Below are 56,252 nucleotides of genomic sequence, written 5' to 3' on the forward strand. Positions count from 1 at the left end.
CCCAGCAACGCGCACGTCAGCCAAGCCATCTTTGAGTCGCCGGGTCCGGAGACCGCCAGGCTGGATTATACCCGACAAATCTTGTTAGGCTGCCGTTCTGGGGGTCGCACGATGAACGAGGTTGAAAAGCTGGCCGTCGAGGTTGTCGCGACCGGCCTTGGCTGGCCCGAGGGCCCGACGGTGCTGCCCGATGGCCGAATTGTCATCGTCGAAAGCTATCGCAGCCAGCTGACGGCCATAGATCGCGACGGAAGTGCTCGCCAGTTCGCGTATGTTGCAGGAGCGCCCAACGCCTGCGTTCTCGGATCGGATGACCTGCTCTATGTCTGCCAGAACGGCGGCACGACCGGACCTTGGCGGGCCGCGGACATGACGACGCCATCGATCCAGCGGGTTGCCGAAGGCGGAAAGCCGGAAATCCTGCTGAGCGAAGTCGCGGGCATTCGGCTCAATGGGCCAAACGATCTTGTATTTGCTGCTGACGGCCGGCTCATCTTCAGCGATCCCGGCACATACAACCCGGGGAATCCGGACCCAAGCTACATTTTTGCCGTCAACCCCGATGGCAGTGCTTACCTTGCTCTCGGTTTCGACAAGCCGACCTTCCCCAATGGTGTGGCGATCGAAGCCGACGGCTCGATCATTTGGGGGGAGTCCTATACGGGGCGCGTCAAGCGGCAGCGTCCGGATGGTTCCGTCGAAGACCTGGGCCGCTTGCCTGGGGCCAATCCGATCCCGGACGGGCTGAAGGTCGGAGCCGATGGCCGCCTTTATGTCACGGATATTGCCGCCAACGGCATTCACGTTCTGAAGCCCAACGGCACAGCGGAGGGTTTCTTCGTCTGCGGCAAGGCAACGACCAACTGCGTCTTCTCCGGCGAGATGCTTTGGGTGACAAATGCCGGCGTGCTGGCGACCGGCAGCGATCCCTCCTTTGAGGGAACACTCTCCTGCGTGCGTGTTCCGGGAGGCGGTGGACCGACGCATCATGGTCGCATCGGCGGAAAGCAACCGTGAGTAGCTCCTCGTCCGCCTCAAACACAGGCGATGACCCCGGCGCCGGCGGTGCGGCATCGTCTGCTTCGATGGCGGCGTTGAAGCGCCTGTACAGCGTGGCCGCGGTCCGCATCGCCGCGCGGCGGACTTTGCCACGCCCGGTGTTCGACTTCGGCGATGGCGGTGCCGAGGATGAGCGAACGCTGCGCCGGAACGAGCAAGCTTTCAACGAGGTTGCCATTCTGCCGCGACCACTCAACGGTGCAACGACGCGAGACCTTTCCCTTGACCTCTTCGGCGCGAAACTTGCCATCCCGCTGGGCATCGCGCCAACCGGCCTGGCTGGGCTGTTCTGGCCCGACGGCGAGCGCGCAGCCGCCCGAGCCGCAGCGGCCGCAGGGACATTCTACTGCGCCAGCCACGGATCGGTCTGCACGCTGGAGGACATAGCAGCCACCGGAAGTAGCCCACGGTGGATGCAGGTGTTCGTCTATACCGATCGCGGCTTCACCCGAGAAATGGTGGATCGGGCGCGTGCCTCAAGCTACGACGCGCTGGTGCTCACCATTGATAACCAGATGCTTGGCAACCGTGAACGCGACATCCGCAACGGTTTTGCCATCCCGCCGCGCTTCGGTGTGGCCGGAACCCTCGCGGCCGCCACCAAGGCGGCGTGGCTTCTTCGTATGCGCACCCGACTCCCGAAACTGACTTTCGGCAACTACGCGCGCCCCGGAGATACGGCGACGGTCGGTGCATTGGCGGGCCGAATGGCCGCAATGCTCGATCCCGGACTCTCCTGGGCCGATGTCGACTGGCTGCGCACTGTCTGGTCCGGACCGTTGTTGCTGAAAGGCGTCCTGCATCCCAGCGAAGCCGCCGAGGCTGTAGCCCGAGGAATCGACGGCATCATCGTATCCAATCATGGGGGACGTCAGCTTGACGGCGCCGCCGCATCCCTGGACGCGTTGACGGCGGTTGTCGCGGCTGTCGCCGGCCGCGTACCAGTGCTTATCGACGGCGGCATCAGGCGAGGCTCTGACGTCGTCAAGGCCCTGGCGCTCGGCGCCTCGTGCTGTCTGATTGGGCGGCCGCAGTTGTGGGGGCTCGCGGTCGCCGGCGAGGAGGGGGTACGCCACGTGCTCGAACTCTACCGCAAGGAGATCGACCGCGTCATGGGACTGATGGGCGCGCGGAGCCTGCGCGACCTCGGGCCGGACTGTATTTCGTTCGTTCAGGGAATGGGGCCGCTACATGATTGAAGACCCACCACTGCTCACCATCAAGCGCCGTTTCGAACGGCCCGCAGCAGAAATCATCAGTGCTTTTGCGGGCGTGCCGGTTAGCCAGGTCGTAGACGCGATGGGGGGACGCGGCGCCTTGCATTATGCGATCAAGCCACTGTCGCCAGCTACTGCGACGATGGTCGGCGTCGCCGTGACCTGTCACTGCGGTCCCGCCGACAACCTCGCCCTGTTTGGAGCACTGGATGCCGCAGCAAGTGGCGATGTCATCGTCGCGGCCACCGACAGCTTTGCCGGTACCGCGGTAACTGGCGATCTCGTGCTCGGCATGGCGCGCAACAAGGGGGTCGCCGGCTTCATCACTGACGGCCTGGTGCGCGACGTTGTCGGGATCGAGGCGGTCGGGTTGCCGGTTTACTGTGCCGGGGTCATTGCGAATTCGCCTGCGCGAAATGGTCCAGGCACGGTCGGATTCCCGGTGGTGGTGGGAGGAGTGACTATCTCGCCGGGAGACATACTGGTCGGCGACCGCGACGGTGTCGCCGTGGTGCCTCGCCTGGAGGCTGAGACTGTGCTGGCCCGGCTCTCCGCCATCAGGGCGGCTGAGAAAACTCTTGATGGCCTGGTGCGGCAAGGTCTCGAGATGCCCGACTTCGCCAAGGTCGTCCTCAAATCGAACAGGGCGCGCTTCGTTGACTGAGATGTGAGCTTCTCTAGCTGCGGGACATATGAAGCGCAACACGATTTCGTCCTTCCGATTTGGCACGAAACAGAGCCAAATCGGCGGCATTGACGAAATCGTTTGGCGTCTCGTTCTCGGTGGGCACCGCTGTTGCGACGCCGACGCTGATGGTCACGCGATCCGGGCCGTGGGGTATGTTCAACTCTCGCACGCTCTGGACGAGCCGCTCGGCGATCGCACTGGATTGTTCCAGTATGGTGTCGACCAGCACGATGACGAACTCTTCGCCTCCGTACCGCGCAGCGAGATCGGTGGAGCGGCCGGAACCGCTCTGGATTACGCGGGCGATTTGCTTCAGCACATCGTCGCCGGCCATATGGCCATAGGTATCGTTGTATCGTTTGAAGTTATCGGCATCGATCATCAACAGCGACAGTGGGGACTGTGCGCGAAAAGCGCGTTTCCATTCAGCCGCCAGATATTCGTCAAAATAGCGCCTGTTACCGAGACCTGTCAGGCCATCGATCCGCGTCAGACGTTCAAGCTCTAGATTTGCACTGATCAGCTGTCGCTGGCTTTCCCTCAGCGCTCGGTGTGCCGAGTCTCGCTGGACGTGATCCAGATAGGCCCGCGTGTGATATCGAATGCGTGCAATCAACTCGATACGATCCGGCAGTTTGACGAGATAGTCGTTCGCGCCCGCAGCGAAGGCTTCGCCCTTGGTGGCTGGATCTTCCTTGCTCGACAGCACAATGACTGGAACCGCGCGTGTCGACGCATGCTTCCTGTATTCTCGCACCAGATGTAGCCCATCCACCCCGGGCATGACGAGATCCTGCAGGATGACGGTTGGCTTTACCTCATCCGCGACCGTCATCGCTCTCAACGGGTCGGTGCAGAAGTGTAAGGAAATATCGGGCTCGTTGGCTAGGGCGCGCCTGACCGCCTCGCAAACCATGATCTGATCATCGATGAGCAGAACCATGGATGAATAGTTATCTGCGAGTGGCGGGACCAACTCTGGTTCTTGCGTCATCGGAAGGGGCCTTTCACGTGGAGCGCTCGCAGGCTTCGATTATACGTGAGCCGATCGCACCCAAAGGAAGAATATCAACAGCCGCGCCGATGTCGGCGGCGGCCTTCGGCATGCCATAGACGGCACTGGTTGCTCTATCCTGCGCGATTGTGAGATGTCCCTTGTCACGGAGCTGTCTCAGCCCGCGCGCACCATCTCTGCCCATGCCTGTGAGCAGAACACCAATCACCGAGCCAGGCCACCATTGCGCCGCACTTTCGAAGAACACATCTACCGACGGCCGATAAACATTGTCCTTGGGGCTGGGCGTATAGCCAAGTTGCTGAGCTGACTTGAAAACCAGATGATCCGCAGAACTGGCAACGAGAACGGTGCCCGCTTGTGGACTATCCCTTTCCCCCGCCGGACGGATCGGGAGACGCGTATGCTGCCCTAGCCAATCAACAAGGCCTGGAACGAACTGAGCATCGAGATGCTGGACGAGCACAATCGCGCCGCGAAAATCAACGGGAAACGCGCTCAGGACTGCGGCAACGGCAGCCGGCCCGCCCGCAGAGGCGCCGATTGCTATCACGTGTCGAGTTGACGGCTCAGCCGCACGTGACATCCGCCTTTTTGCCTGGGTAGGCGCATCGCCGATCAACTTGCCTATCGTTCGTATCTTGTTCGTCAAAAGCCGGGCGGATTGCGAGGACGCGTTGCCTTCGATGCCCACTGACGGAATATCGACTGCGTCAAGCGCGCCATGACCCATTGCTTCGTAGACGCCGGCGAGGTTGGCTTCGATACTGGCGGTCACCAGCAAGATTGAGCACGGGGTTTCCGCCATGATTCTGCGGGTCGCTTCCACGCCGTCCATCTCTGGCATCGCTAGATCCATGAGTATCAGATCCGGCAGATCACGTCTGCAGACCTCGACCGCCTCACGCCCATTAGTCGCGATCCACGCGACCTGATGTTCGCCGGTCAACAGAACCAGTCGACGCAGAAGTTCAACCGCCATCGGCATGTCGTTAACTACGCCGATTCTCATTCGCTGGCTTCCAATCTCGATCTCATTCAGCCGCCTCGCCAATCATGTCCACGACGGCATGGATCAGCGCCTCGTCCTGAAAACTACTCTTGGTCAGATAATAGTCCGCACCTGCGTCGAGCCCGCGCGCGCGATCTTCTTCCCGATCCTTGTATGAAACGATCATAATGGGTGTGTTCTTGAGATCAGCGTCCTTTCTGATCAAACTCACCAGCTCGATGCCATCCATGCGAGGCATGTCGATGTCGGTGACGACGAGATCGAAAGGACCAGACCGGACGGCATTCCACCCGTCCATGCCATCTACCGCCACTTCGACCTCATAACCGTAATTGCCGAGCATCTTGCGCTGGAGTTCGCGAACCGTCAGTGAATCGTCAATCACGAGCACGCGCTTGCGCCTGCTCGCTTCGGGACCGCCCGCGGCGCGCCGAAGAGCTCGAAATCCGCTGGACGATGCAAGCTTTTCCACCGATCGGATCAGATCGTCGACGTCGAAGATCAGAACAGGCGAACCGTCTTCCATCAGGGCCGCTGCGCTGATGTCCTTGATCTTGGCAAACCGTGGATCGAGAGGTCTGATCACTAACTCGCGTTCCCCGAGAAAACGGTCAACGATCAGGCCGTACGCATCGCCCCGACCCGCATCCACGACGACGACCGATAGTTCGTTCGGTTCCGATCCGGGCTCACCTCGATCGAGCACCTCGCGAGCGGTGACCAGCCCGATCTGTCGATCGTTCAATCGAAAATGCGGCCGGCCCTGCAGGACGTTGATCTCCGTCCGCTGCAGTTTCAAAGTCTTGGAAATGGCAGCGAGTGGAAAAGCATAGGGCTCTCCATCGACATCGACGAGCAGCGTGCGGAGGACCGACAGTGTCAGCGGCAATTGCAGTTGAAATCGGGTTCCGTGGCCAAATTCTGAGGAGACGCTTGCGACTCCCCGGACTTCCTTCGTCATGGCTTGCACTGCATCGAGCCCCACACCGCGACCTGAGACGTCGGTAAGGCCCGCTTTCATGGAAAAGCCTGGCAGAAACAGAAATGCGAGCAATTCGCTTTCGCTGAGTGTTTCAGCACTTTCCCTGGTTGCAAGTTGCCGGGCGACGACGGTCTCGCGCAGCTTCGAGAGCTCTATCCCCCTGCCGTCGTCCACCACGGCTATCTGCAGCAGCCCGGCATTGTGCCTCGCTTCGAGCCTGATGAGCCCCTCTTCGGGTTTGCCCATCGCGAGGCGCTCCTCAGGCGGTTCAAGCCCATGGTCTACAGCGTTGCGCAGAAGGTGCCCCAAAGGGGCGTCGAGCTGCTCGAGGATATCGCGGTCGATGCCGGTCGAGCCGCCTACGATCTCCAGTCGCACCCGCTTGCCAAGGGTACGACCGAGGTCGCGGATCATTCTCGCATAGTGTCGCACGCCGTCCTCAAAAGGCCGCATCCGGCTCGCCAACGTTTCGTCGTACAATCTGTTGGCAAGATCGGTCGCTTTCCGATCCACTGAATCCAACTCATCGAAACGCTCCGCCAGGAACGCTTGGCTCAACCGAAGCTTTCGCTGCGCTTCAGCCAGCGCCTCCACCACCGCCGCATCGTTTGAAACCGGCGGCAGCACTGCATGAAGATTGTCGAATGCACTTGCGAGGTCCGATTGAAGTCGCTTCAGCCGTAGCAGCCCGTCAGCGAATGGCCTGAGCCGCCGAGCTTCCATCAGCGACTCGCCAGCCAGCCCGAGCAATCGGTTCAGGCTGTCTGCCGTCACCCGAACCATTCTATCAGAGCTGATGCTGCCGTGGGCTTGCGGCACCGCGCCAACGAGGAGGTTCGCTGAAGAGGTCGTCGCCAGTTGCTCCTGGGCATGATCTGGAGTTGCGAAATCAGCTGCAGAATCTTGGGGCCCGGGCTTTGCCTGGGGGAGGGACAACCCCTCGAACTTCGCGAGAAAGGTTTCGACTTCTGAGTTGGCGCTCTCGCTCGATGATCCCGATGCGATCAATTTCAAAAGGTCAGAACCTTGCAGAAGCGCGTCTATATGCTCCCGTCGCACCCTCAGATGCCCGCGTTGCGCTGCGACCAGGCAGTCTTCCATCGCATTTGCAACTTTGACTGCGGGCATCAGGTCGATGATGCGGGCAGCTCCTTTCAGGGAATGCGCGGCACGCATGCATGCTTCCAGGGCGTCGGCGGCGATAGGATCGCGTTCGAGTGCCAGAAGTCCAGAGGTCAGAGCCCGTGACTGCGTCTCCAGTTCGGCCTGGAAGAGGCTGAGCATCGAAACCTGGCTGAAGTCTTCATCTGTCATGCGATGCTCCGATCCAGCATCGTGAGCAGTTGTCGTGGATCGAGACAGCCAACGGCTCGTCCTTGCCATGGCAGCACGGCAACCGTAGCGGCCGACAGTGCCTTGCCAATCATGGCCGGAACAGCGAGAGTGTCGCGTTCCTGGTACCGATGTAAGCCGTGGATCTCATCAACCATAAAAGCAACCCGCTTGTCGCGCTCGCCTACCACGACAAGGCGGCGAAATACCTTGGTTCGTGTGCCTTGTTCCCCTTCCTTGCGCTCGTCTATCCCGAGCAATTCGGCCAGGGACAGGCAAATGAGCAATTCACCACGGACATTCGCAATGCCGAGCAGTGCACTGTTCCTGCGATGTGGAAGTGAATGAACGCGACGAGATTCAGCCACTTCATGAAAAATACCGACCGGAAGTGCCAGCCATTCCTCCCCCAAACGGAAGAGAACGGCCGTCTGCAGCGCGTCGCTGTCTGCCGAATCGATCCCTGCACGACCAGCGTTGTCAGGCCATTCGTCGCGAGATGCCGAGGGAGCTGCACGGTCGAGGAGGCGTCGTGCGATCTTCTTGTAGGTCGGGCAATTGCGGCAGTGGAGATGCTGCTCTAGTAGCGGACATGACTTGTCACCCCGTACGCCTATTTGCCGCCAGCAGTCGTTGATTTCGATCTCCTCCACCGGCTGAGCGATCCTTGTCGAAGCCGCCATCAACTGCCGCTCCTTTTCTGGACCCGACCCAGCCGGCCGGCCAGCGCCTCGGCGCCGTTATGGTCGCCTTGCTTGCTAAGCAGCAAAGCCAGATGGACAAGAGCTTCTCGATGATTTGGCGCGAGATAGAGCGCCTTGCGATAACTTTGCGCGGCTTCGGGTGCAGAACCATCCGCATCCTGGACGAGGCCTAGCAGGTAGAAGATTTCTGCGGAAGGACCGAACTCCCTGAGATGCGCCAGGGCGACCTCCTGTGCCTCCTTTACGCGTCCTGCATTGGCGATCCGTTCAACCGCGATGAGGCTTTCCGAGGCGTGTGCAAGCGGCTTGGCCGGAGCCTGCCCGCGGCCTTCATTGCCAATTGTCGGTCGGAACGGACGAAGAGGTTCGCTCTTGTTGACCTTAGGGCTTAGCGTCCGCACCGGGACGGCGGCCGAAACTTTCGGCGCCGTGGTCTTGACGGGCTCCGATTTCAGAAAGGCGAAGGCCAATGGCCATTGAGCGGAAATAAAGCCATGCACCCTTGGAAGAGCTGCTTCCGCCGGACCGACCAGAAGAAGTCCGTCTTTGGCCAGCAGATCCTTCAGGCAGATCAATGCGCGATCCTGCAGCTCTCGATTGAAATAGATCAGCAAATTGCGGCAAAGCAGGATGTCATAGACCTTTCGCCCGAAAGGCGCGTGAGAACCGAACAGGTTTCCTACCATGAACCGAACCTGTTTCAGCACCCCAGCAACAGGCCGCAACCCGCCCTCGGCCGCTTCGAAATAGCGATCCTTGAATTCGAGATGGCTGCCGCGAAACGAATTGCGGCCATAGATGGCGCGTTCAGCCGTCGCGATATTGCGGCTGCTGACGTCCACGCCATCGATCTTGAACTCATGCGCCTCAAAGCCGGCATCGAACATGGCCATGGCGACCGAGTAAGCCTCTTCGCCGGTTGAACATGGCAGGCTCAGGATTCTTATCGGCTGAGCAGGCTTATGCGCGCGCGCATGCCGCGCCAGCATCGTGAACGCTTCTCGGTCGCGAAAGAACCAGGTCTCTGGGATCACCACCGCATTGATCAGCTCCTGCAGCTCCTGCGAGGAACCGGCCAAGTGTTGCGTATAGGCCTGAGGGTTGGTTATCCGGCATGCTTCCATCCGTTCTCTGACCGCCTGACGAACCACTGTCGGACCAACGCTGGCACTGTCCAGTCCAATGGTTTCCGTCAGGAGCTTTTCTATTGCTCCGGTCATTGATCACCTATTGCCGCCTGGCGGAGCAAAGCGGTACGAATCTCTTCCGAAAGCAGCGCTTCCACTTTGACCCACTGAATGATCTCCAAACCATCGGAAGCCACCGGCCCAAGATACGGCGGGGTTCCTGGTTCCAGTCCGAACGGCGCGAAATCGGCCGGGTCTCGCTCGATCGTATCCGTCACCCGTTCCGCGATCAGCCCCAGCAGGCGTCGCTCGCCATCATCCGCCGGATAGCGCGTCACAACGATCCGGGTGCTCAACAGCCGCTCCGATGGTCGGCCAAGCGCAAGAAGGGTGACATCGATCAGGGGGATGGGTATTCCGTTATAGCTGACCAAACCCACCACACCAGTTGGCGCACCCGGAAGAACTTTCACGTCGATATAGGGCAGCACCTCTTCAATTTTGTGGACATCGATCAAGTAGCGATCCGGACCCATGCTGAAGGCGAGGAATAGCATTGTCACCTCCTACTGCCGGCTCGCTATGCTCGTAGCTTGAACCTCGATATGCTACTTCGCATGCCGCCTGAGACTTGATTGAGCTCGTCGATCGCGAGCGTCGATTGCTGAAGGGACTCGACTGTTTGCTGAGCTGCCTCGCTTAGCTGGGTTAGCGTGTCGCTGATCTGCCCCGCGCCGGTCGCCTGTGCTTGCATGCCTTCATTGGCGACTTCGAAACGTGGCACCAGCCCCTGAACCTGCTGAATGATCTCGAAGAGTTGCCCGCTGACCTGCTGGATGTCCTGCATACCCCGACGGACCTGCTCGGAAAACTTGTCCATGCCCATCACCCCGGCCGCGACTGCCGACTGGATGTCCTTGACCATTTGCTCGATATCGTAGGTGGAGACAGCCGTCTGGTCCGCGAGCCTTCGGATTTCCGTCGCCACCACTGCAAAACCCCGGCCATATTGGCCTGCCTTCTCCGCCTCGATGGAAGCGTTGAGCGACAACAGGTTCGTCTGATCGGCCACTTTGGTGATGGTCGTCACCACCTGATTGATGCTGCCGGCTTTCTCGCTCAGGATCGCCAGTTTGGAATTGATCGCGCCAGCCGCTTCCATGACCTGCTGCATGGTTTCTTCCATACGGGTCAGCCCCGCTTGCCCCCCGCCAGCCACGGCAGCGGTTTGTTCGGCAACTGTGGAGACCTCGTTCATCGTGCGGACCAGTTCGTTTGATGTGGCGGAGATTTCCTTGGCTGTCGCTCGGATTTCTGTTGTGGTCGCTGCGATTTCAGTCGCAGTTGCCTGCTGTTGCTTGGAGGTGGCGGCGATCTCAGTTATCGACGTGCCGACCTGTATGCTGGACCTTTGAACCTGACCAATGAGGGTTGTGAGATCGTCCGCCATTGCGTTGAAGCCGTCGGCAAGCACGCTGAATTCGTCTCGGCGCCTCAGATCGAGCCGTTCGCTGAAGTCGCCTTGCCGCATCAATTGAACCGCGTCGACCAAACGGGTGAGCGGACCTGTAATGGCGCGAAACAGCTGGTAACCCAAAAGAAGGGCTAGCCCGAGGGCTATCAACAAACCAACGCTCAAACCGACTTCGGCCGTTCTGACGATCGAGCTGATCCGCTGCGTCGCGCTGTTTGCCTCGCCTCTGTGATCCTCAACCATGGCCTGCAGAGCGGACTGCAATTTTACAAAGATCGGCTCTACTTCGTTCTTGATAGCTGGGCTTTCATTGGGAGTTTCACCTTTCGACAAGGCAGCCCGGCTTGTTTCCAGCACAGCAGTTTCAGCCAGACGGAATTGGTTGGCGAGTTGTTTGACGGCTGCATAATTCTGCTTGTCGATATCGGAGACGATCGTTGCCTCATAGTCGTCCATCGACCGCTGCACCTGGTTGCGATTGGTCGTGATCGCGTTTTCAACCGTGCTTCTGTCTGACGGGTTGTCCTGAAGGGCATATTCCTGAAGCAGACTATGGGCCGCCATCTGGCCCGTCATGATCTCGGTACTGTGATAAAGGTCCGGAAGGATGCCCTTCTCGACCTCAGTCGCCTCCTCCCCCGCCTGAAGAAACCAGGCGTACGCGATGAGGGCTATCACGGACATGACCACCAGAACGGCTGCGAAACTGACGAGGATGCGGTGGCGTATTGTCAGACTCTTCATGGAACCGGTTCACCAATGGGGGGCATCGTGGGCTGCGCGACAAGCGCTCGTTCCGACATAGTCGAAAAGGTGCGTCGAAAAGCGGTAGTCTGATGCTGAATGGTTTCTTTTCCGTTCCATAGCTAATGATGGCGAGGCGGCTCGCCAATCGGCGCCGCCAGAAGCGGTGGTCAAAGGACGACTGCCGTCCACGCACATCAGCCCGAGATCGGCTGGTTGGCACGCCGCGTCAGGAGGAGCGTGGATGAGTTGCTTGAGGCCACGAATTGAATGACTGCTTAGGCCAGGTCGAGGCAAGAAAGCCGACGTCCTGCTTGCTGCCCCTAAGCTGCCAGGCGGGAACGCGCCTCATATCAGCCGTCCAGCATGATCGTCGCTACTGAAAGCGGAATCGCCGAAACCAGATGTCGCAAACTGGCCAACGCGTAGATTGGCGTCGAGTGCGGGTTCGGCATTTGCAGGTGACGATAACTAAATGGCAAGCGCCCCCGCCTGAGGCCCTCAGGACTAAAAGATCTTGAGAAAACCAGTTTCAAATGCGCATCCGCAAGCGGCGGCCGCCCACCGCACGAGGATGGGCACAACGTGACGAGCGCTCTGGAGCCTAGAGAGAACTGACCCGACACCACCTTCCTTTGCGGCATTGCGGCGGCGCAAAAAGATTACGAGATGGAGCAGGCGTATTGCCAAATGGGTCCACCAGCGAGAGTTCGCGTTTTCCGCCTCGGCTGTGAACCCCACTTCCATTCGCTGGTCTTGCTCAGGTCGAGGTCTACTTTGCCATCGAGGGCTCATGTTGCAGCTCATAAGCAGGCGGTTGGGTAGGTCTCGGCCAGCACACGGCCCGGTGGCACTCACTGCGGTCCACACCGCAGTTGAAACTGACCACCCGACCCAGGGTTCGAACACGGTCCCCGATCGGAACACCGAGCAGAGTGTGCTCGCGCTCCTCAAGTCACCGATATCCTTGGTGAAGACGTTGAAGGCGTGTGCAAAGGACGCCTCGACATCGGCGGAGTGATTAAACGGCTCGGCTACCGGATGCTTAGACATCGTTGACAAGGGTGCTATGGGATCATAACGTACCTGATTGGTATAACAGGTATGCCACATGATCGGAGTTCTGATCAAACAGCGGAAGCTTTCGGACGAGGTGGCAGCGCACCTCGAGCGGATGATCCGAGAGGGAGAGTTGGCCGAAGCCGACCGTCTCCCATCTGAACGGGAACTCATGCGGCAGTTCGGGGTAGGGCGGCCTTCCATCCGTGAGGCGCTGCTGCATCTGAGCAAAATGGGCCTTGTCGAGGTAAAATCGGGGGAGCGTGCCCGCGTCACTCGACCCACTCCTCAATTCGTGATCGACGCCCTTTCAGGGCCGGCTCGGCACATGATTTCGGCGCCGGGAGGGGTTCACGACTTCCAGAGCGCGCGGTTGTTTTTCGAGGTCGGTCTTGCCCGCAACGCCGCCGTGCATGCTACCCCGGAAGACATTGAGAGCCTCAAGGAGGCGCTCGAACTCAACCGTCAATCAATCGGCGACCTGGCGCGCTTCGAGCGCACGGACGTAGACTTCCATTACGTGCTGGCGGTAATCACCCGCAATCGGATCTTTACAGCTATTCACGCGGCGTTGGCTGAATGGTTGCTCGAACAGCGTCGCACCACATTGGCCAAGGGTGAAGACCGCAAGGCTTACCAGGCTCATCGCGAAATCTTCGAGGCCGTCGCCGCGCGCGATCCAGACGCGTCAGAGACGGCCATGCGCAGCCATCTCGAATATGTGGCCAAGCGGTATCTGCAACTTGCGAGGCCCAAGTGATGACCGGATTTGTCGTCTGGGTCGATTTCCGCCTGAGGCCTGGTGCCCGGGACAGGTTCCGAGAACTTGTCGACGCCAATGCAACCGCGTCGATGCGCACCGAGGCCGGCTGCCGCCGCTTTGACGTGACGGAGGCGCGTGGCGAACCGGATCGGGTCCTGCTCTATGAAATTTACGATAGCGAGGCCGCATTCGAGGACCATTGCCGCACCGCTCATTTCGACGAATTCAATACGCGGAGCGCGCCGCTCGTCGTGACCAAGTTGGTGACGACCTGCGACCTCGTTCTTGAGGCCACGCATTGAAGAGAACGTAGGCGGATTGCCCCATTGGGGCGAACGGGAGGAAGTGCATGTCAGAGCCAAGTCTCAGGGCGTTAGCTTCTCACAGGCGGGTCAAGCTCGGTACGCTCGTCGCCGAGTTCGCCACGCCGGGAATCGGTCACATCCTGAAGTCCGCTGGCTGCGATTTCGTCTTTTTCGACATGGAGCATTCGGGATTTAGCTTGGAGACGCTGAAGAGTGCGATTCGCTATTTCGAGGCGGCTGACCTGCCGGTCATGGTGCGTGTGCCATCGCAGGACTACCACTTCCTTGCCCGCGCCATGGATATGGGCGCCGAAGGCCTGATCGCGCCGATGGTGAGCAGCGTCGAACAGGCGCAGCACATCATCAATTCCATGAAGTACCACCCTGCCGGCGCCCGCGGTGTGGCGCTGCAGATCGCTCATGACCGCTACCGGCCAGGCTCGGTCGCTGATAAATTCGAGGCCGCCAACAAGCGCTCGACGTTCATCTGCCTGATCGAGACCGCCGACGGCGTCAAGAACATTGACGGCATCGCGGGACTGGACGGGGTCGATTGTCTGTGGGTCGGACATTTCGATCTGTCCGTCTCGCTCGGCATTCCTGGCGACTTCGCCCACCCCACTTTCACTGCTGCAATGGCCAAAATCGTTGCCGCCGCCAAGAAGCACAACAAATCGCTTGGACGCTTGGTGCCCAACGTCGCCCAGGGACACGAGTTCTACGCACAGGGCTTCGATTTCATTTGTTATTCAGGCGACGTTTGGGTCCTGCACGACGCGATCGCCGACGCGGTTTCCAAGATCCGGGCCGGGTGCCAATAGGAGCGGAGGAGACGATGGACAGCGTGAAATTCAGGGTGGCGCTTTCCGGTGATTTCCGCAGGCCGGACGGCTCGCCGACCTACCCAGATTTCGATCTGGAGCCGCTGCGCAATGCGACAGGTGTCGAGATGGTGTTCCTGGAGTCAAACAGTCCGCTTCGCGCCGACCAACTTGAGGATTTCGATGGGCTGATCCTCCTCGCCCATCGTTTCGATGCCACGAGTGTCCCCAGGAGCCGCCGCCTGGCCGTCATTGCCCGCTTCGGGGTCGGCTACGACACTGTCGACCTTGAGGCATGCACCGCAGCCGGTATTGCCTTGGTCATCACGCCCGATGGCGTGCGACGGCCCGTCGCCGTATCCGTCATCACCTTCATGCTGGCGCTGACCGGCAAGCTGCTGACAAAGGACGCGCTCACCCGCAAAGGGTCTGTTGGTTTTGAGAAGCGCTCCGAACATATGGGGGTCGGCCTCGTCGGGCGTACGCTTGGGTCGCTGGGCATCGGCAATATCGGTGCCGAGGTCTTCCGCTTGGCGAAGCCCTTTGACATGCAATTCATTGCCCATGACCCGTTTGCCGACAAGGGGGTCGCTGCCGACCTGGGTGTCGAGCTGGTCGGCCTGGAGGATCTGTTTCGCCGCGCCGACGTGCTGTCGGTGAGTTGCCCCCTGTCGCCCCAGACCCACCACATCGTCAATGCCGAGCGGATCGCCCTGATGAAGCCGACAGCTTACCTGATCAACACCGCGCGCGGCCCGATCGTCGATCAGAAAGCGCTGACGCAAGCGCTGCAGGAGCGCCGCATCGCCGGCGCCGGTCTCGACGTGCTGGAACAAGAGCCTCCCGAGGCAGACGATGCGATCCTCAAACTCGACAATGTCATCCTGGCGCCGCACGCGCTTTGCTGGACCGACCAGTGCTTTGCCGGCAACGGTGCCGCCGACGTCAAAGCGGTAATGGAGGTGCAGCGTGGTCGCGAGCCGCGCGGCGTGGTCAATCGCGAGGTGCTTTCGAGCGAGCTATGGAAGACCAGGCTGTCTGGGCTCGCCGCCCGCTTTGGAACCTAGGAGGACACTGATTTTCGGCGCGCCGCCGCGGCCTCTTTGCGGCGACCTTACGGGAGGAAATGCTTGACCGCTGCGCCGGCGGACGAGTGAAGCAAAAGGAAAATGGGAGGACCAAGCACTATGAACGATCGTGAAAAACGTGACTTTCAGGCAGGTCTCGAAGCAGAGGTCGACGCCTTCATGCGCGGCGAAACCACCCGCCGAACTTTCATCACCCGCTTCGGTCAGATGACCGGCATGTTGGCCGTGTCCGGCCCGCTGCTGGGGATGATGACCGATTGGGCGCTGGCGCAGCAAACATTGGAATTGGCGGACGCCACGTCGCCGCTCGGCCAGGCGCAGGCCGCAGCCCTGAAAGCATCGAAGGAAGGGCCTCCGGACGGTTCCGCCTTTCGCGCGGCGGAGGCGGCCAAGGCGCATTCGGGCGTCACCCTCAACATGACCTACGAGGCTGGCCTGCAGGCACTCGACCCGCGCAATTTCAGTGGGCCGATGTGGGAGCAGCTTACCGGGATGAAGTCGAATGTCGTCGAGCTGTCGAACCCGGACCAGTACTCCAAGGCGGTCGCCGAGCACATCGCTGGCTCGGGTGCCTATGACGTCCTCGACATCTCGCCGGCCTGGACGCCGTCGCTTGCCGATGGCGGCGTCATCGCCCCTCTAGACGACTACATCGCCAAATACATGAATCCGGCAGACCTCGAGGACTATCATCCCCTGTACAAGGCGCTGCCGACCTACAAGGGCAAGATCTGGGGGTTCTTCGACGACGGCGACATGTTCGCTCTCTACTACCGCAAGGACATTTTCGAGGATCCTAAAATGGTGGAGGCTTACCAGGCGAAGTTCAACGCCAAGCTTGGACCGCCCAAGACATGGGAAGAATATGCCCAGATCGCCCAGTTCATCACCGACCAGATGGCGCCAAAGGTCTATGGCGCGGGACATTTCCGCAAGGCGGGCAGCCCCGGCAATCAGTTCGACTTTCTGCAGCAGTACCGGGCCAACGGCGGAAAACTCTTCGGCGACGACATGAAGGCAGGTTTGGTTTCGGATGCCGGCGTGAAGACGCTGACAAACATGCTCGCCGCAAACAAGGCCTCGATCCCCGGCAACAACGAACTCGACGCCGTCTCCTTGTGGGCGGCTTTCCTGACCGGCAAAGTCGCGATGATCTATTCCTGGCCTCCTAGCGGCCGTATGGCGGCGAACTATTCGCAGTCGGCCACGGCAATCAACTTCATTCCGCAGTCCCAGATCGCCGGCAAGGTCGGCTATGCCGTGGTTCCGGGAAATCCGGAACATGCCACCGGCTACAACAAGGCACTGTCGGCCGACTCGCCCAACCCTGAGGCGGCGTATCTGTTCATGCAGTGGGTATGCTCGCCACCCGTCTCGCTGGCACGTTGCATGCTGCCCTACGCTCTACGCGACCCGTACCGCATCTCGCACTTCAAGTCCGAGCTCTACGGCGCGCTCTTCCCGAGTGCCAAGGAGTACCTTGCCAACCTCAACAACTCGGCAAATGTCGGTCTGCTCGACCCGATCATGCCAGGCGCGCAGGACTACTTCTTGAGCATCGATCGCATGTGCACGGCGGTGTGGGCTGGTGCGGATCCGAAGGCGTCGCTTGAAACGGCGGCCGCCGAGTGGAACGAGACGACCGACCGACTGGGTGTGGATTCGCAGAAGGGCTTCTACACCGAGTTCTTGAAACTGCCTGGCGCCACCGCCGACAACACGGTGGAAAAACTTGGCATGGCGGTCACCCTCTGAGGGCAGGCGGACTTCTCTGGAGCAATCGGTGTTGCGGGCGCTTGGCTCGCAACACCTCCCCGCTAAGCGGCGATTTTGGATAAGCCTATGCAGCCCACCGCCACGATCCGTCGTTTGAAGGCAGCCGGCGCACCGCCCCGGCTGTCTGCCTTTGCTCAATGGGCAGACCGTCATTTCAAGTGGCTGCTGGTCGGCCCCGCTGTGCTGCTGATATTGGCACTGTCGATCTATCCGCTTCTGTTCTCGCTGGTGGTATCCTTCATCAACTACGACTTCCAGGTGCCGGGCCACGCCTTTGTCGGATTGAAGAACTTCGAGCGGGTCGTGTTCGATCCCGTAGCACGTTGGTCCCTGTTGCTGACAGCATCGCTGTCGGGCATCAGCGTCGCTATAGAATTCGTTCTCGGCCTCTTGGTGGCGCTGACAATGGTGCGCAGCTTTCCGGGCCGCGGTGTGATCATGTCGATCCTGATCGTGCCGCTGTTCATCAGCCCGGTCATCGTCGGCCAAGCCTGGACGCTGCTTTTACAGCGGCCTTTCGGACCGACGAACTATATCCTGACGCAACTATTGGGGCAGGAGGTTACGATCGGCTGGATGACGGAGCGCCCGTGGCTCTACGTCTCGCTGATCATCGCCGATGTCTGGCAGTGGACGCCGTTCATGTTCGTCATCCTGCTCGCCGGGCTGACCGCAATCCCACCCAATCTCTATGAGGCGGCAGAACTCGACGGCGTCAACGCCTGGCAGGTTTTTTGGGCGATCACGCTCCCGCATCTCGGGCCGATGATGCTGCTGGCGCTGACCTTCCGTCTGCTCGACGCAATCCGTATGTTCGATACCATTTTCATCATGACAGGGGGTGGCCCGGGAACACAAACCTACACGGCCTCCTATTATCTTTATACCATCGGCTTCACACAGTTTCATCTGTCGCAGGCAACAGCAGGAAGTTGGCTGTTCCTGATCTTTACGGCGCTCATCGTGACGTTGCTGGTGCGTCGGCTCTTGAAGGTAGAACCGGTCTGATGGCCGCCGTCGCGCCCGCCCGCCGCAGGAAACGCCGGTCGTTGCCGATCGGCCGAATTCTGCTGCTGGGGTTCTTCCTGGTGTTCGTGCTGTGGCCGCTCTACTGGATGTTCAACACCTCCATCAAGCCCAGCGACGACTACCTCACCGTACCGCCTGTCTGGTTCCCCGCCGCTCCGACGCTTGTCCACTACAAAGCTGCGCTGTTCGCCTATCGTGGTCTCGACGGGCTCATCAACAGCCTGATTATTTCGCTTTCGGCCACGGTGCTTTCGGCGCTGCTCGGCACGCTGATGGCCTATAGCCTGGCGCGCTACGACACCGGCGGCAAGCATCTGTCTTTCTGGGTGCTGTCGCAGCGCTTTTTGCCGCCGATCGGGATCGTGCTGCCGGTGTTCCTGATCTATCGCCAGGTCGGGCTCTACGACACTCATGTCGGCCTGATCATCGCCTATACGGTCTTCACGCTGCCGGTCTCGGTGTGGATGATGTTCGCCTATTTCCGCGGCATGCCGAAGTCGATGGAGGAGGCGGCCCTCGTCGATGGCTGCACGAGATGGGAGGCGTTCTGGCGCGTTGCCGTGCCGCTCGCAGCACCGGGCATCGTCGCGGCGGCTGTGTTCGCCTTCATTGCATGCTGGACGGAGTTCTTCTTCGCTCTGATCTTGACCAGCCGAACTGCCTTTACACTGCCAACGGTCTTCCGCGCCTTCATCGGCTTCCAGGGCGCGCAATATGGCGAAGCCGCGGCCCTTGCCATCGTCTCCCTTGTGCCATCGATCGCCCTTGGGGTCCTTGCTCAACGTCATCTGGTGCGCGGGCTGACGCTCGGCGCCGTTCGCGGTTAGGAAAGCTCCCGCATGGCCGAAGTCAGAATTACCGGCTTGCACAAGCGCTACGGCGCGTTCCATGCCGTGCGCGGCATCGACCTGGACATTCGCGACGGCCAGTTCACCGTTCTGGTTGGACCGTCCGGCTGCGGCAAGTCCACGCTGCTCCGGACCATCGCCGGCCTGGAGGAGATATCGGAAGGCACGATCGAGATCGGCGGCGAGGTGGTCAATGATTTCCGGCCGCGCGATCGCGACGTGGCAATGGTGTTTCAAGATTATGCGCTCTATCCGCATATGAGCGTGGCCAAGAACATTGGCTTCGGCCTCAAGGCTCGCAAGATGCCGAAGCCAGAGGTCGAGGTGCGCGTGGCCGAGGCGGCACGCATGCTTGGCATCACTCCCTTGCTGGGGCGTTTTCCGCGCCAATTATCCGGCGGCCAGCGCCAGCGCGTCGCCATCGGCCGCGCCATAGTCCGCAACCCCCGCATCTTTTTGTTCGACGAGCCGCTGTCCAACCTCGACGCACAGCTTCGCGACGAAATGCGCGGCGAAATCAAACGCCTTCACCAGGACATTGCGACAACGATGATCTACGTCACCCATGACCAGATCGAAGCGATGACGTTGGCGGACCGCATCGTGCTGATGCGCGACGGGTTGATAGAGCAGCAGGGCGCGCCACTCGAGTTGTTCGAGCACCCGGCCTCAACGTTCGTCGCTGGGTTCCTGGGTTCGCCGCGGATGAGCTTCCTGCCAGGCACCCTTGCCTTGGACGCAGGCGCCGCTGCCATCCGGCTCGCAGATGCACTGCTACCCTTAGCGCCCGGCAGGGGGCTGAAGGGCGTCGCGGACGGACAGCAGGTGCTGCTCGGGTTAAGGCCAGAACACCTCACTCGTGCGCACACTGCCATGCCGGAGCAGGGCACGTTTCGCTATGAGGCAACGATCGACCTGCTGCAGCCGACCGGCTCGCGCAGCTACGCGACATTCCGACTGGCCGGCGCGCCGGTGATGGCTGAGCTGCAGGCGCACGATGTCAGCCGTCCGGGCGAGAAGCTTGCGATCGACATCAACATGAACCGGGCCTCGATCTTCGACGCCACGACGGAGCGCGCAATTTGACCTCGACAGCTTCCCTGGCAGTCCGCTTGTGTGGCACCGAACAGCTCGAGGCACCGCTGCGCGCACTGCGCGCCGGATCCTTGTCGGTCGCGTTCGACAATGGCGCCTTGCGTTACATCCGCATCGGGACGATCGAGGTCTTGCGCGGAATCTCGTTTCTTGTACGGGACGAAAACTGGGGAACATGTACCACCGTTCTCGATGATCTGCGGATCGACGAGAGGCCGGATGCGTTCGCCATTGAATACCGTGCAACATGTGCCGCAACATCCGGCCGCCTGATTTACCGGGCGCGCGTCTCAGGCAGTGGCGATGGTGCGCTGTCGTTTGTGGCGGAGGCAGAGCCCGAGACTGACCTTTTGACGAATCGGACCGGCTTCGTCGTCCTTCATCCGATCGAGGGCTTAGCCGGCAAGCCGATAAAGGTGCTGCATGAGGATGGTCACGACGAGCTATCGTTCTTTCCGGACCACATCGATCCAAAATGTCCGTTCACCGACATCCGGGCGTTGTCGCACGAGATCGCGCCTGGGATCTGGGCGACATGCACCATGGAGGGTGATGCCTTTGAGATGGAGGACCAACGCAATTGGTCTGACGCCTCGTATAAAACATATGTCCGCCCTCTGCGTCGCCCGTGGCCTTACAGACTGCCCAAGGGCCAGAAATTCACGCAGGCCGTCCGGCTTCACGTGTCAGGAACGCTCCCTGCCGGGACGTCTGAAAATCGCAATCCACTCATCAACCTGACGATCGGCGGACCGGTCGGCCGAGTGCCCCGCACTGGCGTCGGCGTCGCCGCCGACGAGGCAAAGCACGCGCTCGAAACCCCCGAGCTCCTACGACGAATGGCTCCTCAGTGGATGGTCTGCCAGGTCGATCTCCGGATCGCACACGGCCAGGACGAACTAGAAAGCTACGCCGCGCTCGCACGGCTGACCGGCGCTGGAGTGGTCCTCGAGATTATCACCAAGGGCACGCGCGATCCATTCGGCGAATTGGCGCCGGTCGCGGATGCTGTCCACTCACTCGGCCTCAAACTAGAAGCTGTCTCCGTCTTTCCGGCGCAGGACATGACATCCGTACAGCCGGGAGCACCGTGGCCGACTATGCCCAGCTTCCACGAAAGCTACTCCGCCGCTCGCCGGGCTTTCCCGGGCATCGCGCTGGGCGGCGGCATGGCCGCTTACTTCACCGAACTCAACCGCAAGCGTCCGCCAGCCGAAGCGCTCGACTACGTGACCTTCACCACCTGTCCAAGCGTGCACGCCGCAGATGATGTCTCGGTGATGGAGACACTTCAGGCAATCCCCCATCTAATCCGCTCCGCGGATGCTTTCATGGGGGAACGCTTGCCACTGCGTATCGGTCCCATCCAGCTCGGCTGCCGTGAGAACCCATACGGAAAATCCACTGCGCCGAATGAAGCGAACGCTCGCGTCTGTCTATCGCGCATTGATCCTCGTCAGCGCGGGCTGTTCAATGCGGCTTGGACTGTCGGATATTTCGCGGCCTGCGCTCGCGAAGGAATCGAGGCCGTCGCGTTCGGTGACTTCGCCGGCCCCTTTGGCCAAATCCATAGGAAGGCTGATTTCGTGCAGCCATGGTATGATCAGCAGGATGGCCCAACGGTCTATCCCGCTTTCCATGTCTTGGCTGGTCTCTCAAAGCTCGGCGGAGCCACCTTGCTGTCCGTAGGAACTTCCGGCGCTGACGGCGTCGCCACGATCGCGGCTGAAAAAGATCGCCGCGTGACCCTGTGGGTCGCTAACCTTACCGCCAAGACGCAATCTGTGCGGCTTTCGGATTCGCCGAGCAGCGCCCGCATTGCTCTTCTCGGCGCCGAGCAGTTCGAGCGGGCGGCAACCGATCCCGACTTCATGGAAAGTTCCGCAAGACCGCTGGATGATCAAAGCATCTCGCTTGGCGCCTACGCCGTCGCGCGAGTCGACCTCGATCGATCGTCTTAGGCCTAGCCGATGTTCGCTGTTTGGCCAAACCCCCGTCAAAGATGAGGGTGGTAGTTCCATACTCTAAGGCAGCGCGTGGAATCCATCTCGCTTATACGTTGTACTATCGCGACGGCGACCAGGCTCGCTAGGTTCCGCCTGCCGAGACGCCAAGTTTTGAGGCCGCTCGCGCCGAAGCGATCCGTTGCGGAATCGGCCTGTTGGCTGATCTGGGCGATGACGATATGACCGGATGGTTAGTGCGCATGCGCGATCAGGCAGGCAACGAGCTTTGCACGACAAGGTCTGCGAGGCCGAAGCCGCACCGCAAACGGAAACAAGCCGGTTAGGGAGCACCGCTCACGTCTGTGTCGATACGCCAGCCCTTATTCAATTAGATCGTCGCCGGTCGGAACTTTTGTGATGTTGAGCCCTTGTCCATTGAACAGTGGAGGTACCAATGGCTAACCTGGGAAAATTGGCGATCGCGATGCTCGGCGTCTTGGCATACCAAAATCGCGACAAGCTCGGCGACATGATCCGTGGAGCGGGTGATCGCAACCCAAATGATCCGCAAGGCGGGATTCTGGATCAGCTTTCAAAAGGCGTTTCGGGGACCGCGCTTGGCGATATTCTCGACCGGTTCAGAGGGGCGGGCGCCGGATCGAAGGTCGATTCGTGGGTAGGCACCGGGCCGAACGAGCCGATCCAGCCAAGCGAGGTGGAAGCAGCCATAGACGAAGACACCCTGACTTCCCTCTCGATGCAGACCGGCCTTTCGCGCGAGGAGCTCATAAGCCGGATCACGCGAGATTTGCCTGAGGCCGTCAGCAAAATGACGCCTACTGGTGAATTGCCCGAGGCGCCGAAAAGCTCCGGTGAGACGACCTTGCTCGACGACGTGCCATCGCACAGGTCGAAAGCGAATTCAGACGGTCAAAGCGATATCTAAGGTGACGGCTATCCATCAGGGAGAGATACTAAATCGTACTGGCGCGCGAGTTGGCATGATCGGGCAGGGCGGTCACGGTGGTGACACAGCAAACATAGTTGCCGAGTTGGATCTATTGGCGGCGCTACTCGATTCCCGCTGGCGCATTCCGGGCACATCAATTCGTTTTGGACTGGATGCGCTCGTAGGTCTGGTCCCCGTACTCGGAGATGCGGCGACGGGCATTGTCTCGGCCTACATCGTCTTGCGAGCTCGAAACGTCGGTGCCGGAAATGGCTTGGTCGCCCGCATGCTAGGCAACGTGCTGCTGGATACGCTCGTAGGAAGTGTTCCAATTCTCGGCTCGATCTTCGACGTCTATTTTAAGGCGAACAATCGCAACATCAGACTGCTGCGCCGTCACATCAACAAGTGAGGCGGATAACCAATCGTCGCGATGCAATTCTTCTAAAAGGCTCGGAACCGACAGGGGCGCTGGGGCTTGAGTCGCGATTCCTGGAGTCGCGAGCATATGACCAGTGCCATTGACCGGCTTTCGTTCATCGAGTTCCAATCGCCCACACTGGTCGAGAAAGCTCCCGAAGGCGGAGATTGGCTTCACGAGATCAAATATGACGGCTACAGGACGCAGCTGGTCGTTGAAGGCGGAAAGGCGCGAGCATTCACGCGTCGCGGCTACGATTGGTCCCACCGTTACAAGAGGATTGTTCAGGCCGCGGCAAGCCTGCCGGTCAAATCCGCTATCATCGATGGTGAAGCTGTCGTCCTGGGCGACACCGGCCTGCCGGACTATCAAGCCCTGGAACTGGAGCTGGGCAACCCAAGTTCGCTGCGGATGACTCTCTGCGCTTTCGACCTCCTGTACCTCGATGGCCGTGATCTACGGGAACAACCGTTAGTGAAGCGCAAGGCTACGCTGAAGAAGCTGCTGACCGAAACCGAGCCAACCCTGACTTATGCCGAGCATCTGGAGGTGAACGGCAAGGATATGTTCGACCATGCCTGCCGGATGGGCATAGAGGGAATCGTATCGAAGCGAGCGGATGCTCACTACCGCTCGGGCGTCCAGACCAGTTGGGTCAAGGTCAAATGTGTCAAGAGCGACACTTTTCCAATCGTGGCTTTCGTCGAGAAACTTGGCGCGCAGCCGCGCCGCATCGCATCGTTGTACATCGGCAGGCGAGAGGGCGACCGGCTGCTTTATGCCGGGAAGGCCCAAACCGGCTATACGCTGGACGCAGCCCGGCGCGTTAGGGAGCGGCTTGATCCGCTTGTTGTCGCCAAGTCACCGCTGTCGGAGCCGATCAAGAAGCCCAAGGCGACATGGGTCGAACCAGACGTTCTTGCCGAGGTGCAATTCAGTGGCGTGTCGGACCGGGGCATCTTGCGTGAGGCGGTCTTCAAGGGACTCCGCGAGGACCTTCAGGCAATCCCGCCCAAGCCTCCATCGCCGTCCAAGCGGAGGTCGGAAGGACAACACGGCGTCCCGCGCGAGAACATTCTCCAGCTGCTACCCGATGCGGTTGCACCTTCCAAGGAAGAGCTGGCAGACTATTGGCGGCGGGTCGCTGATCAAGCTCTAATTCATCTGGTTCGGCGACCGCTGAAGCTGGTCCGCCACGCCTCTGGCGCAACCTTCTATCACAAGGGACCGCTACCTCGGATACCGGCGTCCGTGCACCAGCTCCGCGTTCAAAAGCGCGAAGGCGGCGAAGGCATTCGGGTATGGATAGATGACATGGATGGTCTGCTTGGCTTGGTCGAGATGGATGCCGTTGAGCTTCATCCTTGGAACGCGACGATTGAAGACATCGAACATGCGGACCGGCTCGTCCTCGACCTCGATCCCGGAGAAGGCGTGCCATGGGACGCTGTGATCGAGGCCACGCTGGCGCTACGGGGCATCTTGGAAGCGGCAGGCTTGGAGAGCTGGCCAAAGGTCACTGGCGGCAAAGGCATCCACTTGATGGCCCCGCTCGTTGCGACGATGAACCATGACAGCGCCCGCAAACTGGCCAAGTCGCTCGCCCACCGTCTGGTTGATGCCGATCCTGACCGATACCTGTTGTCAGCTGACCCCGCAGCCCGAGGAGGCCGGATCTTTCTCGACTATCTCCGCAACGGACGGGGCAATACCGCAATAGGCGCTTTTTCCCCGCGAGCGCGGCCCGGCTTCCCAATTGCCCACCCGGTCACATGGAAGCAAGTCGAGGCGGGCATCCGGCCAGACGTTTTCACGCTCGCGCAGCCTTTCAGACCCGCTCGTCGAAAAGCCGCGTGATGCGTCGCGACCATCAGCCGATATCAGCCCGTTTTCTTGCCTCGCGTTCGAGCCTCTTCCGGTCGTTGCCGTGTTCTCTGATTAGCTCGCGGACCTGTTCTGGCGTGATACGATGCTGTTTGGCGAAATAGCGAACCTCATAATCTTCATCGACTGATACACGGTTGCGATCTCGAAAATCACGCTTGCTCTTGTCGTCTGCCATTATCTTTCCTCCTGATCAGAGAAACAACGACCGACGTTGTATGTTCCCGGCGCCTCACTTCGGCCGCCAGAGGCGCGGGCTGTCCGACCGTACTGGGGCCGCAGCCATTGCGAAGGTGATCTGGCGAAAGTTGGTTGGCCAAAGGCGAGGGTGATTTCGTTTGCTGTTCGGGATAGCTGACCGTCGATCGAGCCTGCCTGCGGGCCTCTTGGTTTTTTACGACGCCAGTCGGAACCAGACGGGTCGCAGATGATTCAGATGCGCATCCGGGCTATCAACGAGGATCGTGAGCAAAATGGCGGGGGGTGACCACGAAGGCGACAAAGCTGCGCTCCGGGAAAGCCCAAAGTTTCGTCTAGGACGCATGACCCGGCTAACAGCGCCGCGGCACGAGTTCGACTTTATCACCAAGGTCGGCCGCATAGACCACGCCGGAGCTCTCGCAATGTTGCAGAGGCATATGGGAGATATAGAGGCGGTCTTTTTCGGAACTGATGGCTCGGCCAGAGCGCTAGACCAGCCTGCCGAGTGACGCTCAGTTTAATCCCGATCGCGGCGCCCAGCCTGCCTCTCCGTTGCCGCTCAGTAAGCCGGCACAAGGCGCGTGTTTCGCAACGGCAAGGCCATGGTGAACTGCAAGCCGTCACGATGGTAGTTCAATTCGATCTTGGCGTTGCATTGCACGGTCACGACTTTTTCCAGAAGTGTCGTGCCAAACCCGCGGCGACTGGGCTGCTCGACTTTCGGCCCATCTCGTTCCCGCCAGTCAAGATTGACGATCTGTGTATCGCCGGACCCGCCTAACGACCAGCGGACATCAAGGCGGCCTCCCGTTTGCGAAAGCGCGCCAAACTTCGACGAATTGGAGGCCAGTTCGTGGAAAGCCATCCCGACGGGGACCGCAATGTCGGCGACTAGCGCTACGTTCGGGCCTTCCATAACGATACGCGGCCTGTCGCGCGTCTCATAGTGGTCAAGCTCGCTTTCGAGCAGCTTGTGCAGGGAGGCAGTCTGCCAATAATCGTCGGTAAGCATCGAATGGGTCTGGGCCAGGGAAACGAGCCTGGCTGAAAAATCGCGTACGAAATCATCGACGTTGCCGCTCGACTTGGCCGTCGCGCCCATCATGGCGCGAACGTTGGCCAGCGTGTTCTTGACGCGGTGATGCAGTTCGCGGATGAGCAATTTCTGCCGATCGGCGACCTCCCGCTTCTGTTCGATGTAGGACTGGACCTCACGCTGGCGGGCGCGGGCACGCAAGGCGGAGCGCACCGAGTTGGCGAGGCTCGAAGCCAGAAATGGCCGTTCAAGCACGATCAGATAGCGGTCCAGAAATGCCATCCGCGTGTCGACTTCGTTCCCCCGCATCGTCAGAAGCACGATCGGAAAATCCGACCATGCGGGTTGGGCTTCAAGCCAGGCCGCAAACTGCGTTCGATCGGAACTGAGCAGGGCCTCCTCGGCCACGACAAGGCACTGCGCCTCGTCGAGAAGAGGCACTGCCTCTTCCAAGCTGCCGCACACACGCGAGGCAATCTGGTTTGTCGCTAGGATGGAGGCCGCGATCCTCGCGTCACGGCCAAGCGGCGCCAGCACGAGAACGGCGGGGCTGGACGACATCATAACGCCTTGTCCCTCAGAAGGTCTGTCGGCTTGCCTTCAAATTCCGGAGATCCCATCAGGATGCCGCGGAATTGTTCCAGTGGCTCACCTACGGCCACGCCGTTACCGCCGATTTTAAACTCACGAATCGTCTCTTCGTGGGGGCCGACACGTTTCTTGACAACGGAAATCGCGCGTCTCAACTGACCTGCGTTCTCGAAGAAGCGCAGAAGCATGATGGAATCGCAGAGATAGGTCATATCGACCGGCGCTGCCGTTTGCCCAAACAGCCCGTGATTGGCCAACAGCAGGATCGTCGCCACTGCCTTCTGATTGAGATAGGTGAGGATCTCGTGCATCTGAAGCACCAGATGCTGTTCTTCGGACATGGCATTGAGATAGCCGGTTAGGCTGTCGATCACGACGATCCGCACATTGGATTCTTCGACGGCCGCTTGGATGCGCGAAGATAATTCGCCTGGTGAAAGCTCAGCCGGATTGACAGATTCAAGCATCAGCGTGCCGTCCTCGGCAAACGGCTCCAGGTGCATGCCGAGCCCGGCGGCGCGCGCCAAGAAGATGCGCTTTGTCTCGTCAAACAAAAGCACCAGCACACGCTCGCCACGCTCGAGTGCGGCATAGCAATAGGTGCAGGCAATGGTAGACTTGCCAACGCCAGACGGCCCCATCAGCATCGTGCTGGTACCACGGGCCAGCCCGCCGCCAAGCAGGGTGTCGATCCGGTTGTTGCTCATGGCCGGCGTATCATGCTCGGCCACCTCATGCTCGGCTGCAACGAGCCGCGGATAGGCGACAACGCCGCCTGGGCGAATTACGAAATCGTGAAAGCCGCCCCGGATCTGCACGCCGCGCATTTTGATCACGCGTAGCCGCCGACGCTCTCCACCATAGACGGGCGACAGCTGCTCCATCCGAATGACGCCGTGACTGATCGAATGCAAATTGAGGTCATCCTGCTCAGCCGTCAGGTCGTCGAGCATAAGCACCGTCACATTGTTGAGCATGAAGAAGCTCTTCAATGCCAACACCTGGCGCCGATACCGCAATGACCCTTGCGATAAAAGTCGAATTTCAGAGAGCGAATCGAACACCACGCGATCGGGTCTGACGCGTCCGATCTCGGCCATGGCAGACTGCACGGTTTCGCCGAGTTCCAATTCCGAGGAATGGATCAAGGTCTGTAGCTGCGCCGGATCGAAACTGAGCTCCGGCGGCACAAGTTCAAGAATTTGCACCCCCTTCAGGTCCCAGCCGTGACGGCCAGCAACCGAGAGCAGTTCGCGCTTGCTTTCTGACAAAGTGATGTAAAGGCATCTCTCGCCTTTCTTGGCGCCCTCGATCAAAAACTGGAGGCCAAGAGTGGTTTTTCCAGAACCTGGTTTCCCTTCGATAAGATGGGAGCGGTTCCTGGCGTAGCCGCCACGAAGGATGTAGTCGAGCCCACTAACTCCAGTTGCGATCGCTGAGGCGTCGTCTCTGTCCAACTAATCCCCCAATGTAATTTCGAGAACCAGATAACGACGGGCACCTTTGGCGGTTCCACGTCTCTCGGTGAGCGCTATTGTCGTGAGACGAAAAGGCGACAGGAAGCGCGGCAAAAAAGGGCGCCGTACCTCTCGGAGCCCTTTTTCAAGTTCAGTTTGGAACCGGCGACCTACCAGCCTTGCCGGCCATACCAGTCATCGATGTCGCGCTGAGCGCGGTCCTTCTCAATGCCGTAGCGCTCCTGAATCTTGCCTTCCAACTGATCGCGGTTACCGGCAATACGGTCCAGATCATCGTCTGTGAGTTTGCCCCACTGTTCCTTGACCTTGCCCTTTACCTGCTTCCAATTGCCTTCGACACGGTTCCAGTCCATGGCACCTATCCTTGTTTGTTTCGGACTGAGAAAAACGCCGTAACGCTACCGGAGTTCCCGTCAAGTTTGAGCAGATCGACCGATCGAAGCGTGGCGAGGTAGGCGGCCCCGAAGCAACCCGCTCTGGAACGCGATGATGGCTTGCCGCGCCGGCTGTGTTCTCCACAGTCTTGGCCACAGTCGCTCGCGAGACCAGCTTCGTTGGACAAACAGCGACAGGGATAGCGTGAAGCCAACTATGCTGCGTTGGTCATCCAAGCCTGGCGTCAGATACTAATTCTTGCTGTTGGGAGCCATGTTCCCTGCGGCTTTTGCCCTGAAGCGCCTTACCCGGCTGCGTGTGCCGCAGCTCTCATCCGAGCACCACCGCCTGCGCCCGCCACGCGAGGTGTCGATGAAAAGCCAACCGCAGTTCGGCCCGGTGCACTCGCGCACGCGGCGGCGGTCATTCCTGGACACCAAAAACTCGGCTGTCTCAAAGGCCACGCGGTGGCCGATCGTGTTCAGACTGGCTGCGTCGGTCCACTGCCAAGCGAGGCGGTCGCCGGACGGGAAAAGCGAGCGCTTCGGCAGGGCTAGGGCGACTGCATCGCGCACGATTTTCAAGGCATCGTCCGGCACCCGGCCGCCTGCCGCTTCGGCCTGGAGAGCCGCGTAAACGGCCTCGCGCAAAATCTTGGCCTTTTCCAATGCCGCCTCCGCAAGGAGCGGGCGGGCGGAAGCCTCCGCGAGCAGTGCTCGCGCCTCATCGACGTCGATCAAATCGGCACGTCCAGCCCAGACGACCAGGTCGGCATAGGTCTGCAAGAGGTCTGGGCCCCATACATCGCGTCGCGCGTCGACCGTGTTGACGAAGTCCAGGCAGGCGTGACCGCCAACCATACGCATGTCGACGATAGTCTTCGCAAAATCCATCCCGGAAACATCGGTTGGCGGAACCGTATTGGCAAGAGGCCGTTGTAACGAAATAAATGTCTTTTGGCCGTTACGACGAACCAACAACGCCCAGCGAAGGCTGCTTCCGATGAACCGCAACACAGCGACATTTTTGGTTTTATGTGTGATCTGGGGCACCACGTGGATCGGTATCAAGGCAGGGATCGCCACCGTGCCGCCTCTGATGTTCGCAGGCACGCGTTTTACAGTAGCCGGCTTGCTGATCCTCAGTGCGACGCGCCTAAGGGGCGCTGCTCTACCACGGGTGGCCAAAAGGAGTTGGCCGCGCCTTTTCGTTGTTACGTTGTTCATGATTCCGCTTTGCTATGGCCCACTCTTTTGGGGCATGCTCTACGTCGATACGGGCACCGCGGCTGTTCTTGAGCTTTCGCTGACCCCCGTCACGCTGCTTGGGTTTGCGTTGCTTCTGGGGGACGAACGCTATGACGGCCGCAGGCTCTTTGCGATTTTGCTCGGTGCGGCCGGTCTTTGCGTCCTGTTCGGGCCCGAAGCCTATGCTGGTTGGACACACGCAGACCAGCAGGGCAGGGGGCTCCGGCTGCTGGCGATGACAGCGGTGGCGTCGGCAGCTTTAATCTATGCATGGGGTTCGGTGCTCGCGCGGCCGCTTCTTGAGGTATATTCATCGGACTTCATCGCCGGCTTCACCACCCTTTTCGGGGGCGCATTCCTAATTCTCATCTCACTCGTTGTGGAGCCAGGCGCGGCCGCGGCTCTAAAAGGCGATTGGGGCTGGCCGGCCTGGGCCGGGTGGCTGTTCCTCGTGCTGTTTGGTTCCTTCATAGGCTACACACTCTTTATCCGGCTCCTGCACGAAATCGGCGCCTCGCGCGCCGGAGCATTTGCCTTCGTCTCACCCGTGATTGCCGTCGTGCTTGGCGTCATCACCTACGGCGAGGAGGTTAGCCTGATCGACATCATCGGCATGGCTATCATGCTCTTCGCAGCGTTTCTTGCGCTACGCGAGCGCAAACAGGAAACATCATCCGCTTCCCCGCCGTTGATTCCACGCTCCGCGCGGGCCGATGGCAGAACATGAAAGACGGCGCGCGCATCCAGCCGCCAATCAGCCTTGAGATGGAAAAGCACAAGGTTCTCGTCTATGCGAAAAGAGGGCTCTCCCGGCAGCGTATCCCGCCTACCACCGGCGGCGAGGAAAGCTCCAGCCCATACGACAACACTAGTCGGCGAGGGATTTTGCCGAGTTGCTGTCAAGATTGCAGGCGGGATTTGATGGAAAAATCGCGAGGCTGCAATCAGCGACTTATTCGTTCCGATGGCGATGCAGGCTATCCGCCAACGCGTCGACAAACTGTCAGCCGCATCGCTTCAGTTCCGCCACCTGAACCCCGAGACGGAATGCCTGACCATCGGCATAAGAACGTGCATAGCTTTCGGCTTCGAACGGAAACGTCAGGGTGCTGCCGTAGGCGGTGACGCGGACCGTCCACTTCTTGTCGCGAACGAGTTCGACCGAATTGTCGGGCGACGTCATGATTTCCTCCGGCACCAGCAAGGCGAAGGCACGGATAACGTCGCAAAGGTCGTTTGAATGCAAACAATCCGACATGCTCATGTCGCTTGTTCTATACGCCCAGACTTTCTCTCGATTAGAGCAGCGCCACGGCTGCAATGTCGGTGGCGTTAAGTCCCCTAGCTGCCAAGACCTTTCCCATCGCGTTGGTCCCCTTGCGGCGTCACGCAGCGACCTTTCTGAACCCAACCGCCGAGATTGTCAGCCCGCAGTGTCCCGAGAGAATAGCCGGCAAGCCGCACGGTGCGAATGGCAACTCTGCGACGACTGCTTCAACAACTTTCGCGACTGGCTCATGTGAACGTCGACCGTCTGGGCGCTCACACTGGCTTTCTGCGAGCAGCCAGCTGCGATGAATTCATCACGGCTGATCACCTTTCAGGATTCTCGAGCATGTGGCGCAGCAACTTGAACTCGATCGGCCCAAGAGGAATTTCCCCCCGGTGCTGCAAACACGGTCGTATCGAGCTCCATCTCGACGTCGCGATATGTCAGTGGTCTGCGCTTCTGGGCCAATTTTCGTGACGGTAGCCCAATCGCGAGCCTTCGCAGGTGTTCGAGGAGCTATTGCGGCGCAAATGGTCTGATGAAGCGTTCGTCGACCCGGGCTGCAACAGCGTAATGTGCTGACCTTCAGCACCTTGGGATGTCAAGGCGACACAGGGCAGGGAATTGGTCCGGGCATCCCGCTTCAGCCGGCCGCTCCCGTCGCCAGCTCATTGTCTGGCCGACAGTCCAGCACAATTCCCACGCACCGGCCTTTTCGCGGCAAGACCTAGCGCGTCATCGATCGAGCGGGCCAGCTTGCTGCCGAAGCCATCCACCACCTGCAGAATGTGGCCTAGGAGCAGGTAGAACTCCGCATCCTGCGAGGGAGATGCACCGGCCGCGGCTCCGTCGAACTCAACGAGGGAACGGAAGTCAGACGTTCCTGGATTGGCCTTGGCACATTTGTGAACGGTCGATCCCAATGGCTGTCAAAGAGTACGGCGCGACATTGAGTGCGCCAGCGAACCAGCTCTAAACCGGTCGAGCTAGTAGCCGGGCCGGGTCAATCCGAGACAATTTCGTAGTGAAGAAGCTGGGCTTCGTCGAGTGCCGACTTCACTCCAGGCGAGATGACGCCGGAGCCGAAGAGGATAATATCTTCACGGCGTACGAATACTTCATGGCCGAGTCCCATGGACACAAATGTGCCCGAAGAGCTTCGTTCGAGAAGCCGAGCTCTGCCATTCAATATGGTGAAGGCGGCGTGGCGCCTCGATACCCAGGGCCGCTCGACGATGATATCGCATTCCGCCGATCTGCCGATTGTCACGGATTCGCCGTTTCGACAGGATCGCAGCTGATCTCTGTAGCGGATGACCAGATGAATCTGCCGCGGCAGGACCGAGCGTCTATCTGTAGTGGCGCCATGGCTGGTGATCTGCGTACCGGGGGCCCCATCGTCGCTCCACAGGGTATAGACATCGAAGAACTCTTGCTTCCCCTTCAAGGCCATTTTGTCGAGGAGCCGCAGGCCCTTGCGGCTTCTCGGGGAAAGGGCTTCGCAGAAGCTCTGGCTGATCAGCACCTCTCCGGGGTTCGCCGTGGTGGACAACCTTGCGGTGACATTGACAACGTCACCGAATATCGCGCCCCGCGCGCGAATGACCGCCCCGAAATGCAATCCGATACGGGCGCTCAACGGCCCTTTAGTCAGTTGATGGGTAATTTGGCAGACGGCCCTCAGCGCCATTTCCGGGCTCTCGAAGAGGCTGAGTATGTCATCGCCTTTCGAGTAAATGAAATCACCACGGTGCTTGGCGACAATCTCGCGCATCGTGTCCAGGCAATCCGAGACCTGCTGTAGAGCGGCATCGTCTCCGATCCGCTCATAGAGCGGCGTGCTGCCCACGACATCAGCTAAGAGGACTGCGGCAAGAAGCGTCTCCTGATCCATCGATCTCGTGTCCGACCCGAAAACTCAGCGTGCGTGTATAACACACGAGGTCGCCTGCAACATATCTGCTCGAACGCCTTGGATCGGTGCGATGCTTCAGGTGATCGTCGCGGACGGACGGGCGTATGCCATTCGTCGGCTTCGTGCCGGCATCCAGAACCCTCTTCGCCCCAATCGTTCGCGACCTCGGTGCTATGAGTGGACTTGGTCTTTTTAGGTTCGGAAAGGCTGACCGAGTTGCAACGGGCGACGGCCTTCTCATGCACCATCAACCACGACCCGATCTCGGCCCTCCGACTTCGCACGGAATAGTGCCAGATCGGCGGCTTTGACGAGATCATTCGGGCTCTCGTTCGTATTTGGGACCGGTGGCGACGCCAACGCTGTGCTTTGCGATAAGATCACGGATCCGTTGATCAGATTTCAGGTATATTCTCTTTGAAGATCACCTGAAGTCGTGGTTGATGCGGTTCATAGTTCAGGTGCCTGACAGAGTGGCTTAAAATGTTGAGCGCTTCCCGCGCCTCGACGCGCGGATTTTGATCTATGACCGCATCGAGCGTCCCATCCAACAAAAGTTCCTTGGTGCCGTCTGTCACCTCGTGGCCGAGAAAGAGAATGTCTTTGGCGCGTCCACGCTCCTTCAGCGCCCGAGCGATGCCGGTGTTGCCGGCGCCGACATTGTAGATCGCGGCAAGATCGGGGTGCCGGTCCAGAAGCGCTGATGCTTCCGAATAAGCCTTCTCTCGGTCATCCAGCATTTCGCGCATCTCGACGATCTCGAGATTGGGCGACTCCTCGGTCAAGATGTGCCGGAATCCCATTTCGCGTTCCTCATGGCCGCGATAGGACAGCGAGCCGGCGAACAGCGCCACCTTGCTTGGGCGTTCCGATCCCATGAAGCGGTTGAGCAGATAGCCGGCCAGCCGCCCCGCGGCGCGGTTGTCGATGCCGATATAGGCCACTCTCGGAACATGCAGGATGTCGGAGGCGATGGTCACCACCTTGACGTCATTGGCCGACAGCGAGCGGATCGCCTCGCGCACCGTTGGATGATCGAGCGCGATCACGCCGACGCCTTGTGTCTGTCCACGCAATTCTTGCAGCAGGCGGGCGAGCCGGTCGGGGTTGAAGCCCTCTATGGTGGCGATGTGGACGTCGAGATCGGGGCGCGCTAGGGCCTGCGCCTCGATGTGTCGATGCAGCATCTTGATGAAGGAATTGGTGCCGGCCGGCAGAGCGAAGTCGAGACGGATGACCTCTCCAGGTGAGGGCCTGGGCGGCGCTCCGTTCGGGCCCTCCGCGATGTAGCCGAGGCGCTGCGCCATTTCGAGCACTATCTCACGCGTGCGCGCCCGCACACCGGGCCTGTTGTTCAGCACGCGGTCGACGGTGGCGGCGGAAACGCCGGCTTCCCGGGCTATGTCAGTCAAGGTGGAACGCACCGTCTTCATCTCCTCAATGCATCAGATCGCACAATGCCGCTAGCCCGTCCGACGGCCACAGCTGCCAGCCATCAGCGATTCTGATGGGAAATGATGTATCGAGCCTTAGCCGATGCGCAAGGAGGTTGGGCTAAATCGCGTCGCCCGGCGTGATAGTCGCGTGCCAGAAAGGCAGATTTCCCATCAAATCGAGGCATTGAGCCGGTGTGTCGACCTTTGCATGACGTATTTTCTCCGCAGTTGCGGTGTTACGATGTATTTTGAGTATTTATGATGTTGACAGCCTTCCGGTGCTGCCGTCAATATCCCTCAATGGGCTCGTGGAGGAAACATCGGGCCTGAGGGAGGAATTCCAATGTCTGATTTGATCCGCATATCGCGACGCGGCTTGTTGGCGTCCGGAGGAAAGGCGGCGGCGTTCGTGGCTGCGGCCGGTATCGCACCGCAATTCATCCGTCCCGGCCGTGCCGTTGCGGCCGACGCGCTGGCGCCAGGCATGGTAGGCGGCCCCACCGGTTTCGAGGGCGCCGAGCGCTATCAATATGGCGCCGACACGCCGGAAGGCCGTGCCGTTGAGGCGGCCAAGGCCTTGAAGGGAGCAGGCAAGGCGCCGGCCAAGATCGTGCTTGGCCTGTCGGATGGCTCGATTGGTCAACTCACACAGCCTTTCCCGGCGGGTGCGCCGTCGATCAAGGAGCTGTGGGAAAAGGAAACCGGCATCCAGATTGAGATCGTCGGCCTGCCGAACGGCCAGGAATTCACCAAGACGATGCAGGACATCTCCACCAAGGGTGGGGCCTATGACATCTACTCGACGGAATGGAACCGCCTCGGCGACCTTGCCGAGACCGGCGGCATCGCCAAGCTCGACGACTTCGTCGCCCAGTACAAGCCCGAATGGGACGATCCCAAGACAGGCTATGTCGACGGCGCCAAGGGCGTGTCGCTGCTCAACAAATATCGCGGGTCCAACTATGGCGTGTCGCTGGACGGCGACTTCCAGACCTGGGTCTACCGCACCGACCTGTTCGGCGACGCCGCCGAGCAGAAGGCGTTCAAGGACAAATTCGGCTACGATCTGGCGCCGCCGAAGACCTGGAAGCAGCACAGTGACATCGCGGGCTTCTTCCAGCGGCCCGACAAGGGCCTGTTCGGCTCCACCGACCTGCGCAACCAGGGTTGGGGCTACACCAACTGGTATCAGCGCTATGTCTCGATGGCATCGCCCAACCAGTTCCTGTTCGGCGACGACGGCAAGCCGCTGATCAATTCCGAGCACGGCATTGCCGCCACCAACGAATATGTCGGCTCGCTCGTTCATCACTCGCCGGACGCGATCTCCTGGGGCTGGCCGGAGCAGTATGGAAATTTCGCCAAGGGCGGCGCGGCGATGACCTGCGCCTTCTCGAACCTGCCGAAATTCCTCGACAATGCCGGCAACAAGGATTCCGCCGTCACCGGCAAGATCGGCTCGATGCTGCCGCCCGGCCGCGAAGTCGACGGCAAGCTGATCAGCCGTTCCGTGCTGTGGTTCTCGCTGACCGGCATGGTCTCGTCTCAGTCGAAAAACCAGGAGGTCGCCTACCTCTTGCTGCAGTGGCTGGGCTCCGCCCGCATCTATGCCTGGATGAGCGCCAATCCGGGCGGCTATCTCGATCCGTTCCGGCTCTCGGATTTCTCCGATCCGCTGGTGCGCCAGACCTACCACGCCTACCACATCGACGTGGTGCGCGAGACCGTCGCCCGCACGGTGCCGACGATCAACTATCCCGGCGCCACCGCCTTCCACAACGCATTGGACGAAAACCTGATGGCGTCGCTGACCAAAGCCAAGACAGCGGAACAGGCGATGGCCGACACGGAAGCGGAGTGGAAGAAGATCGCCCGCCGCATCGGCGAGGACAAATTGCTCGAAGCCATCAGGACGAACAAGGAGGCCTGGCCGACTGTTCTCGACCCGATCAGCTGATCCGTCTCCCTGGATCAGCGCTGGAGGGGAAGAGCATCTGTTCCTCCCCGCCGCAGTCAACGCCACCAGCAAAGCAGCCAGATGAAGCGTTCCGTCCCCTTCGAGATATTCCGCTACGCCGCGATCTTCGCGGCGATGGCGGTGACGCTGGTACCGATCCTGTGGATGGTGTCGATGGCCTTCAAGCCGATCGCCGAATGGTCGGCGACCGGCGCCGACCTGACATGGTGGCCGAAGAACCCGACGCTCGGCAATTTCCAGTTCGTCTTCGGCGAGTCCAACAACAATCTGATCGTGGCGCTCGACCGCACCGCGCTGAAGCCGATCCTGTCGTCGCTGCTGTCTTCGGTGTTCGGCACGGCGATCGCAATGTCGGCGGGCACGGCTGCGGCCTACGGGCTGTCGCGTTTCGGCTCCGGCCAGAACCTGCCGCTGGCGCTGATCCAGCTCAGGCTGTTTCCGCCAATGGCGGTGATGATCCCGGTCATGATCATGTGGGCCTTCCTGAACTTCACCGACAGCTGGTTTGGCCTGGCCCTGATCTACGGCATCGTCACCCTGCCGTTCGCTTTCTGGCTCATGAAGACCTTCTTCGACGACATGCCGCGCGAGATCGAGGAAGCGGCGCTTGTCGAAGGTTGTTCGCGGCTGCGCGTCTTCACGCGCATCACGCTGCCGATGATGCGCGCACCGCTGGCCAGCGCCGCCCTCTTCGTCTTCATCCTCAACTGGTCGGACTATCTGATCGCGCTGCTGCTGACGACGCGTGAATGGGTGACGATCCCCGTCTACATGGCCTCGCTGTCCTCCTCGATGACCGGGCAGCTCTATGGCGCCAAGGCCGCGCTCGGTCTTATCGCCGCGGTGCCGCCGGTCATCATGGGCATCGCCATCCAGCGCCATCTGGTGCGCGGACTGACGTTCGGCGCGCTCAAGCAATGAGCGCGGTGACCGTGACTGTCTCAAAGGACGCAAAGGCCGCGCTTGGCAAGCCCGCGCTGCGGGACGAGGGAGCGCGGCTGGGATTCCGGCTGACGCTGCCGGCGCAGGTTTTGGTGCTCTTCATCTCCGTCTTCCCGCTGCTGATGCAGCTCTACATCAGCGTCACCGACTGGTCGCCGCTCTCCGGCCTCGGCTGGTGGAACGCATGGGAGATGTGGAACAGCTTCGCCAACTACACCGACCTTGCCGCCGATGCGCGCTTCTGGAGCGCGCTGAGGCGCACGGCCATCGTCATGGTCGTGTGCGTGCCCGTCGAATTCCTGCTTGGCCTGGCATTGGCGACGCTGTTCGCGGACGATTTTCCGGGCAAGCGGATCTTCTATTCGATCCTGCTGATGCCGATGATGGTGGTTCCAGCGGTGGCCGGCTACATGTTCTTCATGCTGTTCCAGTCGGGCGGGCCGCTGAACGACATCCTGTCGGCACTCAGCGGTTCCCGCGTCACCATCGCCTGGCTGTCTGACCCCACACTGGCGCTGATCGCGGTGATCATCGCCGATATCTGGCAATGGACGCCGCTGATGTTCCTGATCCTGCTTGCCGGCCTGGTCGGCGTGCCGCAGGACCAGATCAAGGCGGCGACCCTGCTCGGCGCCAATCCGTGGCAGCGCTTCGTCACCATCGTGCTGCCGAAGATGAAGACGATCATCATCATCGCGCTGGCGATCCGTGTCATCGAGAACTTCAAGATCTTCGACACGCTCTACATCATGACCGGCGGCGGCCCCGGCGTCGCCACGGAGACGATCTCCGTCTACATCTACAAGGTCACGACGCAGGACCTGATCTGGGGCTATGTGGCGGCGATCGCGCTGGCCATCCTGGTCGTGCTTTCGATCGTTGCCGTATTCGCCATGAAGCGCATGGCGCGCGCAAGGCTGGTGCCGGCATGAGTGCGATCCAGCTGCGCAACCTGGTCAAGACCTTTGGCGAGTTCACGGCGCTGAAGACCATGGACCTCGACATCGCCGATGGCGAGTTCATGGCGCTGCTCGGGCCTTCGGGCTGCGGCAAGTCGACAACGATGAACATGATAGCCGGCATGGAGGAGCCGACCAGCGGCAAGATCCTGTTCGGCGAGCGCGACATGGCCGGCGTGCCCATGGGCCGCCGCGGCGTCGGCTTCGTTTTCCAGAACTATGCCATCTTCACCCATATGACGGTGCGCCAGAACCTTGCCTATGGGCCGCGGATGCGTGGTGCGGCGAAAGCTGAGATCGACCGCCGCGTCGGCGCCACCGCCGAGCTGCTGCAGTTGACGCCGCTGCTCGACCGCAAGGCCGACCGGCTCTCGGTCAACATCCTGCAGCGGGTGGCAATCGGACGCTCGGCGATCATGGAGCCGGCCATCTTCCTGCTCGACGAGCCGCTGTCCAATGTCGACGCCGCCTTCCGGGCGGTAATGCGGACCGAGCTCAAGCAGCTGCAGCGCCAGTTCAGGCAGACGATGGTCTACGTCACCCATGACCAGCTCGAGGCCATGACCATGGCCGACCGCATTGCCGTCATGGATCACGGCGTGCTGCAGCAGGTGGGAACGCCGCTGGAAGTCTACAACAATCCAGCCAATGTCTTCGTCGCCCGCTTCATCGGCGCTCCGGGCATGAACCTGCTGAAGGGAAGGCCGGCGGAGAGCGACCGGGGCCTGGTGGTCGATCTCGGGCCACTGGGGGTCACGCCGACGCTGCCGGATGCGCTGGCCGCCACCTTGCGCGGATCGCGCTCCGAGGTGCTTTACGGCTTCCGGCCCGAACAGGTGTCGCTGGTGCAGAGCGGGCAGGGCCTCGCCATGCCGGTGAGCTTCGTCGAGCGGATTGGCGCGAGGACCATCGTCCATCTCGGCGATGGCGAGACCGCCGTGAAGGCGGTGTTCGACAATGCTGTCGGACTGTCGATCGGCGAGCTTGCCGTCGTCGCCCCCGTGGCATCGTCCGTGCGTGTCTTCGATGCCCGCAGCGGCATTGCGATGAAGGCAGGTTGACATGGCCGATATCGTCTTTCGCAATGTCAGCAAGCGTTACGGCACGACGCTCGCCGTCGACGACGCCTCGTTCACCGTCAATGACAACGAATTCTTCTGCTTCTTCGGGCCGCCGCTGTCGGGCAAATCGACAATCCTGCGCCTGGTGCTCGGGCTGGAGACGCCTGACGCCGGAGAGATCCTGATCGGCGGCAAACCGGTCAACACCGTCTCGCCGGCCGAGCGCAATGTCGCCATGGTGTTCCAGAACCTGGCGCTGTTCCCCCATATGAGCGCGCGCGAAAATGTGCGTTTCCCGCTGGTCGAGCGCAAGGTCGCCGAGGCCCAGATCGAAACGCGTGTCGCCGATGTGGCCGCCAAGCTCCACATCGGCCATATTCTGCACAAGCCGCCGGCGCAGCTTTCCGGTGGCGAGCGGCAACGCGTGGCGATAGCCCGCGCCCTGGTGCGCGACCCGAACGCCTATCTGATGGACGACCCGATCTCTGCGCTCGATGCGCGGCTGCGCGAGGAAACGCGCGTCGAGCTCAAGCGCATCCAGCGCGAACTCGGCAAGACGCTGATCTACGTCACCCATGACCAGGAAGAGGCGATGTCGATCGCCGACCGCATCGCGATTCTGGAGAATGGCAGGATCCGACAGATCGGCGCCCCGTCCGAGATCTACGACCGCCCGGCGAACACCTATGTGGCGCGACTGCTTGGTTCGCCGATGATGAACATCCTCAAATCCGTTCGCGGCGAAGATGGCCTCGAGGCCGCCGAAGGCACGGTCAGCATCGACGATCGCGCTGCTCCGGCCGACGCGATCGAAATCGGGCTCAGGCCGGAGGACATCAAGGTCCGGCCCTGGGTCGAAGGGGGCGCTGGCCGCCCGGCGCGCGTATTCGAGGTCGAGCCCCTTGGCGGCTACACGGTGGTAACGCTCGCCGCCGGAGAGGCGCGGCTGAAGGCGCTGCTGCGCGGCCAGCCCGACATCAGGCCGGATGCGGTGGTAGCGATATCCTGCGAGCCGGCCCGGGTGCATTATTTCGGGCAGGACGGAGGCGCGTTGGCGAGATGATCGCGGCTGCGAAAACAGAATTTCGGGAGGAAGACATGGCGAGCGAAGGCTTCGAGCCGGACGTGAAGGTCCGCACGAAAGAATACCGTATCGGCTGCATCGGCGCTGGCATGATCATGGCCGAGTGCCATCTGGCAGCCTATCGCGAAGCGAAGTTCAACGTGGTGGCGATCGCCTCGCGCACCCGTTCCAATGCGCAGAAGGTCGCCGCGCGTTGGGACATCCCGACCGTCCACGACACGCCGGAACAGCTGATCGAGGATTCTGAGGTCGAGATCGTCGACCTTGCCTTTCCACCCGATCTGCAGCCGGCGCTGATCCGCCATGCGCTGAAGCAGCCTCACATCAAGGCGATCCTGGCGCAGAAGCCGCTGGCGCTGTCGGTCGATGAAGCCGTGAAGCTGCGCGACGAGGCAGCCAAGTCAGGCAAGATCCTCTCGGTCAACCAGAACATGCGCTACGACCAGTCGATGCGCGTTCTGAAGCAGATCATCGACAGCGGCGCGCTGGGCGACATCGTCTTCGCGCAGATCGACATGCATGCCATCCCGCACTGGCAGACTTTCCTTCAGGACTACGACCGGCTGACGCTCGCCAATATGAGCGTGCATCATCTCGACGTGCTGCGCTTTCTGTTCGGCGATCCCTCGGAAATCACCACGCTGACACGCAAGGACCCGCGCACGACATTCGAGCATAGCGACGGCATCACCGTCTCGACGCTGCGCTTTCCCTCCGGCGTGCTCGCCGTGTCGCTGGAGGATGTCTGGTCCGGACCGCGCCAGGAGGGCTATCTGGACGACCAGCACATCAACTGGCGCGTCGACGGCACCAAGGGTGTCGCCAAAGGCACGATCGGCTGGCCGAAAGGCGCTGCCTCGACGCTGACCTATGCCTCGACCGAGACGACCGGCGGCGAATGGGTCAGCCCGAGCTGGGACACGATGTGGTTCCCGCATGCCTTCATCGGCGTGATGGAGCAATTGCAGCATGCGGTGAAGACAGGTGCGCCGCCGGCGCTCTCCGTCGCCGACAACGTCAAGACAATGGCACTGGTCGAGGCCGGCTATCGCTCGATCCACGAGGGCCGCACCGTCAAGCTTTCCGAAATCTCGATAAAATCAGCCAACTGAATCGCTTAGGGAGGAATTCACATCATGATGCAGGCAGGTATTTTCACGGGCTATTTCCCGTACGGCCTCGAAGAGACGGCGAAGAAGATCCGCGGGCTCGGTTTCAACACGGTGCAGCTCGACCTGCATTTTAGGGATGTCGATCTGTCGGCCGGGCAGATCACCCAGGACAAGGCCAAGCAGGTGCGCGACGTCTTCCGCGACAACAACCTGCCGATCTGCTGCGTGTCGGGCTACACCAACATCATTCATCCCGACAAAGCCGAGCGCGATAAGCGCGTCGGGTATCTCAAGGAAATCATCCGCAATGCGCGCAGCTTCGGCTCGCCCTACGTGATCTCGGAGACCGGCACATACAACACCGAATCCGACTGGGTGCATCACCCGAAGAACAAGACCGAGGAAGGCTTCGAGGAATGCCGCAAGGTGATCGCCGAGCTTGCCCAGACCGCCTACGACCACGGCGCGGTCTTCCTCCTCGAGACTTACGTTAACAACGTCGTGGGCTCGGTCGAGGAGACGGTGAAGATGTTCGCCCAGGTCGACCATCCCGGCCTCGGCCTGTTGATGGATCCGACCAACTATTTCGAGACCCACAATATCGACAAAATGGACCAGATCCTCAACCAGGTGTTCGACACGCTGACCGACAAGATCAAGATCGCGCATGCCAAGGACGTCAAGCGTTCGGGCAGCGACAAGTCGGAAAAGCATGCCGACATCGGCGACGAGGATGCGATGGAGAGCCACACGTTCCGCGGCGTCGGCGAGATCGAGCTGCCGGCGCCCGGGCTGGGATCGCTGAATTACGATCTCTATCTGCAGCGGCTGGCGGAAAAGCACCCAAACATCCCGGTCATCATCGAGCATCTCTCTGAAGACGACGTGCCGCGCGCGAAAACATTTCTCGACGGGAAGTTCCGCGCCAACGGCCTTTGAGTGCCGGTTGCGCCGCCGGCGCATGGCGGCGCAACTCCAACCAAGGGAGGAATGAATGTTGAAATTCGCATTGAAAGTGGCTGCCGCGGCAACGCTGGTAGCCGGGGTCTCCTTGAGCCTGCAGGCATTCGCGCAGGACGGCCAGAAGACCTTCTATCTGCTGTCGCATGGTGGCCCTTCGGACGCGTTCTGGATCGACTGGAATGCCGGCGCGACCAAGGCCTGTGACCAGCTCAAGGTGACCTGCAAGATCTCGTTCAGCGGCGGCGACATGGCGGCGCAGAAGGAGGCTTTCAACTCGGCGCTCGCCGCCAAGCCGGACGGCATCGCTACCACCTCGGCTCAGCCCGGCCTGTGGACGGAGGAGGTGAAGGCCGCCAAGGCCGCCGGCATACCGATCGTGTTCTTCAACACCGATGATCCGGCGACCGGGCGGCAGGCCTATGTCGGGGCCGACCTCAGGGAAGCGGGCGTCATCTGGGCCAAGTATCTCGTCGACCACAAGATGGTGAAGCAGGGCGACAAGGTGTTCCTGCCGGTCGAAGTGCCGGGCGCCAGCTACCAGCAGCTCGAGACCGAGGGCATCGCCAGCGTCTTCGATCCGCTCGGCATCAAGTACGACGTGGTCGATTGCGGCACCGACCCGGCCGGCATCATCGCCAAGATGACCGACTACATGGTCGCCAACAATCCGCCGGCAATCATTGCACTCGGCGATTCCGTGGCAGCAAGCATCAAACGCGTCTTCGACGGGGCCGGTGTGTCGGCCGGCAAGGTCCCGGTCGTCGGCTGGGGCAACTCAAAGGAGACGGCCGAGGCGGTCAAGTCCGGCTTAGTCAATGCTGCGGCCTGGCAGTACCCGTCGGCGCAGGGCTTCATGCCGGTGGCGCTGCTCGGGCTTGCGGCCTCTGGCGAGCCGATCGGCTACGACATTCACACATTCAGCCTCTACGACGCCTCGAGCGTCGAGCCGATCCTGAAACTCTACAACAAGTGACGACAATCAGCGCCCGCCCCGAAATGGCGGGCGCCGGACGAAACGCATGGTCCTGACAGATATGGCAATCACAGCAGACGACGACACGCAGCGAGCGAAGGGCAGGTCTGCGCTGCTGCGTTCGCCGCAATTCTCCTCGCTCATCATCCTCATCGTGCTGCTCGTGGTATTCGCCATCGCCGACGGCAACTTCCTGTCGCCGCTCAACATATCCAACATGATGGCGTTCCTGCCCGAGCTCGGCATCATCGCTCTCGGCATGACGCTGCTGCTGACGGCGGGCGAGTTCGATCTGTCGGTCGGCGCCGTGTTCGGCCTTGCGCCCGTCGTGGTGATGCTGCTGGTGCAGAATGGCGGTATCGACATCGGCGTCGCCCTCCTGGCCGGGCTTGTGCTGTGCATCGCGATCGGCGCCATCAACGGGCTGATCGTCACCAAGATCGGCATTTCCTCCTTCCTGGTCACGCTGTCGATGCTGCTCGTCGTGCGCGGCGCGGCGCTCTACATCACGCAGGGATTCCCCCTGAAGTCGTGGGACCAGCCCGGCTTCTTCGTCACGCTGCTTGCCGGCAGCTTCAATGTAGGCTCGTTCCGGTTCTACACCTCGCTCTGGTGGTTCATCGGCCTGTCGCTGCTGGCGATTTACATCCTGCGCTACGCCAAGCTCGGCAACTGGATCAGCGCCATCGGCAGCAACCGCAACGCAGCGGTGGCGCGCGGCGTGCCGGCCGACGCGGTCAAGATCTGGCTGTTCATCCTGACCTCGGTGGTGGCCGGGCTGGCCGGCATGATCAGCGCGTTCCGGATTTCGGCCGCCTCGCCGGTGGCCGGCACCGGCTACGAACTCGAAGTGATCGCCATGGTGGTGGTCGGCGGCACGGCGCTCACCGGCGGGCGCGGCACCATCCTCGGCACCATCGTCGGCGCCCTGATGCTGCGCGCCATCCGCAACGGCATCGTGCTGATCGGTGTGCCGGGCTTGGCATACAACATCTTCGTCGGCGTCATCATCCTCGCCATGCTCATCCTGCACGCTTTGCTGCAGAAGAACGCCGCAAGGAGCTGAGGATGGAAGTGCTGCGTCTGCAAGACCTGCAAAAGTCCTTCGGCAACGTGCGTGCGCTGAAGAACGCCTCGTTCACCCTCAACGAAGGCGAGGTGGTTGCCCTGCTTGGCGACAATGGCGCCGGCAAGTCGACGCTGATCAAAGCGATCTCCGGCGTCTTCCCGGCCGACCACGGCGACATCTTCGTGCGCGGCGAGAAGGCGTCGATCCGCTCGACGCGCGACGCGATGGACCTCGGCATCGAGACTATCCATCAGGACACATCGCTCGCGCCGGACCTCAGCATCGCGCGCAATCTTTTCTTGGGTCGGGAGCCGGTCAATTTCGGCTGGCTCGGCGTGTTCGCGCCCCTCGACCTCGCCAAGCTTCGCAACGCCGCCTCGGCGCTGCTGAAGCGGGTCGGCATTTCGAAAAAGCTCGATGCCGATGCACTGGTTAGCACGCTCTCGGGCGGTGAGCGGCAATCGATCGCGATCTCGCGCGCCATGCAGTTCGCCGCCAAGGTGATCATACTCGACGAGCCGACCAACAATCTTGGAGTCGAGGAAACCCACGGCGTGCTGCGCTTCGTCAAGGAGGTGCGCGACGCCGGCCACTCGGTGCTGCTCATCACCCACAACATCCACCACGTGTTCCAGGTCGCCGACCGCATCATCGTCATGCGCCGCGGCGAAATCGTCGCGGAACAGACGGTCGCCGACACCGACCTGTTGACGGTGGAAAGCATCATCACCGGCGCCGACATGTCGGCCTTGCTCAAGGAGGCGAGGGCAAAGTGAAGGACGTCGCATGGTAGAGCTTTACGGCAAGACGCTGTCGCGAAGGCAGGTGGCCGAGCGGTCCGGCATGCTGTCGCAGTTTGCCGGCGTGCGGCTGATGACGCTCGGCGACGGCGTGGAGCGCGGCATCCGGATGCTCGAGTTCCGCACCGGCTCCGGCCTGCGCTTCACGGCGCTGGTCGACCGGGCGCTCGATATCGCCGATTGCGACTTCCGGGGCCAGGCGATCGGCTGGCATTCGCCGAGTGGCTTTCGCCACCCCGGACTGCACGAGCATGAAGGGGAGGACGGTTTCGCCTTTGGCCGGTCGTTCTCGGGGCTGCTCGTCACCTGCGGCCTCGATCATATACTGGGCCGGCAAGACGTGCCGGCCCAAAGCTACAATTATCCCGGGCGCAAGCGGGTGTTGCACTCGCTGCATGGCCGCATCGGCACCGTGCCGGCGCGGCTGACCGGCTACGGCGAGGCCTGGGACGGCGACCGTTGCGTGCTGTGGGCGGAAGGCATCGTCCAGCAGGCAACCGTGTTCGGCGAGGATCTCCATTTGCTGCGCCGCATCGAGGCCGATGTCGGCGGAAGCGAGATCCGGCTGTCGGACCGCGTCGTCAATCATGGTTTCAGCCGCACGCCGCACATGTATTTCTATCACGTCAATGTCAGCCATCCCTTGCTCGACGAGGGTTCGCGCTACCTGGCGCCAATCCGGGATGTCGTCTGGGCGGCGCACGCCGGCGATCGTTACGAGGCGCAGAAGGTCGGCTACCGAACCGTGCCGGCGCCGCAGCTGGGATTCAGCGAGCAGGTCTGGGAGCACGAGCTTGGCGCCGATGCGGCGGGCGAGGTGCCGGTGGCCGTCGTCAATGACCACCTGGGCCTCGGCTTCGAGGTCGTTACCCGCAAGGATCAGCTGCCCTGCACGTATCAGTGGCAGAACTTCCAGGCCGGCCTATATGCGTTGGGAATCGAACCCTCGACGCATCATGTTCTGGGCAATCTCGCCGCGCGGGAACGGGGCGAGATGATCTGGCTGGACCATGGCGAAAGCCGCTCCTATGACGCCGTGTTCCGGGTGCTCGACGGTGCCGGCCAGATCGCCCAAGCGGAAGCGAGGATAGCTTCGATCGCCCGGCAGCCGCAACAGGATTACCCTGTGCCGTCGGGCGCTTTTGCGAGACTGCAGGTGTGACCGGCTTGAAACACACCATCGTATGCCGCGGCGGGCGGGAAGTGCGCCGGAATACGGAAGCAGGCGCGGCCCGGCCGGCCCCAGGCGGCCCTCGCGGAGCGCAGGCAGGAAAGCGGAGATGATGATGACGGCAAGCAGGAAGCGTGACTACAGCCTGGTCGGTGAAAGCACCAAGCGCGCCATCGAGACCGGATTGGCTTCGGCCGAATGGTATCACACCGATGTCCCGCGCAAGGCGATCAAGGAGTTGATGCAACGCTCCGACGGGCCGGCGATCCGCGACACGATCATCTGGGTCGCGGCGATCCTGGTGTCGGCCGCCGGCATCGTATGGTTCTGGGGCACGTGGTGGGTGGTGCCGTTCCTGTTAGTCTATGGCGTGCTTTACGGCTCGTCGAGCGACTCGCGCTGGCACGAATGCGGCCACGGCACCGCGTTCCGGACGCGCTGGATGAACGATGTCGTCTACCAGATCTCAAGCTTCATGCTGATGCGCAACCCCGTGCAATGGCGCTGGAGCCATGCCCGCCATCACACCGATACCATCATCGTCGGCCGCGATGCCGAAATCGCGGTAATGCGGCCGCCAAATCTGATCAAGGCGGCGCTGGCCTTCACCGGTATTCTCGATTTCCGCTATTCGCTGCCGACGCTGGTGCGCCAGGCGTTCGGCAAGCTGTCCGATGAAGAGAAGAGCTATATCCCCGAGATGGAGCAGCACAAGGCGGTGATCGCTGCGCGCTGGCATGTCGCCATCTATGCGGCGACAGTCGGGCTGGCGTTGTTCACGTGGTCACTGCTGCCGCTGGTGCTGATCGGCCTGCCGCGCCTCTATGGCAGCTGGCACATGGTGCTGACAGGGTTGCTGCAGCATATCGGCCTGGCCGACAATGTCGTCGACCACCGGCTGAACACGCGCACCGTCTACATGAACCCGGTCAGCCGCTTCATCTACTGGAACATGAATTACCATGTCGAACACCATATGTTCCCGATGGTGCCCTATCATGCGCTGCCAAGACTGCACGAGCTGATCAAGCACGACCTGCCGGTGCCGAACCCGTCCATGTGGCATGCCTATCGCGAGGTCTGGCCGGTGCTGCTTCGACAGCTGAAATATGAGGATTTTTATCTCGAGCGGAAATTGCCGCCGACAGCCAGACCCTATCGCAGCGAATTTCACCAGGTGGATATGTCGGCGGCCGCTGAATAGCGATAGCGAATTTTGCCGGAGCCGGAGATGGCTGACTGGATGAAGCGTGCGCGGTGGACGACATCTCGAAAGAGGATGTCATCTGCTTCGATCCTCGCGGCCGCAGCTTCGCGGTTTGCCGCTCGCCCAATGACGAGTTCTTCGCCACCGACGGATATTGTACGCATGAGAAGGCGCATCCGGCCGAAGGGCTGGTGATCGACGACGTCATCGAATGCCTTGAAGCATATTGGCCGCTTCAATTGCGGCCGGCCAAGGCCAAGGCGCGCCGGGTCTGCGTCAATCTCGCGATCTATCCGGTGAGAATCGAGGCCGGCAAGGTGATGCTCCAGATCTGACGCATGGTAACCGGTCCAGCACCGCGTTTAGCAAAGCAGAGTGACGTTTTCATAGCCGAAAGAGACGGACCGTGGCCGATCTGCGCCATGAAGGCTAAGCCAGCTGACCATGCTGCGCGTGCTGGTCATTGACGTGGCCGAGGGGCGCCGAGCGGGCAGGGGTCGATCGTCTCGGTACCGCTGGAGCTGTGCTGAACCCTATATCGCGATGCGGCCCCCAGCCTGTTCACCGTGCGGGCTAGAATTTCTTCGAGATCGGCACCGCCGGCGGTTTTCTTAGTTGGGCTTTCCGCCTCTGATCGACGAGGTCCTGATTCACTGCTGCTTCTGCTGATCAGCTTTGAGGTGCTGATTGTGCGGTTTGATCTGGCAGCGTTGATACTGGGCGCCACCGCGATCGAAGCGGATGGACAGCGCCTACCGCAGCGGCAAAACGACCGCTGAGCAAGATCAGTGTGAGGGAAGGAGATGGAATTTATTGGTGCGCAGCAAGCGCGGCAAAGCTGCGCAGCTGATCGTGGCTGGAAAGCGTCGCTACAAAGGCGGTGCGTTTGTCAGTTTGGAAGCCGACACGCGTCCGGCAGGCGACGGCGATCTCGCTGGCTGACTGCGGCGCGGGATTATTGTTGAACGACGGCAGGAAGTAGGCTCGGTCCGCCGTGCGTCCAGGACTCGCGTTCGAGTGGATTATGGTTCGGGGTGACGATAGCCGATCTGCGCAGCCCCGAACCTCCAGCGCTTTCCGCATGTTGGGCAGGGGTAGAATTGTCACTTTCACGCTCGATCTGCTCCGCGTGTGCGTCAGGATGATGCTACACTCAAACTCTCGAAGGTTCATGATCCTCTTCGGTAGCGACGGATTCATGCCGTAAGCGAGCCGCCCCGGGAAACTGATTTCAATTCCTTCGCAGCCGCGGTCAACGAGGCGCGGTCATTCCCGGCGGCTTTGATGAGCTCCATCACCTGCTCAGGCGTGATGCCGTTCTGCTGGGCAAAATGCTCGACTTCGTTGCGTTCGTTGGACGAGACCCGGTTCTTGTGGCGAAAATCACGCTCGGTTTTATTGTCCGTCATCATCTTCTCCTTTCAACCTCAATTCGCCGGCCCCAACCGCCCGCTGGAGCAAAAGTTCCGAAACCGCCGTACGCGAAGGCCCATCGAGCCTCGCTAGGGCTGCTGTGAGTAGAAGTAAGCTCCAGCTGGCGAAAGCTGGGGAGCTTGTCCAATGCCGGGGTGGGCTCGGCGCACGCCGTGGCATCGCTCCGGCGACTTTCACCACCCGCCCAGAACACGGGTGGGAGCAGCCTCGGAATGTTTGCCCGACCGCCAGGCAATGAAGATGGAACTACGCGACACCGAGTTCCTCGTCCTGTGGCATCAGCAGACGCTCTCGTGGATGTCTTACCCGGCATTCTCGCCCGAATGATCGAAGTGGATGGCGAGGCCAAAGGCGAGCGCTCGCTCGGCGATCATATTGACAAGATGGCTTTCGCCGATCGACAGCGCCGGAAGGGCCTCTTTCAACGCCTCGAGAGCATGCCGTGTCGACAAAAGACCCCGCCGCTTGCGGCTGCTCACATATTGATCGATCAGGGAATCCAGTGGCATCTGCCTGCCTCCGCTTCGGACAGGATCTCGTAGCGTGGCTGCGGAGCGACAGCATTCACATTGGTTAAGAGACGGCGGCGAACGCCATCATGCATGCCGCCAACAGACGGCGGTGGGGCTGATTTACGCCGGGTTGGAGCGCTATCCTAGGGTAAGCATGGCGCGACCGTCGCGCCGGGTTCGGACATTTCGATGCTACTGCTCCGGTACCGCGGAGGTTTGTGGATGGTTGCGTGCCGCCTCGGCGATTTCCGGAATGAACTTCGTCGCGGTGCAGCTTCGGTTTACATTGGCGCGGGCGGTAAATACCTCTTGCCCGCAGACTTGCGAAGCGAGCGCGATCGGCACATGCACCGCCAGTGGCAACTCGGTCTCAGCCACTCCTAGATGTCTTGCAACCTGTTGCTTCACCTCCGGCCGGCCGAGCGAGACGTCAACGCCGACATCATCCTTGGCGGTCGGCGACGATCCTTGCGCCGGCAGACGATCGTGCTTGCCTGTTTGCGATGAGTCGCCGGATTGTTGAGCCGGCTGACTTGTCTGCGCAGATGCCTGGGCGCCCAAAATCAGCGAGGCCCCCAGCCCCAAAAAAGCCCGGAGCCCCAAAGACACAATCCGAAGTCCGAATGTGCTCATTGTCATGTTCCTCACCGTGGGTTCAAACTTGGCGCCGCTCAGAGGTCGGTGTTGCTTCGGCCTCTTTCGAAGACAGGGATGTCTTCCTCGTCCTCATCATTGTCACCGGTTGGTATGTCCTCGGCGTAGCTGCGGGTCAGTTCCTCGGTTTCGCTTAAGCCGTCCATCGTCTCATTGGCGCCTGCCCCTTCATCATGACGACCGGTAATTTCGCTGCGGGGCCTTGCGCCGAGCGGCTGGTCGACATCGTCGGCTCCCACGAAACCTGGCTCCGCGCCGTGCCTGTCTTCGTGGCCCACGGGGCTGTCCAACACGGCGGCATCCTCCGGGCGAATGGGTTCATCATTGGCGAAGTCACTTCGTCTCGAATGCGAGGTCTCGTTTTGCTTTGGCATGTCAGGTCTCCTGTTCGTTTGGCAACTTCGACGACGCTGGTGCTTGCACGCCGGACTACCTGAGCGACGCACCTTTAGAGTTCCTGCATCGACCACCGCTTAAAGGTTGCAGCGTCCCTGAGCGCGGAGGCAGTGTTGGCCACAGACTCCACAGCGCCGCGAAGAACCAACGTCGTGGCCAGATCCACTCAGCCCTGAGAACCGCTCTTGCTCAGTTGCTGGGCATGTTTGAAATGCTGCCGGATCACCGGCGCGGTCTTTTTCGCATGGGCCGCCAGATGTTTTGCCTGACCGTTTTCTGCATAGGAGGTCATCAGCGTCAGGGCTTCCTGGTGCGCTGCCACCTGGGTGTCGATATAGGCGTTATCGAACGCCCCGCTGCTGTCGTTGCTCAACGCTTCCAATTGGGCAGCATGCTTGCTTGTCATCTCCGGCGCCACTGCGACGTCGTCCTTCTTTGCCGCCGCAATGAGCCGCTTGGAAGAGGTCGTGTGGTCCTTGATCATCATGCGAGCGAATTCCTTCACTCGTGATGTCTTCGATTTCCGCAGTGCCAATTCACTCGACTGGATCTCGAACATATCTGAGCTCGCAGCTGCTTTGACAAATTCCTGCGGGGACGTCGTCGCGGTCTGAGCCATTGCCCCCGGGCTGATGAGACCGATGGCGATCGCAGCTAAAAGCGCTTTGACGAAATGCATGTGGTGCTCCTGCAATATTGCTTAACTGGCCCAACACGGCCGAGCTGCCGTTGTTCCCCTTTTGGTGACAATAAATACGGGGCGGCAGGCGTGGACCCCGGATGGCTCCGGCTCAGGGCTTTGATCATAGATCCGGCCGTAGCCAAGACCGGTGACTGCGCGGAGCTCAGCGCGGCCGTCGGCTTGGTGGGCAGCACGTTGTGCGACATTCAAATCTCCTAAAGAAATCGTCGGCCATCGTCGCGATGCTTCAGGCAGACCAGTGCGATTTTGCAGGGTTGCGCTGACGGGATTCTGATTCGGCCCGCCGGTCGGGTTCGTCAAGAGGAGCTAATATAGCATTGTATGTCAGATCGGCGGTATTAGTCGCTTACTGATCGTCGCATGGTCCATCTCTGAATCTTGTTGCACCGCACAATATTATTGACGATGGGGTGCTTAGGCAAGGATATTGAATGACAAGTAGAGGAATCACGTCCGAGTCAAAGTAAAATTTTATTATATCTGACTCTTGATAATTACCAAGTAATGACCCAAGACGCATCTTTCGCGGGCCGTTAGCTTGTTTTTAAACTCTAGTGCGTCACTATCGGGTCCGTAAATGCCCAAAAATGTCCCATCCTTTGAAGGGCAACAAGGAGGCGTACTATGGCAAGAATTTTTGAAATTCTTATGGGCAGTCTGACTGCCGGATCTGTTCTCGCAATTCTTTGCATGCCAGCGACAGCAGCTGGAATTAGTGTCGGAGGCGTCGGCGGGGTATCCGTCGGCAGCGGAGGCGCCAGCGCTAATGTGGGCGGCAACAGCGGCGCTACGGCTAGCGTGTCCCTAGGCGGTTCTGGGGCAAATGCCGCAGCCTCCGTCGGCGACACTGGCGGAGCGACTGCTTCCATCGGAACCGGCAGCGCCAATGTCGGTGTCGTCACCGGGGTTGGTACCGACGTAAATGTCGGCGTTGGAACCAATCCAGCCGCCAACCCCAGCAACCCGACCGCTTCGAGCAACCCGAATCTGGCTAGCGTTGTCGGCGATATGTCGAACGCCCAGGTCACTCGGATGAAGAAGCGCTGCGTCGAAGTGCTTAGCAACGAAGACACCTATGATCGTGACCTGCGCCGGCTCTGCCTGCTGATCTCGCGCCGCTAACCAGCGACCCCTTTCCGACCTGTCGGGGCTGTCGACATGACACTCTCCAGTTCCGACAGTGGAAGCCCGCCCGCCGAAAGGTTGGGCGGGCTTTTACAGTCAGCGTCCTTCCATCCGCAGCAGACAATCGCGCTTGGCATCAGCGACCTGGCCGAGCAAGCGATGGAAGACCGCGCGGACAAGCTGGGCATATCCTGCGCAGAGGAAGTCGGCAGCGTGTACGCGGCGATTCTCGGTGCTATCGTGCACCGCGATGCCGCTTGGCTGACTGACCGAGGCCGCGCTATATCGCGCCCGGCGGGCGTATTCAGTTCAGCGAGCCTCTGCCGGGGGGAAGCCAAGACCATCTTTCACTTGCTCGACAAGGCCGGACTTGAAGGCAAGGTGTCGAAGCGCAAGGACAGCAAATACCGTCGACCAACTGGCTGAAGGCCAAGTGCTTTGCGAACGACGAGTTCGATCTGCTCGGCGTCGAGCGTGAAGCGGGCAAGCCGGCGTTCGCTGAGGATGACACAAATCGCCGTGCCTAAGAAAGATCAGGAGCGCGCCACCTACGCCTGGATGTACGGCGCCCAAGCGTGCAAGGATGGTAAGGAGCGTGAGGTGCCATTACTGGCAGGAACATGCCGACGGGTGGCTGCAGGGTTTTGACGGTGTGCCGATGGCTGGTTTTGGATAGACCAAGACCGTCAACGACGAGATGGAAGCCGAGGTCGACGAAGCCGCCGTCGAGCGGCCCGACGAATAGCCATTTTGCCATGTGCCGTATGTTCGTTTTTGATTGAAGAAAGGGTTTCGTTGGGCCTATAAAGATTGCGTTTACCATTGCCTTTTTGGGAGGATGCGATGGTTGCAACGCCCATAGATATCGCTCAAGCGGCCACTGCGACTACGGCCACCTTGCTGAAGTGGCAGAAGTCCATGGAGGAACGCGCCACGTTTCGCCAGAACATGGATCAATCGCGCAGGGCGATCCAAGCCTCACGCGATCTGCTGAAGCGCCTTCGTCAACGTCATCGCGACGACGATAGCGGCGCGGATGCGCTAAAGGATTAGCCGCCAGGGCAGATGTGAGACGGAGGTCCGGGAACGGATTGGGGCCACGTGCGGCACCTAATGTCGCGATGGTGATGGCCGATGATGTGCTTGAACAGGAGATTGCCCATCTCCTGCATTGCCGTCATATCCGGGTAAGCCGCTAAAACGGAGCCTTCACCACCGACGCTGCCGAGCAGCGGGATCAACACGAAGCTGTCATCCCGAAACTTGCTTATGGTGGTGATCGTGAAATCGTAGTCGGGATAGGCCTCATCAAGCAGGGCGCTGATCTCGGCGAGGAATTCAGGCGTCTCGAACTGTGCGCCGATCGGCGGCACCACAATCATGTCTTTGCATTTGCATCTCGCGCCTTCCCAAGCCGTCTCATCGTGAGCGGCTGTTCCGCCAAGGTCAAATCACGTCTTCCCTGCCGATGATCTGGAGTCAGCAAAGTTATTCACACGTCGACAAGATGGTTAGAATTGTCGCGGTTCGGTTAAGACCTCGATCATGAGGCGTGGCGCATCGTGTTGTTGGGTCTACATATTGCCTTCCTGACCCTACCCGGTAGCTCAAGCCCGTTGCCGTAATTGGCAACGGGTTTTTTTACGTCTTCATCTGGCACAGTTGATCTAATTGTATGGAACCGCGACGACAACCAAGCAATTCTGCCTTAAGCGGTCGATTCCTCGGATGTAGCCGTGCCTACGAAAACCCGCTGTTGCGCGCGCGGCGGGGTTTCTTGGCATCAAGACGCTACCCCGCCCTCAGGCCCGTTGCTTAAGCGGCGGCCTTTACAGGTCCGGCGCCGCTATCTACTGCTGAATAGGTGGAGTCACGAGACCCGGAAAGGGCAACACGTTGCCGCCCGTCCCCCGCCGGCGGCGCAGTTCAATCTCGCGATAGACGAGGATGCCCATCACCATTTCCGCGCTGGCGATTTCCGATCTCGATGGCAACGACTTGAGCAATTGGTGCAGCTGTCGCGTTTCCATGGTCGCAATGTGGGCGGCAATGGCTTCGATGCTATCGCCCAAATTCGCCAGTAACCCTGCGGACATCTGCATCGCGCTACTCTACAGCCGGGAAAACGTGTTGAGATGCAGACGCGTCCTTTGGCCTTCTGCAAAGGCCAAAGCATAGGATTCGAGCTTGAATGATCGGGTGAGTTCCTGGTCTTCCTCGACCACGCGAACAAACCACTCGCCACAGGCTTCGCCAACTTCGACACAAGGGCGTGCTTTGCGAATTGGAATGATGTCAGCCAGGGCGTTGCCTCCCAGCAATCAGGCCAAACGGGATTGTAACGTCGTAAGCGGTCTTCAACAAGAAGAGTTTGGGCAGCAATACGAAACTGAGGTGTGGGCCACAAATGGCCGGCGCCATGGGTTGGGGAACCTGGGTGGGCACCGGCCAAGAGCGGACAGGTCCGCCGCGATGCATACATCGTCGATTGGTGCCGCGGTGGTAGTGGTGTGATCGCGGAAGCTACGCTTTAGCCTTAGCCGCCGGCCTTGCCTTGCCCGTTACAGTGGGCTGCGGTGCCTTCCTACCCAGACCGATCGACTTCGCCATGGCAGACCGTGAGGCCGCATAGTTGGGAGCGACCATCGGATAAGTGGATGGCAAGTTCCACTTTGTTCGATACGCGTCAGGAGTGAGACCGAAATCCACGCGCAGATGTCGCCGAAGGGTTTTGAACCGCTTACCATCTTCAAGACAGATGATGTAATCGGGAAATACTGACTTCTTTGGATTTACCGCAGGCACTGGTTCTTCGGTCGCGGCAGCCACGCGATGGCCAATCCCAGACAGCGACGCGTGCACTGAGGCTATCAGGTCCGCCAAACCCGCGACCGGCACGGGATTGTTGCTGACGTACGCCGATACCACATCCGCCGTGAGTTCTACCAGTTCAGGGGCGTGGTCGGGGGCGTCGGTCATGGTGTGAGTCCTCGAATTTGAGAACGATCTATTATAGCTGCTGCCGCAGCTGCGCAACTCGAGGCCCGATGATGGGCCGCTTCCCTCGTAAGCACCAATCCTGTTGAGCCTGTGTCTGCCGATGGAGGAAAGGACCATCCGAAGCAGTGCCAGACTTATCACAGGTTAAGTCGGTCCGGTGTTTATGATATAAGGTCGGGCATCATTCGCGTTCTGCTGGCCGCGGGTGACTGAGAGACCATA

Annotated in this window: 55 protein-coding genes and 2 pseudogenes; 34 read left to right on the forward strand and 23 right to left on the reverse strand. The window is 60.7% G+C overall.

Annotation, left to right across the window (positions count from 1 at the left end; genetic code table 11):
* The 3 genes from NKI35_RS19920 to NKI35_RS19930 form a co-directional block, all read left to right on the forward strand.
* Positions 1-1,017, forward strand: a 1,017-nt coding sequence (locus NKI35_RS19920; protein WP_352741292.1) for an SMP-30/gluconolactonase/LRE family protein, incomplete at its 5' end; no start/stop codon positions are given.
* A gap of 68 nt (positions 1,018-1,085) precedes the next feature.
* Complete coding sequence (locus NKI35_RS19925) at positions 1,086-2,258, forward strand: alpha-hydroxy acid oxidase (protein WP_352741293.1); 1,173 nt, start codon at positions 1,086-1,088, stop codon at positions 2,256-2,258.
* Complete coding sequence (locus NKI35_RS19930; RefSeq protein ID WP_352459455.1) at positions 2,251-2,940, forward strand: RraA family protein; 690 nt, start codon at positions 2,251-2,253, stop codon at positions 2,938-2,940. The genes NKI35_RS19925 and NKI35_RS19930 overlap by 8 nt, the downstream gene beginning before the upstream one ends.
* Before the next feature lie 13 nt (positions 2,941-2,953).
* On the opposite strand, the gene NKI35_RS19935 is transcribed toward NKI35_RS19930, so the two are convergent.
* The 7 genes from NKI35_RS19935 to NKI35_RS19965 form a co-directional block, all read right to left on the reverse strand.
* Positions 2,954-3,907: a response regulator gene (locus tag NKI35_RS19935; protein ID WP_023669440.1), complete on the reverse strand. Its 954-nt coding sequence runs from the start codon at positions 3,905-3,907 to the stop codon at positions 2,954-2,956.
* 64 nt (positions 3,908-3,971) lie between these two features.
* Positions 3,972-4,991, reverse strand: a complete 1,020-nt coding sequence (locus NKI35_RS19940) for a chemotaxis response regulator protein-glutamate methylesterase (RefSeq protein WP_023682287.1) — start codon at positions 4,989-4,991, stop codon at positions 3,972-3,974.
* A gap of 22 nt (positions 4,992-5,013) precedes the next feature.
* Positions 5,014-7,287 carry a hybrid sensor histidine kinase/response regulator gene (locus tag NKI35_RS19945; RefSeq protein ID WP_023742810.1) on the reverse strand — a complete coding sequence of 758 codons (2,274 nt, stop codon included), beginning with the start codon at positions 7,285-7,287 and terminating at the stop codon, positions 5,014-5,016.
* Positions 7,284-7,988 carry a chemotaxis protein CheW gene (locus tag NKI35_RS19950; RefSeq protein ID WP_023819373.1) on the reverse strand — a complete coding sequence of 235 codons (705 nt, stop codon included), beginning with the start codon at positions 7,986-7,988 and terminating at the stop codon, positions 7,284-7,286. The genes NKI35_RS19945 and NKI35_RS19950 overlap by 4 nt, the downstream gene beginning before the upstream one ends.
* The gene (locus NKI35_RS19955) at positions 7,988-9,229 is read right to left on the reverse strand and encodes a CheR family methyltransferase (protein ID WP_352741294.1); all 1,242 of its coding nucleotides are present in this window, start codon (positions 9,227-9,229) and stop codon (positions 7,988-7,990) included. Before NKI35_RS19955 ends, NKI35_RS19950 begins: the two co-directional genes overlap by 1 nt.
* The gene (locus NKI35_RS19960; protein WP_023700505.1) at positions 9,226-9,693 is read right to left on the reverse strand and encodes a chemotaxis protein CheW; all 468 of its coding nucleotides are present in this window, start codon (positions 9,691-9,693) and stop codon (positions 9,226-9,228) included. The genes NKI35_RS19955 and NKI35_RS19960 overlap by 4 nt, the downstream gene beginning before the upstream one ends.
* A 23-nt stretch (positions 9,694-9,716) precedes the next feature.
* On the reverse strand, positions 9,717-11,354 hold the full coding sequence (locus tag NKI35_RS19965) for a methyl-accepting chemotaxis protein (protein WP_352741295.1): 1,638 nt from the start codon (positions 11,352-11,354) through the stop codon (positions 9,717-9,719).
* Positions 11,355-12,465: 1,111 nt separating this feature from the next.
* Here NKI35_RS19965 and nanR point away from each other — a divergent pair.
* From nanR to ligD, 13 genes and pseudogenes are all read left to right on the forward strand, one after another.
* Positions 12,466-13,173, forward strand: coding sequence for a transcriptional regulator NanR (gene nanR / locus NKI35_RS19970; RefSeq protein ID WP_023689446.1), 708 nt, complete (start codon positions 12,466-12,468; stop codon positions 13,171-13,173).
* On the forward strand, positions 13,173-13,478 hold the full coding sequence (locus NKI35_RS19975; RefSeq protein WP_023742807.1) for a putative quinol monooxygenase: 306 nt from the start codon (positions 13,173-13,175) through the stop codon (positions 13,476-13,478). The genes nanR and NKI35_RS19975 overlap by 1 nt, the downstream gene beginning before the upstream one ends.
* A gap of 47 nt (positions 13,479-13,525) precedes the next feature.
* Positions 13,526-14,302 (forward strand): HpcH/HpaI aldolase family protein, encoded by a 777-nt coding sequence (locus NKI35_RS19980; protein WP_023726880.1) that lies wholly within the window; start codon positions 13,526-13,528, stop codon positions 14,300-14,302.
* A 14-nt stretch (positions 14,303-14,316) separates the two neighbouring features.
* Positions 14,317-15,369, forward strand: coding sequence for an NAD(P)-dependent oxidoreductase (locus tag NKI35_RS19985; RefSeq protein ID WP_352741296.1), 1,053 nt, complete (start codon positions 14,317-14,319; stop codon positions 15,367-15,369).
* Positions 15,370-15,489: 120 nt separating this feature from the next.
* Positions 15,490-17,145, forward strand: coding sequence for an extracellular solute-binding protein (locus tag NKI35_RS19990; protein ID WP_352741297.1), 1,656 nt, complete (start codon positions 15,490-15,492; stop codon positions 17,143-17,145).
* Positions 17,146-17,232: 87 nt separating this feature from the next.
* On the forward strand, positions 17,233-18,174 hold the full coding sequence (locus NKI35_RS19995) for a carbohydrate ABC transporter permease (RefSeq protein ID WP_023705662.1): 942 nt from the start codon (positions 17,233-17,235) through the stop codon (positions 18,172-18,174).
* Positions 18,174-19,022 (forward strand): carbohydrate ABC transporter permease, encoded by an 849-nt coding sequence (locus tag NKI35_RS20000; RefSeq protein ID WP_023827582.1) that lies wholly within the window; start codon positions 18,174-18,176, stop codon positions 19,020-19,022. Before NKI35_RS19995 ends, NKI35_RS20000 begins: the two co-directional genes overlap by 1 nt.
* 12 nt (positions 19,023-19,034) lie before the next feature.
* Positions 19,035-20,129, forward strand: coding sequence for an ABC transporter ATP-binding protein (locus tag NKI35_RS20005; protein ID WP_352741298.1), 1,095 nt, complete (start codon positions 19,035-19,037; stop codon positions 20,127-20,129).
* The gene (locus tag NKI35_RS20010; RefSeq protein ID WP_352741299.1) at positions 20,126-22,099 is read left to right on the forward strand and encodes a D-apionate lactonase family protein; all 1,974 of its coding nucleotides are present in this window, start codon (positions 20,126-20,128) and stop codon (positions 22,097-22,099) included. Before NKI35_RS20005 ends, NKI35_RS20010 begins: the two co-directional genes overlap by 4 nt.
* 155 nt (positions 22,100-22,254) lie before the next feature.
* Positions 22,255-22,428: pseudogene (locus NKI35_RS31345) on the forward strand (hypothetical protein); the annotation flags it as partial.
* A gap of 110 nt (positions 22,429-22,538) precedes the next feature.
* Positions 22,539-23,030, forward strand: a complete 492-nt coding sequence (locus NKI35_RS20015) for a YidB family protein (protein ID WP_352741300.1) — start codon at positions 22,539-22,541, stop codon at positions 23,028-23,030.
* 55 nt (positions 23,031-23,085) lie between these two features.
* A complete protein-coding gene (locus NKI35_RS20020) occupies positions 23,086-23,445 on the forward strand; it encodes a DUF4112 domain-containing protein (RefSeq protein WP_352741301.1) in 360 nt (119 codons plus the stop codon).
* Between the two features lie 96 nt (positions 23,446-23,541).
* Positions 23,542-25,311, forward strand: a complete 1,770-nt coding sequence (gene ligD / locus NKI35_RS20025; protein WP_352741302.1) for a DNA ligase D — start codon at positions 23,542-23,544, stop codon at positions 25,309-25,311.
* 13 nt (positions 25,312-25,324) lie between these two features.
* Here the strand turns inward: ligD and NKI35_RS20030 are convergent, their stop codons facing one another.
* From NKI35_RS20030 to NKI35_RS20050, 5 genes are all read right to left on the reverse strand, one after another.
* Positions 25,325-25,516 carry a DUF3606 domain-containing protein gene (locus NKI35_RS20030; protein WP_023715431.1) on the reverse strand — a complete coding sequence of 64 codons (192 nt, stop codon included), beginning with the start codon at positions 25,514-25,516 and terminating at the stop codon, positions 25,325-25,327.
* Between the two features lie 582 nt (positions 25,517-26,098).
* Entirely contained in the window at positions 26,099-27,139 is a 1,041-nt protein-coding gene (locus tag NKI35_RS20035; RefSeq protein WP_023682268.1) for a sensor histidine kinase, read from the reverse strand.
* On the reverse strand, positions 27,136-28,623 hold the full coding sequence (locus NKI35_RS20040) for an ATPase domain-containing protein (protein ID WP_352741303.1): 1,488 nt from the start codon (positions 28,621-28,623) through the stop codon (positions 27,136-27,138). The genes NKI35_RS20035 and NKI35_RS20040 overlap by 4 nt, the downstream gene beginning before the upstream one ends.
* A gap of 170 nt (positions 28,624-28,793) precedes the next feature.
* Positions 28,794-28,997, reverse strand: coding sequence for a CsbD family protein (locus NKI35_RS20045; RefSeq protein WP_023682266.1), 204 nt, complete (start codon positions 28,995-28,997; stop codon positions 28,794-28,796).
* Positions 28,998-29,270: 273 nt separating this feature from the next.
* Positions 29,271-30,035 carry a CGNR zinc finger domain-containing protein gene (locus NKI35_RS20050; protein ID WP_352741304.1) on the reverse strand — a complete coding sequence of 255 codons (765 nt, stop codon included), beginning with the start codon at positions 30,033-30,035 and terminating at the stop codon, positions 29,271-29,273.
* On the opposite strand from NKI35_RS20050, the gene NKI35_RS20055 reads away from it, so the two are divergent.
* Positions 30,022-30,993: a DMT family transporter gene (locus NKI35_RS20055; protein WP_352741305.1), complete on the forward strand. Its 972-nt coding sequence runs from the start codon at positions 30,022-30,024 to the stop codon at positions 30,991-30,993. The genes NKI35_RS20050 and NKI35_RS20055 overlap by 14 nt on opposite strands.
* 276 nt (positions 30,994-31,269) lie before the next feature.
* On the opposite strand, the gene NKI35_RS20060 is transcribed toward NKI35_RS20055, so the two are convergent.
* From NKI35_RS20060 to NKI35_RS20070, 3 genes are all read right to left on the reverse strand, one after another.
* The gene (locus NKI35_RS20060) at positions 31,270-31,449 is read right to left on the reverse strand and encodes a hypothetical protein (protein ID WP_031197092.1); all 180 of its coding nucleotides are present in this window, start codon (positions 31,447-31,449) and stop codon (positions 31,270-31,272) included.
* Between the two features lie 1,090 nt (positions 31,450-32,539).
* A complete protein-coding gene (locus NKI35_RS20065) occupies positions 32,540-33,430 on the reverse strand; it encodes an adenylate/guanylate cyclase domain-containing protein (protein WP_023731706.1) in 891 nt (296 codons plus the stop codon).
* A gap of 416 nt (positions 33,431-33,846) precedes the next feature.
* On the reverse strand, positions 33,847-34,875 hold the full coding sequence (locus NKI35_RS20070; RefSeq protein ID WP_023697399.1) for a LacI family DNA-binding transcriptional regulator: 1,029 nt from the start codon (positions 34,873-34,875) through the stop codon (positions 33,847-33,849).
* A gap of 355 nt (positions 34,876-35,230) precedes the next feature.
* On the opposite strand from NKI35_RS20070, the gene NKI35_RS20075 reads away from it, so the two are divergent.
* The 14 genes and pseudogenes from NKI35_RS20075 to NKI35_RS20140 all read left to right on the forward strand — a co-directional run bounded on the left by NKI35_RS20075 (position 35,231) and on the right by NKI35_RS20140 (position 49,148).
* Complete coding sequence (locus NKI35_RS20075) at positions 35,231-36,844, forward strand: extracellular solute-binding protein (RefSeq protein ID WP_023682259.1); 1,614 nt, start codon at positions 35,231-35,233, stop codon at positions 36,842-36,844.
* 81 nt (positions 36,845-36,925) lie between these two features.
* Positions 36,926-37,786 carry a carbohydrate ABC transporter permease gene (locus NKI35_RS20080; protein WP_023669474.1) on the forward strand — a complete coding sequence of 287 codons (861 nt, stop codon included), beginning with the start codon at positions 36,926-36,928 and terminating at the stop codon, positions 37,784-37,786.
* Entirely contained in the window at positions 37,783-38,739 is a 957-nt protein-coding gene (locus tag NKI35_RS20085; RefSeq protein WP_023834197.1) for a carbohydrate ABC transporter permease, read from the forward strand. The genes NKI35_RS20080 and NKI35_RS20085 overlap by 4 nt, the downstream gene beginning before the upstream one ends.
* Positions 38,736-39,827 (forward strand): ABC transporter ATP-binding protein, encoded by a 1,092-nt coding sequence (locus NKI35_RS20090; RefSeq protein WP_023731703.1) that lies wholly within the window; start codon positions 38,736-38,738, stop codon positions 39,825-39,827. Before NKI35_RS20085 ends, NKI35_RS20090 begins: the two co-directional genes overlap by 4 nt.
* 1 nt (position 39,828) lies before the next feature.
* Positions 39,829-40,890 (forward strand): ABC transporter ATP-binding protein, encoded by a 1,062-nt coding sequence (locus NKI35_RS20095; protein ID WP_352741306.1) that lies wholly within the window; start codon positions 39,829-39,831, stop codon positions 40,888-40,890.
* Between the two features lie 35 nt (positions 40,891-40,925).
* Positions 40,926-42,023 (forward strand): Gfo/Idh/MocA family protein, encoded by a 1,098-nt coding sequence (locus NKI35_RS20100; RefSeq protein ID WP_352741307.1) that lies wholly within the window; start codon positions 40,926-40,928, stop codon positions 42,021-42,023.
* A 24-nt stretch (positions 42,024-42,047) separates the two neighbouring features.
* Positions 42,048-42,962, forward strand: coding sequence for a sugar phosphate isomerase/epimerase family protein (locus tag NKI35_RS20105; RefSeq protein ID WP_352741308.1), 915 nt, complete (start codon positions 42,048-42,050; stop codon positions 42,960-42,962).
* Positions 42,963-43,017: 55 nt separating this feature from the next.
* The gene (locus NKI35_RS20110) at positions 43,018-43,959 is read left to right on the forward strand and encodes a sugar ABC transporter substrate-binding protein (protein ID WP_352741309.1); all 942 of its coding nucleotides are present in this window, start codon (positions 43,018-43,020) and stop codon (positions 43,957-43,959) included.
* A gap of 61 nt (positions 43,960-44,020) precedes the next feature.
* Entirely contained in the window at positions 44,021-45,025 is a 1,005-nt protein-coding gene (locus NKI35_RS20115; RefSeq protein ID WP_050586906.1) for an ABC transporter permease, read from the forward strand.
* On the forward strand, positions 45,022-45,804 hold the full coding sequence (locus NKI35_RS20120) for an ATP-binding cassette domain-containing protein (protein ID WP_196814833.1): 783 nt from the start codon (positions 45,022-45,024) through the stop codon (positions 45,802-45,804). The genes NKI35_RS20115 and NKI35_RS20120 overlap by 4 nt, the downstream gene beginning before the upstream one ends.
* 10 nt (positions 45,805-45,814) lie before the next feature.
* Positions 45,815-46,990 carry an aldose 1-epimerase family protein gene (locus NKI35_RS20125; RefSeq protein WP_352518862.1) on the forward strand — a complete coding sequence of 392 codons (1,176 nt, stop codon included), beginning with the start codon at positions 45,815-45,817 and terminating at the stop codon, positions 46,988-46,990.
* A 124-nt stretch (positions 46,991-47,114) separates the two neighbouring features.
* Positions 47,115-48,203, forward strand: coding sequence for a fatty acid desaturase family protein (locus NKI35_RS20130; protein WP_502897156.1), 1,089 nt, complete (start codon positions 47,115-47,117; stop codon positions 48,201-48,203).
* A gap of 27 nt (positions 48,204-48,230) precedes the next feature.
* A pseudogene (locus NKI35_RS20135) lies at positions 48,231-48,541 on the forward strand (Rieske 2Fe-2S domain-containing protein).
* Between the two features lie 406 nt (positions 48,542-48,947).
* A complete protein-coding gene (locus NKI35_RS20140; RefSeq protein ID WP_156929821.1) occupies positions 48,948-49,148 on the forward strand; it encodes a hypothetical protein in 201 nt (66 codons plus the stop codon).
* Positions 49,149-49,402: 254 nt separating this feature from the next.
* Here NKI35_RS20140 and NKI35_RS20145 read toward each other — a convergent pair whose 3' ends face one another.
* From NKI35_RS20145 to NKI35_RS20165, 5 genes are all read right to left on the reverse strand, one after another.
* Positions 49,403-49,618 (reverse strand): DUF3606 domain-containing protein, encoded by a 216-nt coding sequence (locus tag NKI35_RS20145; RefSeq protein ID WP_352518861.1) that lies wholly within the window; start codon positions 49,616-49,618, stop codon positions 49,403-49,405.
* 324 nt (positions 49,619-49,942) lie between these two features.
* Positions 49,943-50,149 (reverse strand): hypothetical protein, encoded by a 207-nt coding sequence (locus NKI35_RS20150; protein ID WP_352518860.1) that lies wholly within the window; start codon positions 50,147-50,149, stop codon positions 49,943-49,945.
* A 195-nt stretch (positions 50,150-50,344) separates the two neighbouring features.
* Positions 50,345-50,785 (reverse strand): hypothetical protein, encoded by a 441-nt coding sequence (locus NKI35_RS20155; protein WP_023749387.1) that lies wholly within the window; start codon positions 50,783-50,785, stop codon positions 50,345-50,347.
* Positions 50,786-50,823: 38 nt separating this feature from the next.
* Positions 50,824-51,180, reverse strand: coding sequence for a hypothetical protein (locus NKI35_RS20160; RefSeq protein WP_023743177.1), 357 nt, complete (start codon positions 51,178-51,180; stop codon positions 50,824-50,826).
* Positions 51,181-51,368: 188 nt separating this feature from the next.
* Positions 51,369-51,881, reverse strand: coding sequence for a DUF4142 domain-containing protein (locus NKI35_RS20165; RefSeq protein ID WP_352741310.1), 513 nt, complete (start codon positions 51,879-51,881; stop codon positions 51,369-51,371).
* A gap of 648 nt (positions 51,882-52,529) precedes the next feature.
* Here NKI35_RS20165 and NKI35_RS20170 point away from each other — a divergent pair.
* The 3 genes from NKI35_RS20170 to NKI35_RS20180 all read left to right on the forward strand — a co-directional run bounded on the left by NKI35_RS20170 (position 52,530) and on the right by NKI35_RS20180 (position 54,083).
* Positions 52,530-53,027, forward strand: a complete 498-nt coding sequence (locus tag NKI35_RS20170; protein ID WP_031253499.1) for a hypothetical protein — start codon at positions 52,530-52,532, stop codon at positions 53,025-53,027.
* A 36-nt stretch (positions 53,028-53,063) separates the two neighbouring features.
* Positions 53,064-53,456 (forward strand): hypothetical protein, encoded by a 393-nt coding sequence (locus NKI35_RS20175; RefSeq protein WP_352518857.1) that lies wholly within the window; start codon positions 53,064-53,066, stop codon positions 53,454-53,456.
* 417 nt (positions 53,457-53,873) lie between these two features.
* On the forward strand, positions 53,874-54,083 hold the full coding sequence (locus tag NKI35_RS20180; RefSeq protein WP_023708908.1) for a hypothetical protein: 210 nt from the start codon (positions 53,874-53,876) through the stop codon (positions 54,081-54,083).
* On the opposite strand, the gene NKI35_RS20185 is transcribed toward NKI35_RS20180, so the two are convergent.
* The 3 genes from NKI35_RS20185 to NKI35_RS20195 form a co-directional block, all read right to left on the reverse strand.
* Complete coding sequence (locus NKI35_RS20185) at positions 54,080-54,412, reverse strand: hypothetical protein (protein WP_023708907.1); 333 nt, start codon at positions 54,410-54,412, stop codon at positions 54,080-54,082. The two genes, NKI35_RS20180 and NKI35_RS20185, sit on opposite strands and share 4 nt — an antisense overlap.
* Positions 54,413-54,880: 468 nt before the next feature.
* Entirely contained in the window at positions 54,881-55,132 is a 252-nt protein-coding gene (locus NKI35_RS20190) for a hypothetical protein (RefSeq protein WP_023739468.1), read from the reverse strand.
* Positions 55,133-55,553: 421 nt separating this feature from the next.
* A complete protein-coding gene (locus tag NKI35_RS20195; protein WP_352741311.1) occupies positions 55,554-56,009 on the reverse strand; it encodes a Ros/MucR family transcriptional regulator in 456 nt (151 codons plus the stop codon).
* Positions 56,010-56,252: the final 243 nt, after the last annotated feature.

The organism is Mesorhizobium sp. M0676 (assembly GCF_040320535.1).
Lineage (GTDB): Bacteria > Pseudomonadota > Alphaproteobacteria > Rhizobiales > Rhizobiaceae > Mesorhizobium.

Bases quoted from the DNA above. Each gene is read 5' to 3' on its own strand.
- NKI35_RS20185 (WP_023708907.1), bottom strand. From the start codon at position 54,412: ATGATTGTGGTGCCGCCGATCGGCGCACAGTTCGAGACGCCTGAATTC.
- NKI35_RS20000 (WP_023827582.1), top strand. From the start codon at position 18,174: ATGGCCGCCGTCGCGCCCGCCCGCCGCAGGAAACGCCGGTCGTTGCCG.
- NKI35_RS20110 (WP_352741309.1), top strand. From the start codon at position 43,018: ATGTTGAAATTCGCATTGAAAGTGGCTGCCGCGGCAACGCTGGTAGCC.
- NKI35_RS19925 (WP_352741293.1), top strand. From the start codon at position 1,086: ATGGCGGCGTTGAAGCGCCTGTACAGCGTGGCCGCGGTCCGCATCGCC.
- NKI35_RS20060 (WP_031197092.1), bottom strand. From the start codon at position 31,449: ATGACGTCGCCCGACAATTCGGTCGAACTCGTTCGCGACAAGAAGTGG.
- NKI35_RS20005 (WP_352741298.1), top strand. From the start codon at position 19,035: ATGGCCGAAGTCAGAATTACCGGCTTGCACAAGCGCTACGGCGCGTTC.
- NKI35_RS20030 (WP_023715431.1), bottom strand. From the start codon at position 25,516: ATGGCAGACGACAAGAGCAAGCGTGATTTTCGAGATCGCAACCGTGTA.
- NKI35_RS20115 (WP_050586906.1), top strand. From the start codon at position 44,021: ATGGCAATCACAGCAGACGACGACACGCAGCGAGCGAAGGGCAGGTCT.
- NKI35_RS20125 (WP_352518862.1), top strand. From the start codon at position 45,815: ATGGTAGAGCTTTACGGCAAGACGCTGTCGCGAAGGCAGGTGGCCGAG.
- NKI35_RS20045 (WP_023682266.1), bottom strand. From the start codon at position 28,997: ATGGACTGGAACCGTGTCGAAGGCAATTGGAAGCAGGTAAAGGGCAAG.
- NKI35_RS19980 (WP_023726880.1), top strand. From the start codon at position 13,526: ATGTCAGAGCCAAGTCTCAGGGCGTTAGCTTCTCACAGGCGGGTCAAG.
- NKI35_RS19950 (WP_023819373.1), bottom strand. From the start codon at position 7,988: ATGGCGGCTTCGACAAGGATCGCTCAGCCGGTGGAGGAGATCGAAATC.
- NKI35_RS19995 (WP_023705662.1), top strand. From the start codon at position 17,233: ATGCAGCCCACCGCCACGATCCGTCGTTTGAAGGCAGCCGGCGCACCG.
- NKI35_RS20150 (WP_352518860.1), bottom strand. From the start codon at position 50,149: ATGCCACTGGATTCCCTGATCGATCAATATGTGAGCAGCCGCAAGCGG.
- NKI35_RS19990 (WP_352741297.1), top strand. From the start codon at position 15,490: ATGAACGATCGTGAAAAACGTGACTTTCAGGCAGGTCTCGAAGCAGAG.
- NKI35_RS19945 (WP_023742810.1), bottom strand. From the start codon at position 7,287: ATGACAGATGAAGACTTCAGCCAGGTTTCGATGCTCAGCCTCTTCCAG.
- NKI35_RS20075 (WP_023682259.1), top strand. From the start codon at position 35,231: ATGTCTGATTTGATCCGCATATCGCGACGCGGCTTGTTGGCGTCCGGA.
- NKI35_RS20080 (WP_023669474.1), top strand. From the start codon at position 36,926: ATGAAGCGTTCCGTCCCCTTCGAGATATTCCGCTACGCCGCGATCTTC.
- NKI35_RS20160 (WP_023743177.1), bottom strand. From the start codon at position 51,180: ATGCCAAAGCAAAACGAGACCTCGCATTCGAGACGAAGTGACTTCGCC.
- NKI35_RS19960 (WP_023700505.1), bottom strand. From the start codon at position 9,693: ATGCTATTCCTCGCCTTCAGCATGGGTCCGGATCGCTACTTGATCGAT.
- NKI35_RS20175 (WP_352518857.1), top strand. From the start codon at position 53,064: ATGACACTCTCCAGTTCCGACAGTGGAAGCCCGCCCGCCGAAAGGTTG.
- NKI35_RS20145 (WP_352518861.1), bottom strand. From the start codon at position 49,618: ATGATGACGGACAATAAAACCGAGCGTGATTTTCGCCACAAGAACCGG.
- NKI35_RS20165 (WP_352741310.1), bottom strand. From the start codon at position 51,881: ATGCATTTCGTCAAAGCGCTTTTAGCTGCGATCGCCATCGGTCTCATC.
- NKI35_RS19930 (WP_352459455.1), top strand. From the start codon at position 2,251: ATGATTGAAGACCCACCACTGCTCACCATCAAGCGCCGTTTCGAACGG.
- nanR (WP_023689446.1), top strand. From the start codon at position 12,466: ATGATCGGAGTTCTGATCAAACAGCGGAAGCTTTCGGACGAGGTGGCA.
- NKI35_RS20105 (WP_352741308.1), top strand. From the start codon at position 42,048: ATGATGCAGGCAGGTATTTTCACGGGCTATTTCCCGTACGGCCTCGAA.
- NKI35_RS20155 (WP_023749387.1), bottom strand. From the start codon at position 50,785: ATGAGCACATTCGGACTTCGGATTGTGTCTTTGGGGCTCCGGGCTTTT.
- NKI35_RS20065 (WP_023731706.1), bottom strand. From the start codon at position 33,430: ATGGATCAGGAGACGCTTCTTGCCGCAGTCCTCTTAGCTGATGTCGTG.
- NKI35_RS20190 (WP_023739468.1), bottom strand. From the start codon at position 55,132: ATGCAGATGTCCGCAGGGTTACTGGCGAATTTGGGCGATAGCATCGAA.
- NKI35_RS19975 (WP_023742807.1), top strand. From the start codon at position 13,173: ATGACCGGATTTGTCGTCTGGGTCGATTTCCGCCTGAGGCCTGGTGCC.
- NKI35_RS20170 (WP_031253499.1), top strand. From the start codon at position 52,530: ATGGCAAGAATTTTTGAAATTCTTATGGGCAGTCTGACTGCCGGATCT.
- NKI35_RS20015 (WP_352741300.1), top strand. From the start codon at position 22,539: ATGGCTAACCTGGGAAAATTGGCGATCGCGATGCTCGGCGTCTTGGCA.
- NKI35_RS20085 (WP_023834197.1), top strand. From the start codon at position 37,783: ATGAGCGCGGTGACCGTGACTGTCTCAAAGGACGCAAAGGCCGCGCTT.
- NKI35_RS20100 (WP_352741307.1), top strand. From the start codon at position 40,926: ATGGCGAGCGAAGGCTTCGAGCCGGACGTGAAGGTCCGCACGAAAGAA.
- NKI35_RS20195 (WP_352741311.1), bottom strand. From the start codon at position 56,009: ATGACCGACGCCCCCGACCACGCCCCTGAACTGGTAGAACTCACGGCG.
- NKI35_RS20020 (WP_352741301.1), top strand. From the start codon at position 23,086: ATGATCGGGCAGGGCGGTCACGGTGGTGACACAGCAAACATAGTTGCC.
- NKI35_RS19955 (WP_352741294.1), bottom strand. From the start codon at position 9,229: ATGACCGGAGCAATAGAAAAGCTCCTGACGGAAACCATTGGACTGGAC.
- NKI35_RS20130 (WP_502897156.1), top strand. From the start codon at position 47,115: ATGACGGCAAGCAGGAAGCGTGACTACAGCCTGGTCGGTGAAAGCACC.
- NKI35_RS19935 (WP_023669440.1), bottom strand. From the start codon at position 3,907: ATGGTTCTGCTCATCGATGATCAGATCATGGTTTGCGAGGCGGTCAGG.
- NKI35_RS20095 (WP_352741306.1), top strand. From the start codon at position 39,829: ATGGCCGATATCGTCTTTCGCAATGTCAGCAAGCGTTACGGCACGACG.
- NKI35_RS19940 (WP_023682287.1), bottom strand. From the start codon at position 4,991: ATGAGAATCGGCGTAGTTAACGACATGCCGATGGCGGTTGAACTTCTG.
- NKI35_RS19965 (WP_352741295.1), bottom strand. From the start codon at position 11,354: ATGAAGAGTCTGACAATACGCCACCGCATCCTCGTCAGTTTCGCAGCC.
- NKI35_RS20090 (WP_023731703.1), top strand. From the start codon at position 38,736: ATGAGTGCGATCCAGCTGCGCAACCTGGTCAAGACCTTTGGCGAGTTC.
- NKI35_RS19985 (WP_352741296.1), top strand. From the start codon at position 14,317: ATGGACAGCGTGAAATTCAGGGTGGCGCTTTCCGGTGATTTCCGCAGG.
- NKI35_RS20180 (WP_023708908.1), top strand. From the start codon at position 53,874: ATGGTTGCAACGCCCATAGATATCGCTCAAGCGGCCACTGCGACTACG.
- NKI35_RS20035 (WP_023682268.1), bottom strand. From the start codon at position 27,139: ATGATGTCGTCCAGCCCCGCCGTTCTCGTGCTGGCGCCGCTTGGCCGT.
- NKI35_RS20055 (WP_352741305.1), top strand. From the start codon at position 30,022: ATGAACCGCAACACAGCGACATTTTTGGTTTTATGTGTGATCTGGGGC.
- NKI35_RS20140 (WP_156929821.1), top strand. From the start codon at position 48,948: ATGGACAGCGCCTACCGCAGCGGCAAAACGACCGCTGAGCAAGATCAG.
- ligD (WP_352741302.1), top strand. From the start codon at position 23,542: ATGACCAGTGCCATTGACCGGCTTTCGTTCATCGAGTTCCAATCGCCC.